49 protein-coding genes and 2 tRNA genes (2 of these 51 running past the window's edge) are annotated in these 57,446 nt (G+C 68.1%); 21 read left to right on the top strand and 30 right to left on the bottom strand.

From position 1 onward, the window contains the following. Nucleotides 1–620, top strand: the 3' portion of a protein-coding gene (locus tag ACN27E_RS00825) for an acyl-[acyl-carrier-protein] thioesterase (RefSeq protein ID WP_422746147.1). 145 nt of this gene lie to the left of the window's left edge; only the last 620 of its 765 coding nucleotides appear in the window; the start codon falls outside the window, past its left edge; the stop codon is at nt 618–620. 1 nt (nt 621) lies between these two features. Here ACN27E_RS00825 and ACN27E_RS00820 read toward each other — a convergent pair whose 3' ends face one another. Genes ACN27E_RS00820 through ACN27E_RS00800 form a run of 5 tightly spaced genes read right to left on the bottom strand, consistent with a single transcriptional unit; the run spans nt 622 to nt 6,668 of the window. Next, nucleotides 622–1,434, bottom strand: a complete 813-nt coding sequence (locus ACN27E_RS00820) for an HpcH/HpaI aldolase/citrate lyase family protein (protein WP_422746146.1) — start codon at nt 1,432–1,434, stop codon at nt 622–624. Then, nucleotides 1,431–1,931: a MaoC family dehydratase gene (locus tag ACN27E_RS00815; protein WP_422746145.1), complete on the bottom strand. Its 501-nt coding sequence runs from the start codon at nt 1,929–1,931 to the stop codon at nt 1,431–1,433. Before ACN27E_RS00815 ends, ACN27E_RS00820 begins: the two co-directional genes overlap by 4 nt. Next, the gene (locus ACN27E_RS00810) at nt 1,928–3,088 is read right to left on the bottom strand and encodes an acyl-CoA dehydrogenase family protein (RefSeq protein WP_422746144.1); all 1,161 of its coding nucleotides are present in this window, start codon (nt 3,086–3,088) and stop codon (nt 1,928–1,930) included. Before ACN27E_RS00810 ends, ACN27E_RS00815 begins: the two co-directional genes overlap by 4 nt. Further along, nucleotides 3,088–5,085: a biotin carboxylase N-terminal domain-containing protein gene (locus tag ACN27E_RS00805; protein ID WP_422746143.1), complete on the bottom strand. Its 1,998-nt coding sequence runs from the start codon at nt 5,083–5,085 to the stop codon at nt 3,088–3,090. Before ACN27E_RS00805 ends, ACN27E_RS00810 begins: the two co-directional genes overlap by 1 nt. Nucleotides 5,086–5,087: 2 nt before the next feature. Next, a complete protein-coding gene (locus ACN27E_RS00800; protein ID WP_422746142.1) occupies nt 5,088–6,668 on the bottom strand; it encodes a carboxyl transferase domain-containing protein in 1,581 nt (526 codons plus the stop codon). 227 nt (nt 6,669–6,895) lie between these two features. On the opposite strand from ACN27E_RS00800, the gene ACN27E_RS00795 reads away from it, so the two are divergent. Continuing rightward, complete coding sequence (locus ACN27E_RS00795) at nt 6,896–10,408, top strand: indolepyruvate ferredoxin oxidoreductase family protein (protein WP_422746140.1); 3,513 nt, start codon at nt 6,896–6,898, stop codon at nt 10,406–10,408. Between the two features lie 9 nt (nt 10,409–10,417). Here the strand turns inward: ACN27E_RS00795 and ACN27E_RS00790 are convergent, their stop codons facing one another. Further along, the gene (locus tag ACN27E_RS00790; protein ID WP_422746138.1) at nt 10,418–10,897 is read right to left on the bottom strand and encodes an Lrp/AsnC family transcriptional regulator; all 480 of its coding nucleotides are present in this window, start codon (nt 10,895–10,897) and stop codon (nt 10,418–10,420) included. A 142-nt stretch (nt 10,898–11,039) separates the two neighbouring features. Between ACN27E_RS00790 and ACN27E_RS00785 the strand changes: the two genes are divergently transcribed. After that, the gene (locus tag ACN27E_RS00785) at nt 11,040–11,672 is read left to right on the top strand and encodes a TetR/AcrR family transcriptional regulator (protein ID WP_422746136.1); all 633 of its coding nucleotides are present in this window, start codon (nt 11,040–11,042) and stop codon (nt 11,670–11,672) included. A gap of 7 nt (nt 11,673–11,679) precedes the next feature. Here ACN27E_RS00785 and ACN27E_RS00780 read toward each other — a convergent pair whose 3' ends face one another. The 3 genes from ACN27E_RS00780 to ACN27E_RS00770 form a co-directional block, all read right to left on the bottom strand. Then, on the bottom strand, nt 11,680–11,835 hold the full coding sequence (locus ACN27E_RS00780) for a DUF6131 family protein (RefSeq protein WP_422746134.1): 156 nt from the start codon (nt 11,833–11,835) through the stop codon (nt 11,680–11,682). Nucleotides 11,836–11,872: 37 nt separating this feature from the next. After that, entirely contained in the window at nt 11,873–12,082 is a 210-nt protein-coding gene (locus ACN27E_RS00775) for a hypothetical protein (RefSeq protein WP_422746133.1), read from the bottom strand. 92 nt (nt 12,083–12,174) lie between these two features. Beyond that, on the bottom strand, nt 12,175–14,067 hold the full coding sequence (locus ACN27E_RS00770) for an alpha/beta hydrolase family protein (protein ID WP_422746131.1): 1,893 nt from the start codon (nt 14,065–14,067) through the stop codon (nt 12,175–12,177). Nucleotides 14,068–14,181: 114 nt separating this feature from the next. On the opposite strand from ACN27E_RS00770, the gene ACN27E_RS00765 reads away from it, so the two are divergent. Next, nucleotides 14,182–14,985, top strand: a complete 804-nt coding sequence (locus ACN27E_RS00765) for an MmpS family transport accessory protein (protein WP_422746129.1) — start codon at nt 14,182–14,184, stop codon at nt 14,983–14,985. Here ACN27E_RS00765 and ACN27E_RS00760 read toward each other — a convergent pair. Then, nucleotides 14,953–16,302: an MFS transporter gene (locus tag ACN27E_RS00760; RefSeq protein ID WP_422746127.1), complete on the bottom strand. Its 1,350-nt coding sequence runs from the start codon at nt 16,300–16,302 to the stop codon at nt 14,953–14,955. The genes ACN27E_RS00765 and ACN27E_RS00760 overlap by 33 nt on opposite strands. A gap of 25 nt (nt 16,303–16,327) precedes the next feature. On the opposite strand from ACN27E_RS00760, the gene cmrA reads away from it, so the two are divergent. The 3 genes from cmrA to ACN27E_RS00745 all read left to right on the top strand — a co-directional run bounded on the left by cmrA (nt 16,328) and on the right by ACN27E_RS00745 (nt 17,990). Next, nucleotides 16,328–17,134: a mycolate reductase gene (gene cmrA, locus ACN27E_RS00755; RefSeq protein WP_422746125.1), complete on the top strand. Its 807-nt coding sequence runs from the start codon at nt 16,328–16,330 to the stop codon at nt 17,132–17,134. A gap of 100 nt (nt 17,135–17,234) precedes the next feature. Beyond that, a complete protein-coding gene (gene orn, locus ACN27E_RS00750; protein WP_422746123.1) occupies nt 17,235–17,882 on the top strand; it encodes an oligoribonuclease in 648 nt (215 codons plus the stop codon). 35 nt (nt 17,883–17,917) lie between these two features. Then, a tRNA-His gene (locus ACN27E_RS00745) sits at nt 17,918–17,990 on the top strand. Between the two features lie 63 nt (nt 17,991–18,053). Here ACN27E_RS00745 and ACN27E_RS00740 read toward each other — a convergent pair. After that, entirely contained in the window at nt 18,054–19,274 is a 1,221-nt protein-coding gene (locus ACN27E_RS00740) for a L,D-transpeptidase (RefSeq protein WP_422746121.1), read from the bottom strand. A 159-nt stretch (nt 19,275–19,433) separates the two neighbouring features. On the opposite strand from ACN27E_RS00740, the gene ACN27E_RS00735 reads away from it, so the two are divergent. Further along, nucleotides 19,434–19,509 (top strand) — tRNA-Lys (locus ACN27E_RS00735). On the opposite strand, the gene ACN27E_RS00730 is transcribed toward ACN27E_RS00735, so the two are convergent. The 3 genes from ACN27E_RS00730 to ACN27E_RS00720 form a co-directional block, all read right to left on the bottom strand. Beyond that, nucleotides 19,468–20,763 (bottom strand): cation:proton antiporter, encoded by a 1,296-nt coding sequence (locus tag ACN27E_RS00730; protein ID WP_422750151.1) that lies wholly within the window; start codon nt 20,761–20,763, stop codon nt 19,468–19,470. The two genes, ACN27E_RS00735 and ACN27E_RS00730, sit on opposite strands and share 42 nt — an antisense overlap. A 33-nt stretch (nt 20,764–20,796) precedes the next feature. Continuing rightward, nucleotides 20,797–22,491 (bottom strand): flavin-containing monooxygenase, encoded by a 1,695-nt coding sequence (locus tag ACN27E_RS00725; protein ID WP_422746119.1) that lies wholly within the window; start codon nt 22,489–22,491, stop codon nt 20,797–20,799. A gap of 242 nt (nt 22,492–22,733) precedes the next feature. Then, on the bottom strand, nt 22,734–22,952 hold the full coding sequence (locus ACN27E_RS00720; RefSeq protein WP_422746117.1) for a DUF3618 domain-containing protein: 219 nt from the start codon (nt 22,950–22,952) through the stop codon (nt 22,734–22,736). A 103-nt stretch (nt 22,953–23,055) separates the two neighbouring features. On the opposite strand from ACN27E_RS00720, the gene bcp reads away from it, so the two are divergent. Next, entirely contained in the window at nt 23,056–23,529 is a 474-nt protein-coding gene (gene bcp / locus ACN27E_RS00715; RefSeq protein WP_422746115.1) for a thioredoxin-dependent thiol peroxidase, read from the top strand. A 34-nt stretch (nt 23,530–23,563) separates the two neighbouring features. On the opposite strand, the gene ACN27E_RS00710 is transcribed toward bcp, so the two are convergent. From ACN27E_RS00710 to ACN27E_RS00690, 5 genes are all read right to left on the bottom strand, one after another. Then, nucleotides 23,564–24,895, bottom strand: coding sequence for a dipeptidase (locus tag ACN27E_RS00710; protein ID WP_422746113.1), 1,332 nt, complete (start codon nt 24,893–24,895; stop codon nt 23,564–23,566). A gap of 95 nt (nt 24,896–24,990) precedes the next feature. Next, nucleotides 24,991–25,806 carry a formate/nitrite transporter family protein gene (locus ACN27E_RS00705; RefSeq protein WP_422746111.1) on the bottom strand — a complete coding sequence of 272 codons (816 nt, stop codon included), beginning with the start codon at nt 25,804–25,806 and terminating at the stop codon, nt 24,991–24,993. Between the two features lie 73 nt (nt 25,807–25,879). Beyond that, the gene (locus ACN27E_RS00700; RefSeq protein ID WP_422746109.1) at nt 25,880–26,272 is read right to left on the bottom strand and encodes a holo-ACP synthase; all 393 of its coding nucleotides are present in this window, start codon (nt 26,270–26,272) and stop codon (nt 25,880–25,882) included. Between the two features lie 9 nt (nt 26,273–26,281). Continuing rightward, nucleotides 26,282–35,518: a fatty acid synthase subunit beta domain-containing protein gene (locus tag ACN27E_RS00695; protein ID WP_422746107.1), complete on the bottom strand. Its 9,237-nt coding sequence runs from the start codon at nt 35,516–35,518 to the stop codon at nt 26,282–26,284. A gap of 488 nt (nt 35,519–36,006) precedes the next feature. Beyond that, entirely contained in the window at nt 36,007–36,738 is a 732-nt protein-coding gene (locus tag ACN27E_RS00690; RefSeq protein WP_422746105.1) for a DUF1906 domain-containing protein, read from the bottom strand. Nucleotides 36,739–36,935: 197 nt separating this feature from the next. On the opposite strand from ACN27E_RS00690, the gene ACN27E_RS00685 reads away from it, so the two are divergent. Continuing rightward, nucleotides 36,936–38,216 (top strand): MFS transporter, encoded by a 1,281-nt coding sequence (locus ACN27E_RS00685; protein ID WP_422746103.1) that lies wholly within the window; start codon nt 36,936–36,938, stop codon nt 38,214–38,216. Nucleotides 38,217–38,219: 3 nt separating this feature from the next. Here ACN27E_RS00685 and ACN27E_RS00680 read toward each other — a convergent pair whose 3' ends face one another. From ACN27E_RS00680 to ACN27E_RS00650, 7 genes are all read right to left on the bottom strand, one after another. Further along, a complete protein-coding gene (locus ACN27E_RS00680) occupies nt 38,220–38,639 on the bottom strand; it encodes a ChaB family protein (RefSeq protein ID WP_422746101.1) in 420 nt (139 codons plus the stop codon). Further along, the gene (locus tag ACN27E_RS00675) at nt 38,614–39,906 is read right to left on the bottom strand and encodes a low temperature requirement protein A (protein WP_422746099.1); all 1,293 of its coding nucleotides are present in this window, start codon (nt 39,904–39,906) and stop codon (nt 38,614–38,616) included. Before ACN27E_RS00675 ends, ACN27E_RS00680 begins: the two co-directional genes overlap by 26 nt. Before the next feature lie 65 nt (nt 39,907–39,971). Next, complete coding sequence (locus tag ACN27E_RS00670) at nt 39,972–40,538, bottom strand: hypothetical protein (RefSeq protein WP_422746098.1); 567 nt, start codon at nt 40,536–40,538, stop codon at nt 39,972–39,974. Then, nucleotides 40,535–41,410 (bottom strand): hypothetical protein, encoded by an 876-nt coding sequence (locus tag ACN27E_RS00665; protein WP_422750150.1) that lies wholly within the window; start codon nt 41,408–41,410, stop codon nt 40,535–40,537. The genes ACN27E_RS00670 and ACN27E_RS00665 overlap by 4 nt, the downstream gene beginning before the upstream one ends. A 118-nt stretch (nt 41,411–41,528) precedes the next feature. Continuing rightward, entirely contained in the window at nt 41,529–43,019 is a 1,491-nt protein-coding gene (locus ACN27E_RS00660; protein WP_422746096.1) for a FadD3 family acyl-CoA ligase, read from the bottom strand. Nucleotides 43,020–43,026: 7 nt separating this feature from the next. Next, nucleotides 43,027–44,217: an amidohydrolase family protein gene (locus ACN27E_RS00655; protein WP_422746094.1), complete on the bottom strand. Its 1,191-nt coding sequence runs from the start codon at nt 44,215–44,217 to the stop codon at nt 43,027–43,029. A 60-nt stretch (nt 44,218–44,277) separates the two neighbouring features. Beyond that, complete coding sequence (locus ACN27E_RS00650) at nt 44,278–45,837, bottom strand: AMP-binding protein (RefSeq protein WP_422746092.1); 1,560 nt, start codon at nt 45,835–45,837, stop codon at nt 44,278–44,280. Nucleotides 45,838–45,918: 81 nt separating this feature from the next. Between ACN27E_RS00650 and ACN27E_RS00645 the strand changes: the two genes are divergently transcribed. The 9 genes from ACN27E_RS00645 (at nt 45,919) to ACN27E_RS00605 (ending at nt 51,791) form a co-directional block, all read left to right on the top strand. Continuing rightward, nucleotides 45,919–46,635: an enoyl-CoA hydratase/isomerase family protein gene (locus ACN27E_RS00645; RefSeq protein ID WP_422746090.1), complete on the top strand. Its 717-nt coding sequence runs from the start codon at nt 45,919–45,921 to the stop codon at nt 46,633–46,635. 85 nt (nt 46,636–46,720) lie between these two features. After that, nucleotides 46,721–47,176, top strand: coding sequence for a hypothetical protein (locus tag ACN27E_RS00640; RefSeq protein WP_422746089.1), 456 nt, complete (start codon nt 46,721–46,723; stop codon nt 47,174–47,176). Nucleotides 47,177–47,230: 54 nt separating this feature from the next. Continuing rightward, nucleotides 47,231–47,653 carry a Zn-ribbon domain-containing OB-fold protein gene (locus ACN27E_RS00635; protein WP_422746087.1) on the top strand — a complete coding sequence of 141 codons (423 nt, stop codon included), beginning with the start codon at nt 47,231–47,233 and terminating at the stop codon, nt 47,651–47,653. Nucleotides 47,654–47,671: 18 nt separating this feature from the next. Continuing rightward, a complete protein-coding gene (locus tag ACN27E_RS00630; protein WP_422746085.1) occupies nt 47,672–48,817 on the top strand; it encodes a thiolase family protein in 1,146 nt (381 codons plus the stop codon). A gap of 86 nt (nt 48,818–48,903) precedes the next feature. Next, nucleotides 48,904–49,647 (top strand): hypothetical protein, encoded by a 744-nt coding sequence (locus tag ACN27E_RS00625; protein ID WP_422746083.1) that lies wholly within the window; start codon nt 48,904–48,906, stop codon nt 49,645–49,647. Beyond that, a complete protein-coding gene (locus tag ACN27E_RS00620; protein WP_422746082.1) occupies nt 49,644–50,396 on the top strand; it encodes a hypothetical protein in 753 nt (250 codons plus the stop codon). The genes ACN27E_RS00625 and ACN27E_RS00620 overlap by 4 nt, the downstream gene beginning before the upstream one ends. Before the next feature lie 4 nt (nt 50,397–50,400). Continuing rightward, nucleotides 50,401–51,006 (top strand): cytochrome c oxidase subunit 3 family protein, encoded by a 606-nt coding sequence (locus ACN27E_RS00615; protein ID WP_422746081.1) that lies wholly within the window; start codon nt 50,401–50,403, stop codon nt 51,004–51,006. A 7-nt stretch (nt 51,007–51,013) separates the two neighbouring features. Next, a complete protein-coding gene (locus ACN27E_RS00610; protein WP_422746079.1) occupies nt 51,014–51,283 on the top strand; it encodes a cytochrome C oxidase subunit IV family protein in 270 nt (89 codons plus the stop codon). 52 nt (nt 51,284–51,335) lie between these two features. Next, nucleotides 51,336–51,791, top strand: coding sequence for a hypothetical protein (locus ACN27E_RS00605; RefSeq protein WP_422746078.1), 456 nt, complete (start codon nt 51,336–51,338; stop codon nt 51,789–51,791). Here the strand turns inward: ACN27E_RS00605 and ACN27E_RS00600 are convergent. Then, the gene (locus tag ACN27E_RS00600) at nt 51,782–52,408 is read right to left on the bottom strand and encodes a TetR/AcrR family transcriptional regulator (RefSeq protein ID WP_422746076.1); all 627 of its coding nucleotides are present in this window, start codon (nt 52,406–52,408) and stop codon (nt 51,782–51,784) included. The two genes, ACN27E_RS00605 and ACN27E_RS00600, sit on opposite strands and share 10 nt — an antisense overlap. Before the next feature lie 207 nt (nt 52,409–52,615). On the opposite strand from ACN27E_RS00600, the gene ACN27E_RS00595 reads away from it, so the two are divergent. Next, on the top strand, nt 52,616–53,896 hold the full coding sequence (locus tag ACN27E_RS00595) for a cytochrome P450 (protein WP_422746074.1): 1,281 nt from the start codon (nt 52,616–52,618) through the stop codon (nt 53,894–53,896). 33 nt (nt 53,897–53,929) lie between these two features. On the opposite strand, the gene ACN27E_RS00590 is transcribed toward ACN27E_RS00595, so the two are convergent. Beyond that, a complete protein-coding gene (locus ACN27E_RS00590; protein ID WP_422746073.1) occupies nt 53,930–54,340 on the bottom strand; it encodes a hypothetical protein in 411 nt (136 codons plus the stop codon). A gap of 70 nt (nt 54,341–54,410) precedes the next feature. On the opposite strand from ACN27E_RS00590, the gene ACN27E_RS00585 reads away from it, so the two are divergent. Next, a complete protein-coding gene (locus ACN27E_RS00585) occupies nt 54,411–54,935 on the top strand; it encodes a hypothetical protein (RefSeq protein ID WP_422746071.1) in 525 nt (174 codons plus the stop codon). A 41-nt stretch (nt 54,936–54,976) separates the two neighbouring features. Here ACN27E_RS00585 and ACN27E_RS00580 read toward each other — a convergent pair whose 3' ends face one another. After that, nucleotides 54,977–56,665: an MCE family protein gene (locus tag ACN27E_RS00580; RefSeq protein WP_422746069.1), complete on the bottom strand. Its 1,689-nt coding sequence runs from the start codon at nt 56,663–56,665 to the stop codon at nt 54,977–54,979. Continuing rightward, on the bottom strand, nt 56,665–57,446 hold the 3' portion of the coding sequence (locus tag ACN27E_RS00575) for an MCE family protein (protein WP_422746067.1). The gene runs 601 nt beyond the window's last position; the window shows 782 of its 1,383 coding nt (coding positions 602–1,383); its start codon lies beyond the right edge, outside the window; its stop codon occupies nt 56,665–56,667. Before ACN27E_RS00575 ends, ACN27E_RS00580 begins: the two co-directional genes overlap by 1 nt.

Here is a 57,446-nt window from a genome sequence, read left to right as displayed (position 1 = left end):
TCGGCGCCGAGAACCTCGTCGACGCCGGAGAAGCCGAGGCACATCCGCACTGGCTCGTGCAGCGCACCGTCATCGATGTCATCTCCCCCATCGAGTTTCCCAATGAGGTGGCCTTCAGCCGGTGGTGTTCGGCGTTGTCGACACGCTGGTGCACGATGCGCGTCGACCTCGTCGGCAGTGACGGTGGCCGCATCGAGACCGAGGGATTCTGGATCGCGATCAACGCCAAGACCCTCACGCCACAGCGGGCCACGGACTCGTTGATCGAACGCTTCTCGACCACCACGACCGAACATCGCCTGAAGTGGCGGCCGTGGTTGGAGAATCCGACGGCGGCGGGTCAGACGAGGCCGTTCGCCCTGCGCCGCACCGATATCGACCTGTTCGAGCACGTCACAAACACTGCCTACTGGCACGCCGTCCATGAGGTGATGGCCCTGGTGCCCGACGTGTGCCTGCCGCCCTACCGTGCGGTCGTCGAATATCGCAGGCCCATCCGATACGGCGAAGAGGTGACCATCGAGTGGCTGCGCGGCGGCACGGCCGCGGTCCCGGATGTGCACATCCTGCTGAAGGTCGACGAGCAGGTGCGGGCGGTGGCGCTGCTGCGCAAGCTGTAGCTCAGCCGCGAGGCGCCAGCGCCGCGATCCGCTCAGCCCGCCGCAACACCGGCATATCGACCATGAGGCCTTCGAACTGGAAGACGCCGCGTTGATCCCGTGCGGCCGCGAGCACCCGATGCGCCCAATCGGTCTGCTCGGCCGTCGGCGCGTACCCCTCCCGGATGACCGCGACCTGCGTCGGATGGATCGCCACCTTGGCGTCGAAACCGACCGCTACGGCGTCGTCCACCTCCGCACGCAGCCCGTCGAGGTTGCCGATGTTGAGGTACACCGAGTCCAGCGCCAGCCGTCCGTAGGCTTTGGCCGCCAGAAGTGTCTGCGAGCGAACGTGTTTCGCGACGTCGCGGTACGAATCGTCGGGCCACCGGTTGTTGGTGCCGCCCGTGGCGGCGAACAGATCCTCCGCGCCCCACATCACTGCGACCGCATTGTCCGCCCGGGTCGAGTCGACGACGTTGAGCGCTCCGATCGGTGTCTCGATCAGCACCACCACCTCGAGCGGCGCCAACGCCGCGACCTGCTCCGGCCCGTCGGTCTTGGCCAGCATCACCGTCGTGTAATCGGTCTTGCGGATCGCTTCGAGGTCGGGTCCGTGGTCGGGTGTGCCGACCGGATTGACCCGGATCACCGTGCGGGCCGGGTCGAGCCGCGTGCCGACGACCGCAGCACGGGCCGCCTCCCGGTCCTTGGCGGCCACGCCGTCCTCGAGATCCAGGATCACCACATCGGCTGCCGCGGCGGCCTTCTCGAAACGCTCCGGGCGGTCGGCCGGGCAGAACAGCCAACCGGGTCCGTTGGCGCCCAAGGTCATGACTCCTCCGCGGGACGCTTGCGCACCATCGTCTTCCGCGACGCAGTGGCGACGATGTCGCCGTGTTGGTTGCGTCCGGTGTGGGCGAAGGTGACGATCCCCTCCCCCGGCCGGCTCTTGGACTCCCGCTTGTCGAGCACCTCGCTCTCGGCGTACAGCGTGTCGCCGTGGAACAGCGGCTTGGGGAAGGCGACATCGCTGAACCCGAGGTTCCCCACGATCGTGCCCTGGGTCAGCTGCGTCACCGACAACCCCACCAATGTGGACAGCGTGAACATCGAGTTCACCAGCCGCTGGTTGAACGGTGGCAGCGCATCGGAGAACGCCGCATCCAGGTGCAGGGCCTGGGTGTTCATGGTCAGCGTGGTGAACAGGACATTGTCGGCCTCGGTGATGGTGCGGCCCGGCCGGTGCTGATAGCGCACCCCGGTCTCGAACTCCTCGTACCACAGCCCCCGCTGGACGACGATCTTCTTCGCCCCTGCTTCCCGTGTCACAGGCCGGCCTGCCGCGCGATCAGCATCAACTGAACCTCCGTGGTGCCCTCGCCGATCTCGAGGATCTTGCTGTCGCGGTAATGCCGGGCGACGCTGTACTCATTCATGAAGCCGTAGCCGCCGAAGATCTGGGTGGCATCTCGCGCGTTGTCCATTGCGGCCTCGCTGGCCACCAGCTTGGCGATCGACGCCTCCTTCTTGAACGGCTTACCCGACAGCATCAGCGCCGCGGCGTCGTAGTACGCGGTGCGGGCGACGTGGGCCCTGGTCTCCATCCGGGCGATCTTGAAGGCGATCGCCTGGTTGCTACCGATGCTGTGGCCGAACGCCTCTCGCTCCTTGGCGTAGCGGACGCTTTCGTCCACGCAGCCCTGGGCGGCGCCGACCGACAGCGCAGCGATCGCGATCCGGCCCTCGTCGAGGATGCGCAGGAAGTTGGCGTAGCCGCGCCCCCGCTCGCCGAGCAGATTCTCCTGCGGCACCCGCACGTCGTCGAAGCTCAGCGGATGGGTGTCCGAGGCGTTCCACCCCACCTTGTTGTAGGCCGGTTCGGCGGTGAAACCCTCGGTGGGGACCGGCACGAGGATGGCCGAGATCTCCTTCTTGCCATCGTTCTCCCCCGTCACGGCGGTGACGGTGACCAGCTTGGTGATGTCGGTGCCGGAGTTGGTGATGAACTGCTTGCTGCCGTTGATCACCCAGTGACCGTCGTCGAGCTTGGCGGTGGTATTCGTCGCCCCCGCGTCGCTGCCGCCGCCCGCCTCGGTGAGCCCGAAGGCGCCGAGAGCCTGACCGGAGGCCAAGAGCGGCAGCCATTCCTGCTTCTGCCGGTCGGATCCGAAGCGGTACACCGGCATGGCACCGAGCGACACCCCGGCCTCCAAGGTGATCGCCACGCTCTGGTCGACCTTGCCCAGTTCCTCCAGCGCCAGGCAGAGCGCGAAGTAGTCCCCGCCCATACCGCCGTACTCCTCGGGGAACGGCAATCCGAAGAGCCCCATATCGGCCATCCCGCGCACCACTTCGTAGGGGAACGAGTGCTCCGCGTCGTGTTTGGCGGCCACCGGCGCAACCACCGACTGCGCGAAGTCGCGCACCGTTTTGGCCAGTTGTTCGTAGTGATCCGGCAGCGTGCCGGTCGACAGAAAATCGCTCATTACTGAACGGACTCCTTCGTTGCTGCGATGATCCGGGCCAGCGGCTGACCCACCTTGACCTGGTCGCCGACGGCGACGAACAGTTCCACCACACCGTCGACCGGGGCACTCAGCGCGTGTTCCATCTTCATGGCCTCGACGGTCACGACGACGTCACCGGTGCTCACCGTGGCCCCGTGGTCGACGGCCACGGCGACCACCGACCCCGGCATGGGGCTGGCCAGTTCCGCGTCGCCGCTGTGCGCGTCGTCGGGGCGCACCGGCTCTTCCCGCACCTGTGTGACACGCGCCGTGCGGCCACCACCGGACAACCACAGGTCGTCGCCAATGGCGGCGACGACGTAGTCGGTACGCAGGCCGCCGACCTCGACGGCGAGCCGGTCCCCCGCCAGTGTCGCGACGAGCGTCGCGGCCACACCGGCTTCGACGGCAGCCGTCCCACGTCGCGGTGTGCCGGTCAGGTGAACGTGATCGGTCCGGTGACCGGAGCTCAGGCGGTGCGTGGTGGCGGCGGGCTCGCCGATCCGCCAACCCGTCGGCACCGACCACAGATCGGCTCCCGGCGCCGGCCAGGCGCGCAACCAGTGGCAGGCGGCCGCGGCGATGAGTTGATCGTCGCCGACCGGCACTGGCGCGAACTCCGGTGCGCGGCGGTCGAGCAACCCGGTGTCGAGCCGCCCCGCCCGCACGTCCGGGTCGTCCAGCAAGAAGCGGAGGAACTCGATGTTGGTCACCACGCCGAGCACCGCGGTGTCGGCCAGCGCGCGGTCCAGCGCCTTCAGCGCGGCGGCGCGATCCGCACCGTGCGCGATCACCTTGGCCAGCATCGGGTCGTAGTCGCTGCCGATCGTGGTGCCCGCGGCCAGTCCGGAGTCGACGCGCACCCCTGGGCGGCTGGGTTCGACGACGGCGAGCACCGGTCCCCCGGTCGGCAGGAACCCCGCGGCGGGGTCCTCGGCGTACACGCGAGCCTCGACTGCGTGGCCCCGCATCCGCACCTCGTCCTGAGTCAGGCGCAACCGCTCCCCGGCGGCGATGCGCACCTGCTGTTCGACCAGGTCGATGCCCGTGACCATCTCGGTGACCGGATGTTCCACCTGCAGACGGGTGTTCATCTCCATGAAGAAGAACTCGTCGGGCCGGTCGGCCGAGACGATGAATTCGACCGTCCCGGCGCCGGTGTAGTCCACGCTGCGAGCGGTGTCGCAGGCCGCGGCGCCGATCCGGGCGCGGGTGTCGGCGTCGAGCAGTGGTGACGGCGCCTCCTCGATGACCTTCTGATGCCGCCGTTGCAGGCTGCACTCCCGCTCGCCGAGATGGATGACGTTGCCGAACCCGTCGGCGAGCACCTGCACCTCGATGTGCCGGGGGTTGAGCACGAACCGCTCGATGAACAGGGTGTCGTCGCCGAACGCGGCCGCGGCCTCCCGCCGCGCCGAGGTCAGTGCGGCGGGTAGGTCGCCGGCGTCGTGCACCACCCGCATGCCTTTGCCGCCGCCGCCGGCCGACGGCTTCACCAGCACCGGGAAGCCGACCTCGGGGGCGCCGGCGATCAGATCGTCGTCGGTCAGACCCGGACGTGACAGCCCGGGTACCACCGGAACGCCGAACGCCGACACTGCAGCCTTGGCGGTGATCTTGTCGCCCATCGTCTCGATCGCCGCGACCGGCGGACCGATGAACACGATGCCCGCCGCCGCCAGGGCCGCGGCGAATGCGGCGTTCTCCGAGAGGAATCCGTAGCCCGGATGAACGGCCTGGGCGCCGGTACGCCGCGCCGCGGCCACCACCGTCTCGATGTCGAGGTAACTCTGCCGGGCCGGCGCGGGACCGATGCGCACGGCCACATCGGCCTCGGCCACGTGGCGGGCACCGGCATCGGCGTCGCTGTACACCGCGACCGACCGGATGCCCATCGCCCGCAGGGTGCGGATGACGCGAACCGCGATCTCGCCGCGATTCGCCACCAGAACGGTGTCGAAATTCGAGGTATTCATCGTCACATCCGGAAGACGCCGTAGGAGACCGGCTCGAGCGGCGCCTGCCCGGCAATGGAGAGTGCCAGGCCGACAACGGTTCTGGTGTCGGCAGGATCGATGACACCGTCGTCCCACAGCCGCGCCGTGGAGTAGTAGGGGTTGCCCTGCCGCTCGTACTGCTCACGGATCGGCGCCTTGAAGGCCTCGGCTTCCTCGTCCGACATCTCACCGCGGACCGTGGCCAGCACCGATGCGGCCTGCTCACCGCCCATCACCGAAATGCGCGCATTGGGCCACATCCACAGGAAGCGGGGCGAATACGCGCGGCCGCACATGGAATAGTTGCCGGCGCCGTACGATCCGCCGATCACCACCGTCAGCTTCGGCACCCGCGCGCACGCCACCGCGGTCACCATCTTCGCGCCGTGCTTGGCGATTCCGCCCGCCTCGTAGTCGCGGCCCACCATGAATCCGGCGATGTTCTGCAGGAACAGCAGCGGGGTGGACCGCTTGTCGCACAGTTCGATGAAATGCGCTCCCTTGAGGGCGGATTCGCCGAACAGCACGCCGTTGTTGGCGACGATGCCGACGGGGTGGCCGTGGATACGGGCGAAGCCGGTGACCAGCGTGGTGCCGTATTCGGCCTTGAACTCGGTGAATTCGCCACCTTGGGCAAGCGAAGCGCCGGGGGATGGCCCGTCGACGATGCGGGTGATGACCTCGTGTACGTCGTAGGGCACCCGTGAGTCGACCGGCACCACGTCGTAGAGCTCGGTCTGGTCGGCCACCGGGTCGACGGCGGGCAGCACGTCCCACGGGGGCAGTTGTTTGGGGCCCAGGGTCGCCACGATGCGGCGGACGATCCGCAGGGCGTCGCGGTCGTCGTGAGCCAGGTGGTCGGTCACTCCGGAGACCTTGGCGTGCAGGTCCCCGCCCCCGAGTTCCTCCGCGGTGACCACCTCACCCGTCGCGGCCTTCACCAGCGGCGGACCGCCGAGGAAGATCGTGCCCTGGTTGCGCACGATCACGGCCTCGTCGCTCATCGCGGGCACGTAGGCCCCACCGGCGGTACAGGATCCGAGCACCGCGGCGATCTGCGGGATCCCCTGGGCACTGAGCGTGGCCTGGTTGTAGAAGATGCGCCCGAAGTGGTCCCGGTCGGGGAAGACCTCGTCCTGTCGCGGCAGGAACGCGCCTCCGGAGTCGACGAGGTAGATGCACGGCAACCGGTTCTGTCCGGCGATCTCCTGGGCGCGCAGATGCTTCTTCACCGTGACGGGGTAGTACGTGCCCCCTTTCACCGTCGCATCGTTGGCCACGATCATGCACTCGCGACCTGAGACCCGGCCGATGCCGGTGATCATCCCGGCGGCCGGGCATTCGTCGTCGTACATCCCGTCGGCCGCCAGCGGTGCGATCTCCAGGAACGGACTGCCGGGATCGAGCAGGCCGTCGACGCGGTCGCGCGGCAGCAGCTTGCCGCGGCCCACGTGCCGCTCGCGCGACCTGGCGGGTCCACCGAGGGCGGCGGTGGCGAGTTTGGTGCGCAGCTGTGTCACCAGCGCGAGCTGGTCGTCGCGGTGGGACAGGACCCGTGGCACCGAACCTCCAGACCGAAGAGTTAATGATGCTTAACTTCAGCGGAGACGTTAACGCCGATTAACTGACATGTCCAGCCCCCGGCGCGAGTGGCAGGACACCCTCGGCCGACGATACGTGACCTGGACCACATGCCCGATTTCGAGCGGTCGGCGCGGCCCGACTCTGTGCACTTGGTATCGATTTGCCGTCTTCGATTGACCCGATATCCCCGCGCTGGCCACAGTGGATGTACCAGAAGCTGGCTTCAGCAGGCAGCGGTCGAGGGGAGACTGTGGTGACCGACGTACGCGAGACCCCCATCCAACACGCCGACCTGAACGCCCGGTACGCGGCGACGTCGGGGCCGGTCATGCTGACCGGGGTCCAGTCGATCGCACGCCTCCTCGTCGAACAGCACGCGCGCGACACCGCGGCCGGACAGCGGACGGCGACGTTCGTGTCGGGCTACCAGGGCAGCCCCCTGGCCGGGCTCGACCGCCTGCTCAGCGGAATCCCACGCCTGGCCGAGGAGCACGACATCCGGTTGGCGCCGGGAGTCAACGAAGAACTGGCGGCGACCGCCGTCTGGGGCAGCCAACGCGAACTGCCGAAGGGTTCGCGCACCCACGACGGCGTCGTGGGCGTCTGGTACGGCAAGGGCCCCGGCCTCGACCGAGCGGGTGACGCCCTGCGGCACGCCAACATGTACGGCGCCCACCCCCGCGGCGGAGCGCTGGTCCTCGTCGGCGACGATCCGGCCGCCAAGTCGTCGACCCTGCCCTGTGCCAGCGAGGGTTCCCTTGCCGCACTGGGTATGCCGGTGCTGTTCCCCCGCAACGCCGACGAGGTCATCGCCTTCGGCATCTACGGGACCGCGCTGTCCCGCGCCTCGGGCTGCTGGGTGGGCCTGAAGATCGTCGCCGACGTGGCCGACGGCCTGTGGACCGTCACCGGGGACTACGCCGGTCTGCCGGTGCACGTCCCCAGCCTCGAGTGGGAGGGCGCGCCGTGGACCTATCGGCAGCGCGTGATGGCCTCACCGCCGGACAGCTTGCTCGCCGAGGCCGATCTGTTCGGGCCGCGGTGGGCCATGGTCGAGTCGTTCGGCGCCGCCAACGACATCGACCGCATCGAGGTGGACCCGCCGCATGCGCGCATCGGGATCGTCGCCGTCGGAACGGCCTACGATGCGCTGCGCCAGGCCCTCACCGACCTCGGCCTGCACCACTCTGCCCTGATGGACGCCGGCATCCGAGTGCTCCGCGTGGGCATGCCGTATCCGCTCGGCGCCGAACGGTTGCGTCGGCTGGCGCGCGGGGTCGAGCTGATCCTGGTCGTCGAGGAGAAGACGCCGTTCGTCGAGCGGCAGGTCAAGGACCTGCTGTACGGGTCGGGCGCCGCCCCGGTGCTCGGCAAGGCCGACCGCGACGGCCGCAGGCTGGTGCCCGCCGACGGGCAGCTCACCGCGGCCCGCCTGACCGGACCGCTGCGTCGGGTGCTGCGCGGTCATGTGGAGGTCGCCGCGCCGCCCCCGCCGCGACTCGAGCTGACCGTCCTGCCCGCCCGCCGCACGCCCTACTTCTGCTCGGGGTGTCCGCACAACCGGTCCACCACCGTCCCCGACGGCTCGCTGGCCGCGGGTGGCATCGGCTGCCACACCCTCGTGACGATGTCCTCGCGCACCGACTCTCAGGTGACCGGGCTGACGCAGATGGGCGGCGAGGGCGCCCAGTGGATCGGACAGGCGCCATTCACCGACGTCACCCACATCTTCCAGAACATCGGTGACGGAACGTATTTCCACTCGGGTCAGCTGGCGCTGCAGGCCTGCATCGCCGCCGGGGTGAACATCACCTACAAGATCCTGTACAACTCCGCCGTCGCGATGACCGGTGGACAGGACGCCGAGGCAGCCCTCTCGGTACCCGAGCTGACCCACACGCTGCGCTCGGAGGGAGTGGCCGAGATCATCGTGTGCAGCGACGATCCCCGCAGGCACGATCGCACCCGCTTCGCCCGCGGCGTCACGGTGTGGGACCGCAGCCGCCTCGACGAGGCCCAGCGCCGGCTGCGCGAGGTGCCGGGGGTGACCGTGCTGATCTACGACCAGCAGTGCGCCGCCGAGGCGCGCCGGGGCCGCAAACGTGGCACCCAACCCGTGCGGCGCACCCGCGTGGTGATCAACGAGGCGGTCTGCGAGGGATGTGGCGACTGCGGGGTGAAGAGCAACTGCCTGTCCGTTCAGCCGGTCGACACCGAGTTCGGGCGCAAGACCCGCATCGACCAGACGTCGTGCAACACCGACTACTCCTGCCTCGACGGCGATTGTCCCTCGTTCGTCACCGTGGAACTCCCCGAAGATGCTGCGCCACAATCGAAGTCGACTCCCCCGCCGCCCGATGCGCCCGAGCCCGCGCTGCCGTCGATCGACGGTGTCCACAACGTGTTCCTCGCCGGGATCGGGGGCACCGGCATCGTCACCGTCAACCAGGTCCTGGGCATGGCCGCCCTGCGTGCCGGACTGCACGTCGAAGGTCTCGACCAGACGGGACTGAGCCAGAAGGCCGGTCCGGTGACGTCGCATCTGCGCCTCGCACATCATCGGTTCGAGGGCGCCAACCGAGTCGGCTCCGGCGAGGCGGACTGCATCCTGGCCTTCGACCTGCTGACCGCCGCCGACCCGGTGAACGCCGCCTACGGTGCGCCGGGGCGGACGGTCACCGTCGCCTCGACCAGCGCCACCCCCACCGGCCAGATGGTCTACGACCCGTCGGTGGCCAAGCCGGACGAGGCCGGGCTCTACAACCGGCTCGACGTCAACAGCCGGCGTGCGATCGCCTTCGACGCGCTCGCGGCCGCGCAGACTCTGTTCGGCAGCACCGCGGCCGCCAACTTCCTGTTGGTCGGCGCCGCGTTCCAGGCGGGCGCGCTACCGATCCCGGCGCACGCCATCGCCGAGGCGATCGAGCTCAACGGGGTGGCGGTCCGGGCGAACCTGGCCGCGTTCGGGTGGGGACGTGCGGCCGTGGCCGATCCGGACGCCTTCGCCGCGGCCGCCGCGCGGCGGATCGCCGCCGAGCGCAGCGACGATCACCTGCCCGAGGAGTTCCGCGAGGCCATCCGCGTGTCGGGTCCTACCGCCGAGCTGGTGCGCAGGCGCGTCGCACAGCTGGTGGCCTACCAGGATGCCCGGATCGCTCACCGCTACCTGGACACCGTGCACCGGGCCTGGGATGCGGAGCGCTACTGCACCGAGGACACGTCCTTCAGCGAGGCCGTCGTCCGCGGCCTGCACCGCTTCCTGGCGTACAAGGACGAATACGAGGTGGCGCGCCTGCTCACCGATCCGGCGTTCCTCGCCTCGGTGCAGGCCGAGGTCCCCGGCGGCGAGGACCTCACCTACCGGTTGCACCCGCCCACCCTGAAGGCGCTGGGACGGTCGTCGAAGATCGGCTTCGGTCCGCGCAGCCACGGCACGCTGCGGATGCTCGCCAAGGGCAAGCGATTGCGCGGTACGTGGCTCGATCCGTTCGGGCACACGGCGATGCGGCGCCTCGAGCGCAGGCTCGCCGCGCATTACGAGGCGCGGGTACGGGAGTTGTGCGCGGCGCTGACCGCGGAGTCGTATGCCCGCGCGACGGCCGTCGCCGAGGCGGCGGACCTCGTCCGGGGGTACGAGGAGGTCAAGCTGCGCAGCGTCGAGAGCTATCTGCAGCGGCTGCGCGAGCTGGGCGTCGACACCGACGGAGTGCGCGGCTGAGCACGCGGGTCAGCCGACCTGGGTCCGCAGTTTGTCCAGCAGGGGCGTGACGCGTGACGGGATGCGCCGCGACAGCACCAGCTCGGAGCGGGTGCGCAGCACCCCCTTGCAGGCGATCATCGCCTGCAGCACCCGCTCGAAGTCGTCGTGATCACGGGCGACTACGCGGCACAGCAGATCACCTTCCCCGGCAACGGAATTCACTTCGATGACCTCGGGGATGTCGGCCAGCTCATCGCAGGTCGCGTCCATCATGGCCTGGGCGATGTGCACGTGCACGAACGCCAGGATGGAGTAGCCGAGCGCGGTCGGCTGCAGTTGCGGACGGTAACTGGTGATGACGCCGTTGGCGCCGAAGCGGTCGATCCGCGACTGCACGGTTCCACGAGCCACCCCGAGACGACGGGCGTACTCCCGTACGCCGGCCTTCGCATCGTCGACGATCAGCTTGAGCAGATCGAGGTCCAACTTGTCGAGGCGCTGAGCCATCGGATCGCTCCCATCCCAGAACGGGGCACCATTGGTACAGCCACGCTAGCACCGCAGGGAACCATCTCCCAGTTAATCATCACTAACTCGTGCTACAGTTAGCGGTCATTAACCGGAATTTCCGCCAACCCGAGGAGCGCCCGTGACCAGGCCATCCGCGGGATCACCCACCGGGACCCGCCGCAGCCAGGCGAAGTCGGACCGGCGCAGCCAGCTCATCGATGCCGCCGAGCGCTTGGTGGCCGAGAGAGGTTTCCTCGCGGTGCGCCTGGAGGACATCGGTGCCGCAGTCGGTATCAGCGGTCCGGCGATCTATCGGCACTTTCCCAACAAGGAAGCGTTGCTGGTCGAATTGCTCGTCGGGATCAGCACCCGACTACTCGCCGGCGCCCGGGAGGTGCTCGCCGGCGCGACCGACGCCGCCGCAGCGCTCGAGGGACTCATCGACTTCCATCTCGACTTCGCCCTGGGCGAATCCGACCTCATCCGCATTCAGGATCGCGATCTCGGCTATCTGCCGGAACCGGCGAAACGTCAAGTGCGGCGGGCGCAACGGCTCTATGTCGAGATCTGGGTCGACATTCTGCGTGAGCTCGACGAGCAGCTCGGCGAGGCCGACGCGCGGGTGATGGCCCACGCCGCCTTCGGGCTGCTCAACTCGACTCCGCACAGCGTCAAACCCGGGGGACACCGAACGGCCGAGGCCAGCTCGCGCACTGTCCTACGGGCGATGACAGTGGCGGCGCTGGCCCCGGCCGGTCGGCTACGAGATTGACGTCAGGCTAATACCAGACTTTTCGACCCCCCACGGCCCGGCCGGTCGCTCCGAGAATCCAGAAGACCGCACCTACGACGATGAGCACCGCTCCGATGGTCGTCAGGATGTTCATGCCCAGCACGAAGCCCAGTACCACCAGGATGATTCCGAGAATTATCACTGTCTACTCCATCTCCTGTTATCTGTCGGTGCCGCGGTCACTGGCTGGGCTGCGGGAGCTGCACCTCGGCACAGTTCACCTTCGGATTGACCCCGGCGTAATTCAGCGGACCCGCCACGACCGTCAGGGCCACATTCGCCGCGGTGGCGCAGTTCGCGTCCCCGGTCTTGAAATAGTCGCGCTGCCAAGCAGCCACGACGCCGATCACCAACCAGACGAGGACAATAATGCCGATCAGGCCCCTCATGCCGCGCCTCCTCCCTCGTTCGCGTCAACGTGACGCGCAGCACGGTTTACCCTGAGGTCATTTAGGCCAAACCTGACCATCCACGCCGGGGGTCAGCCCACCGACGCCGGCGTGAACGCCTTCACCAACCAGTTGGACATCGCCTCGACCAGCGCCGCGCGGTTCTCGCGCTTGACGATTTCATGGCCGTCGTCGCCGAAGATCAGCAATTCGACGGTGCGGTCGAGCGCCCGCAGCGCCTCATACATCTGCTGCGACTCACTCGGCGGCACGTTCGTGTCGTTGCCGCCGTGCACGAGCAGCAGCGGAGCCGTGAGCGCCGGCGCGCGCAACAGTGGAGACAGCCGCTCCAGCAGGTCGCGATCACCGATTGGATGGCCGTACTTGGGATAGGCCGCGCTCGCGATCCAGGTCTCGGTGTTGCGGTACCAGGTGTTCAGATCGCTCATACCGCAGATGCTGATGCCGGCTGCGAACAATTCGGGGTGAAAGGTCAACGCTGCCTGAGTCAGATATCCGCCGTAGGACCATCCGCAGCAGGCGATCCGATCGGCCGGGACCGCCTCGGACTCGATCAGGTGGTGCACGCAGTCGGCCACATCGTCGATGGCGGCGAAGCGTAGCTCCTTGTCGTCAGCGTGCATGAAGGCTCTGCCGAACCCCCCGGAGCCGCGGACGTTCGGGGTGAACACCGTGATGCCGGCGGCCAGCAGCGGTGGGTAGTACTCGTTGTAACCCGGTCGCGACTGACCCTCCGGGCCGCCGTGCAAGAAGATCATCGCGCCGATCGGCTCGACCGGCGCCGGCGGGCGGTACAGCCAGCCGGTGATCTCCAAACCGTCACGCGTGGTGATGGTTTCGAGAGTCGGATCCGCCGTCAGCGGCCCCTCGCTGGGCTCGCGGTCGACTCGCTGCCATTCCCGCGAGCGAGGGTCGACCAGCTCCACCGTCGGCGGCAGCGAAGGACTCTCCACCGTCATGGCGACCATCGACCCGCCGGCGCTGATACTCAGCTCGGTGGCCACCAGCCCGGGCAACGGGATCGGTTCGGACAGCGTGTTGTCGGCGTATTCCAGAATTTGTAATTCGCTGCAGCCGTTGATGTTCCACAGCAACGCGACCGTCGACAGATCGTCGCTGACCACGAATTCGTCGAGATCGAATCCCGGCTTCTCGGCGACCACGTGATAGGACACGCCCTCGGCCGTCTGCGTGACCTCGATCAGACGGGCGTGGGTTCCGCCGTTGTCGCTGCGGATCAACGCCCGCACGTAGCCCTCGGTGCTGTTGACGCCGTAGGTCTTGGCCGGCTGGTACAGCTCGAAATGGTCACCGATGATGCCCGAGCGCAACCGGCGGGGACTGTGGTCGTCGAGGATGTACCCCATGTCGGTCGTCGAGCCGGGGTCGTAGGGCAGCAGGGCCGTCTCGGTCAGACCCCGCAGCAGCATGAGGTCCCGGTAACCACGCGGACCGACCCGGACCAGCGCCGCGCCCGCCCACGCGTCGACCAGCCGGCCCGCTGTCCGTCGGTCGATGACGATGGCGCTGCCGTCGGACGGATCGATCAGGCAGGACGTGCCGACGCCGTCCTCACCGGTCAGGATGGCCGCGACCTGCGTGCCGTCCCAGCCGATCAACTCGGCGCTGCCCTCGGGTTGACCGGGCGCCCAGAAGTCCACCCGGTGGGCGTCACGGTCATCGGGATCGGTTGTCACGACCCAGATCTGAAAACGGTCACTGCCCTCGGGCGCCACCTGACAGGCCAGCCAGTGACCGTCGGCAGAGTGCATCACCCGCACGACCGGTCCGACGACGGGCAGGTCGACGTCACGTGACGAGCTCGCCCGCCAACCCTGCAGGAACCGCTGGACCGCCGAAGGGTAGCCGCCGTCGTCCACGAGGTGGGCGAAGGCCGTCGCGTCCGGGGACAGCGACGCACCGTAATTCGCGCGCACCTGACGTACCACGCGTCGATTGTCCATCGTCGCGTCAACCGGCGGCGGGCCAGCCCCTCATGATCAATCGGAGACGTCCAAACACCCCACACCGCGACAGAACAGCGGGGACCGCAGGTAACCTGCGACCATGAGGTGGATATGACTGATTCACCACGTCGCGACGGCGGGGACCCCGGCCAGTCGTACGGAAACGGCTATCCGCGCCACCCCGATCCGGCGTATGCCGACCAGGCGCCCTACGGGTCGCCCTATCAGCGACCCATGGGCCAGCATCCCACCGAGCGGCTGGACCCGTATCAGCAGTACGGATACGACCCCAACGCCACCGGACAGTACGGTCCTGGTTACGGCCCGGGATACGGACCCGGCTATCCGCCCGGCGAACCGCAGGAGCCGCCGTCATCCGGTTCGAAGACCCCGACATGGTTGTGGGTGCTGGCCGCGGCCGTGGTCCTGCTCGTCGTCGCCCTGGTGATCGCGCTGGTACTCGCCAACAGCTCGCGCCAGCAGACCGTGCTCGCCCCGGCCCCGTCCGGACAGGAGCCCATCGCACCCACGACGTCACAGATCCGTCCTACGACGCCGCGGACGTCGGCGCCCAGCGCGGCACCCTCGACCACCCCGCGCACCACGGCCACACCGCTGCCGCCGATCGGCGGGTTCCCCGAGCCCGCCGTCATGGAGACCGTGGAGTACAACGTCATCGGCGAAGGCCGGGTCATCAACATCACTTACACCGACACCGGCGGCGTGCCGCAGACCGAGTTCAACGTGATGCTGCCGTGGAGCAAGCAGGTGGAGTTGCCCTCACCCGCTCAGAGCGCCGCCCGGATCAGCATCATCAACGTCGGTCGCGACGTCACCTGCTCGGTGGCCATCGACGGCGTCAAGGTCGAGCAGAGCACCGGCTCAGGGCTGACCTTCTGCGTCGGCACAGGTTGACGCAGGTTGCCGCCGCGGCGGCACCCGGACCGCCAGCATCGCCAGCAGGCCCGCGGTGAGCACCACGCAGAGCCCGCCCATGCCCGCCCGGTCGGTGCCGAACAGATCGATGAAGGTGAAGAACAGCCACGGGGCCAGGAAGGCCACCGCCCGGCCGGTCGTGGTGTAGAGACCGAAAGCGACCGCTTCCTTACCCTCCGCGGCCATCCGCAGCATCAGCGTGCGCGCGGCGGACTGCGTCGGCCCGATGAACACGCACAGCAGCAGTCCGCACACCCAGAACGTCAGCGGACCGGACAGCGCCAGCATCACCAGCCCGACGGCGATCATCGAGATCAGCGATCCGACGATCACCGGTTTGGACCCGATCCGGTCGTCGAGCAATCCACCGGCCACTGCGCCGATCGCCGCGACCACACACGCGGCCACCCCGAACAGCAGGACGTCGGCCGGGGAGATCCCGTACACACTCACCCCGAGGACCGCACCGAATGCGAACACCCCGGCCAGCCCGTCCCGGAACACCGCGCTGGCGAGCAGGTAGTAGACGATGTTGCGGTCGCGCCGCCATTCCCCCACGACTTCGGCCCACAGCCTGCGGTACGCGCCACGCAACGTCACCGGCGGATCCGACGGCGGGCCCGCGGTCGGGGCGGACACCAGCAGCGGCAGTGCGAAGAGCAGGAACCATGCCGCGGTCAGCAGCATCGCCGCGCGTACGTTCTGCCCGTCGGCGGCCGGAACGCCGAGCGCGCCGCGATCGTCCCCCTCGCCGGTGATGAACCCGAAATACACGATCAGCAGCAGCAGTACCGTGCCTGAATAACCCATCGCCCAGCCGAATCCGGAGATCCGCCCGGAGTTCTGCGGTGTCGAGAGCTGCCGCAGCATCGCGTTGTAGGGCACGCTCGCCAGATCGCTGCAGGCCGCCGTACACGACATCAGGATCAGGCCGGCCCACAGATAGCGGTGGTCGTCGCGGATCAAGCTCATCGAGGCGGTCAACAGAACCGCGAGACCGGTCAGCGCGGCGAGCGCGACCCGCCGCCGGTGTGGCGCACCGACCAACACCCCGGTGACAGGGGCCAGTACCGCCACCAGCAGGCCGGCGACCGTCATCGCCCGGCCCAGCCAGCTCGTCGGCGAGGTGTCCCCAGGCAGGTCCGAACCCACCGCACCGGTCAGGTAGACCGAGAACACGAAGGTCACCACGATCGCGTTGGTGGCAGTCGAACCCCAGTCCCACAGCCCCCAGGCGACGACCCGCAACGGCCCCGCGGTCGGCACGGGCGGGACCTGCGGTGAGGCGGAGCGCACGATTGCCCACGATATGCTCCGGCGCATGCCTGTACCCGCTCCCCGTCCCGACGCGCGCGCGGTGGTCACCGGCGCGTCCCAGAACATCGGCGAGGCGCTGGCCACCGAACTGGCCGCGCGTGGCCATCACCTGATCATCACCGCGCGCCGGGCCGAGGTGCTCGAGGCGCTGGCGCAGCGGCTGACCGACCGCTACGGCGTGACCGTGGAGGTGCGCCCCGTCGACCTGGCCGACCCCGCGGCGCGCACCGCGCTGTGCGATGAACTCGCCACCCGGGAGATCTCGATTCTGTGCGCCAACGCCGGCACCGCCACATTCGGACCGGTGTCGCGGCTGGACCCCGCCGCCGAGAAGGCGCAGGTGCAGCTGAACGTGCTCGGCGTGCACGACCTCGTGCTGGCCGTGGTGCCCGGCATGGTGGCTCGTCGCTCCGGCGGCATCCTGATCTCCGGTTCGGCCGCCGGTAACTCGCCGATCCCGAACAACGCGACCTACGCGGCCACCAAGGCGTTCGCCAACACCTTCAGCGAGTCGCTGCGTGGAGAGCTCAAAGGCGACGGTGTGCACGTCACCGTGCTGGCGCCTGGACCGGTGCGCGAAACGCTGCCCGACACCGCCGAACAGTCGCTGGTGGAACGGCTGATCCCGGATTTCCTGTGGATCTCGACCGAGTACACCGCCAAGCTGTCCCTCGACGGCCTCGAGCGCAACAAGATGCGGGTGGTGCCGGGCGTGACGTCAAAGGGTATGTCGGTGGCCAGCGGCTATGTGCCGCGCGCGATCGTCACGCCGATCGTGGGGGCGGTCTACAAGAAGCTCGGCGGCGACTGAGCGATTTCGGGGTGCGCAGGCGCGCGCTCAGCGCGCGTGCGCACGCCGAAACCACACCGTCGGCGCGCGCGCCGAACGCGGGCGCATACCCTGGAACCCCGTGCGCGAAGAATTGGTGTGGATCGACTGCGAGATGACCGGCCTCGACCTCGGGTCGGATCTCCTCATCGAGATCGCCGTCCTGGTCACCGACGCCGACCTGAACATCCTCGGTGAGGGCCTGGACGTGGTGATCCACGCGCCGGACGAGGCGCTCGACAACATGGTCCCGGTGGTCACCGACATGCACACGCGGTCAGGTCTGATCAACGAGGTGAAGGCTTCGACGGTCGACGTCGCCACCGCCGAGGAGATGGTCCTCGACTACATCCGCGGCCACGTCAAGCAGGCCAAGACCGCGCCGCTGGCCGGCAATTCGATCGCCACCGACCGCGGCTTCATCGCCCGGGACATGGCCAAGCTCGACGACTATCTGCACTACCGGATGATCGACGTCAGCTCCATCAAGGAGCTGTGCCGGCGCTGGTATCCGCGGATCTACTTCGGTCAGCCGGAGAAGGGACTGGCCCACCGCGCGCTGGCCGACATCCACGAATCGATCAGAGAGCTCAAGTACTACCGGCGCACCGCATTCGTCACCCCACCAGGACCGTCCACCAGCGATATCGCTGCCATCTCGGCCGAGTTGGGACCTCCCGCGCGCAACGGTAAGGGCACCGATTCGGCTCCGGAGCCCGCGAGCGGCTAGTATCGACGACGCCGCGTGCACGATGCGCGGCGATGGTGGCTGTAGTTCAGTTGGTAGAGCACCAGGTTGTGATCCTGGCTGTCGCGGGTTCGAGTCCCGTCAGCCACCCCGAGAGACAACGCGGGCCTCAGCGAAAGCTGAGGCCCGCGTTCGTCGTTCTGAGGGTGAGTGTCAGACCCCGGCGTTGCCGGCCTCCCACTGCTCCCACGGGATGTTCCAGTCGCCCAGGCCGTCGGTGCCCGGCAGCTCCGAGCCCACCGTGTTGGTGACCTCGACGATGTCGCCGCGCTTGGTGTTGTCGTAGAACCACTTCGCGTTCGACGGGCTGACATTGAGGCAACCGTGGCTGACGTTGCTGTAGCCCTGGCTGCCCACCGACCACGGCGCAGAGTGGACGTAGATGCCGCTGTAGGACATCTGGGTGGCCCAGTCCACCTCGGTGCGATAGCCATTCGGTGAGTTGACCGGCACCCCGTAGGTCGACGAATCCATCACCAGGTGCGAGTAGCGGTCGCCGATGATGTAGGTGCCGTTGTTGGTCGGCGTGCTGTTCTTACCCATCGAGATCGGCATGGTCTTGACCACCTCGCCGTTGCGCCGGATGGTCAGCGTCTTGTTCGAATCGTCGGCGGTCGCGACCACCGAATCGCCGATGGTGAAGTGCGTCGAGACGTTCTCCTGGCCGAACAGCCCGTCGCCGAGATCGACGCCGTAGGTGTTCACGGCCACGTCGACCTTGGTGCCGGGCTTCCAGTACTCGGCCGGACGCCACCGGACCTCACGGTTGCTCAACCAGTAGAAGGCGCCCTCGACCGGCGGATCGGTCTTCACCTTGATCGCCTGCTGGGCGGCCAGCCGGTTGGTGATGTTCTCGTCGAAGCGAATCGCGACCGGCTGACCGATGCCGACGACCTCGCCGTCGTTGGGCAGCACGTAGGGCATCGTCAGGTTTTCCGGCGAGTGCGTCTCGAACGTCATCTCGCGCGACGTCACGCCGCCGAGCCCCATCGACGACGCCGACAGCGTGTAGCGCTCGTTGTAGCCCAGCGGATCGGTGGTCTCCCACTTCAGGCCGTCGGCGCTGAGGTTGCCCGGGACCTGCTCGCCGTCCTCGTCGACCATCGACACCGCGCCCAGCACACCGCCCTCGGCGGCCACCGTCACCGGTGCGTCGACGGCGACACCCACCGCGCCGTCTTTCACCGATGACGTGAGCTTGGGCACCAGGAGATCCCCGAAGGGCGTGCCTTTGTCGGAGATCACCTGCGGCGCCTCCGGAGCGGACTGCGACGAGCACGAGCTCAGCCCCAGGACGACTGCCGGGATCACCAGCATGCCCGCCCACCAGGTACGTTGACTGCGCGGACGGGTCTCGGATCGGACCTGCCACATGGCTCTCTTACCTCTCATCCACCACAATCCGCGTCGTGCGGAAGTTGGGGACAGTCTACGGGCAGCGCCGACACGGGCGCGCGTCTCGAACGGGTGCGCCAGGGGTCACCGGCGGGCGATTTCACGCGGCGGCGCGCGGCCTGTTATCGTCTCTCACGCGCGCCGTTAGCTCAGTTGGTAGAGCAGCTGACTCTTAATCAGCGGGTCCGGGGTTCGAAACCCTGACGGCGCACCACCCAGAAGGCCCCGCCTCGGCGGGGCTTTTGCGGTTCCGGCGCACTGCTCGGCTGCGTCGAGGGGATCCGCCCACCGCGCGATACAGCGGCACGGTGGCTCCGGTCGTCACGATCGCCAGGCCGCACAGGGTCGCGAAGGCGAAGGGACTGATCACTCCGGCCTGGAATCCGACCGAGGCGATGGCGATCTCGGTGACACCCCGGCAATTCAGAAGTACCCCAAGCCGGGCTGATGACGATCGCGACCAATTTCTCGAAACGCCGAAGAGGTAGCCCGCGGCAAGTTTGGACGCGACCGCCGACAAAGCCAGGACGGCCACGCACGCCAGACCACCTCGGCTGGACAGTTCGCGCAGCGCCTCCAGGGGAACCTCCATAGCAGCGCTCACGAAGAAGGCCGGCAACAGCGCGTCGACCACCGCGGTGTATCCCCGTTGCGACACCTCGTCGCCGATGCCGCTCGGAAAGAAGAAGCCCGCGATGACCGCGCCGATTGCCGGGTGCAGTCCCAGGAACTGGGTCGCGGTGGCGCCGGTGAGCGCCGATACCGCCACCACGCCCAGGGTCGAGCCACTTCTTCCCTGCGCGCCGGCCCATACGACGATGCGCGGTAGGACCGCGGTGACGATCCCCAGGAGCATCGCGCCGAGAGCGAGTGCGGGAATGGACACCGCGGACGGCTCCGTGCTCGCGACCTCCAGCACGCTCACCAGGATCCACGCCAGGCCGTCGGTGACGACGGCGATGCGCAGCGCGACCCGCGCGACACCGAGCGATCCGATGTTCAGATCCTCGATGATCGTCATGAGGACCGGCACCGCCGTGACGCCCAGCGCAATGCCGACGTACAACGGACCCGGCACGCCGCCGGCGCCATCCAGCCGCACCGCGAACGGCCATGCTGCAAGTACGCAGATCACGACGGGCAACACGACGCAGGGTAGAGCGCGCCAGCCTACCGACGCGTCATCTGACTTGCCAAAGGTCCGCAGTTCGGCGCCCACCGAGAACATCAGAAGCAGCAGTCCCGCTGTCCCCACCACGTCGAGCACGTGGCGGGAGGTCACCGAAACCAGCTCCGTGGCAGCTGCTTCGGGGCACATGGCCAGTCCGGTGCCCGCCGCGATGCCGACGACGATCGGCCCGAGCACCCTGGGCTGACCGATCGCCCGGAACAAGTTTCCCGCGACCCCCGAGCCGACCACGAGGACGACCAGAGTGGTCAGACTCCGAAGCACTTCACCGAGTGGCATGGCATACGCCCTTGCCGGTGGGCGCGCCGATGGTCATCCTCTGGGGTGGACGAAGGACGGCAGCAACTGCAACAGAGAGAAGCGGAAAGCCACGTCCCGCCGGTTCTCCACGGGTTCGGAGTAGAGATCAGCAAGGGCGGCCGAACCGCTGTTGTGCGGACCGACGATCCGGTAGCAGGCCGGATTGAAACTGCCGAACCAGACCTGCACGAACAACTTCGGATTGACGATCAACTTCCACATCGGGATCAGGCAGCCGACTTCGCGCGCCAGCGCGTCGAGGTAGAGAATCTGCGACGGTGTCGACTCCGTATGCCGCGGACTCAACGCCGTCCAGTATTCCTCCCACTCCTTCTCTCGCCCGATCACCTCATCGAGGTTGTGCGGCAACCGCTTCGTCCCGCTGCACAGTCGCGCGAAATAGCGGGCCTGCATCTCCGCGCACACGGGAATGCCACCGGAGAAGGGACGGACGAACCCGATGAATGCGGCGGTTCCGTCGTATTCCGGGTGGACGAAGTGTTTGTACAGGTTGCGCACATTGCCGTCTTTGACCTGGAGATCTCCGACGGAGATCTCGCGACTGCTGAAGCCGGTACACAGGACGATGGCGTCGAATTCCGCGGACGTGGAGTCGCGAAAGAACACCGTCCTCCCCACGGAACGCTGAATCCCGGTGTCGTTCAAGCCGACTCGGCCACTGACAATACTCGGAACGAAGGTGACGTTCTTTCCGAAGATGCCCCGCTGCCCCCAGCTTCCGTCGGGGTGGGATCGACGGTTCCACATCGCGATGAAGTCCCGGTTCTCCTTCGTGTCGAGCGTCCCGAGGTCGAGTTTCGCTGGTTCGACGGGTTCGCCGAAGGGGTTGGGCGACGAGCCGGCGGGCTGCTTCTTCCACGGCGCCCGGGCCAGGCCGAGCGCGGCCGTGGCGAACCCATAGATCACCGACATCGCCAGGAAGACGGCCTTGGCGATCGAGCTCTCACCCCAGAAGGTGCCGAGGATGAACGGATAGGGACTAGACCGCCGACAGATCTCGTGATGATGCGCCCGAATCGTCCCGTGATCTGTCGTCCGATAGCCGTCGATCAGGCGCGGCAGCAGATAGGTGTACGAGCGGATGGACAGCGTGCAGGCCTCGGCGACGTCGCCGATCTCGCGGACGATGTCGGCGCCCGACTCCGCGAGGCCGACCACCAGGACTCGCTTGCCGCGGAAGCGCTCATTGTCGCGGTACTCCGCGGAGTGCACGACCTCTCCAGTGAAGCCCTCGATACCGGGGACGTCGAGATTCGGAGTCTTGAACGGTCCAGAGCAGATCGCAACGGCATCGAATTCCTTGATGGAATCGACGCCCCCGGTACGCACCGACACATTCCAGGAACTGTGTGCCCGCTCGATGTGGGTGACCTCGCTGTTGAAAGCGATCCGCTCGCGTAGATGAAATCGATCGGCATAGCTTCGGAGGTATTCGAAGTACTGCGCCCGCGTGTAGAACCTGCGCCCACCCACGAATGGATGGTCCGAATACGCCATCAATTTCATCGAGATCGTCAGGTGGAGGTTGTCGAAGGCCTTCGTCTTGCCGCCGTCGCTGTCGTCACGCAGCCAGATCCCGCCGACCTCGGCGTTCTTGTCGAAGCACATGACCTCGTGCCCCTCGTCGAGCAGCTGCTTCACCGTCGTCAGCCCGCAGGGGCCCGCTCCGACGACACACACTTTCATCAGACCTCCGCATTTTCTGCCATTCACTAGCACGGGCGAACGGCAAGATATTAGGGCGGCCTAACGTCGTTTAGGTGAGCTACCTTTTCCTGGGAATTGCCTGTCCGTCGGCTGTGGAACTGCCGTGAATGAAGAGATCGCGATTCGTCCGGGCCGGCCCTGTCATTCGATCACGCCAGTAACGGTCGGCACGCACGCCGATTCGCCGGCGATGGCGTGCGGCCCCTCGGTGCGGTCTGGGCTCAGCGTCGCCGCACGGCGATGACCACCACCACCAGCGTCACCCCGGCGATCGACGCCGCCACGGCGGGCTGGGTGACGAACTGGATCAGCCGAGCCTTGACGTCGTCGGCCAGGCGACGCGGGTTGGCCCGTTCGGCCAGAGTGTCGACGGTCAGCGCCAGTTGGTCACGCGCTGCATCGATGTCCTTCTTGATCGCATCGGGATCCCGGTCCGCCACGTCATGTCCTCCAAGTCCCGTACTGGGCCCACAATCTCGGTCAAGCCTTTGCGAATACCCTAGAGCAGCCGGTACCCCGGCCGCGAAGAAGGGACGACAAGGCATGCCGCAGACCCCGCGCCTCGAGGTGGGTGACACCGCGCCAGACTTCAGCCTGCCCGACGCCGACGGCAACACCGTCAGCCTGTCGGACTACCGGGGGCGCAAGGTGATCGTCTACTTCTATCCGGCCGCATCCACGCCCGGCTGCACCAAACAGGCCTGCGATTTCCGCGACAATCTCACCGACCTCGACGGCGCCGGGCTGGCCGTCATCGGCATCTCCCCCGACAAGCCGGCCAAGCTCGCCAAGTTCCGCGACGCCGAGGGCCTGACCTTTCCGCTGCTGTCGGACCCGGACAAAGAGGTACTCACCGCCTGGGGAGCCTTCGGCGAGAAGCAGATGTACGGCAAGACCGTGCAGGGCGTCATCCGCTCGACGTTCGTCGTGGACGAGGCCGGCAAGATCGCCGAGGCGCAGTACAACGTCCGCGCCACCGGCCACGTCGCCAAGCTGCGCCGCGACCTGTCGGTGTGATCCCCCTGAGTCGCTGCGCTGCTGCCCGCCGAAGCTAGGAAGTCCCCAGCTTTTCCAACAGCAGCGCCTCCGCGGTCGCCGCCCGCTCCAGCACGCCGAGGTGCAGGCTCTCGTTGACGCTGTGGGCCTGCGTGCCGGGATCCTCGACGCCGGTCACCAGGATCGCCGCGGCGGGGAACGCCTCGGCGAACTCCGCGATGAACGGGATCGACCCGCCCATGCCCATGTCCACCGGCTCCGCGCCCCAGGCCTGCTGGAACGCCTCGCGCGCGGCGTCGAAGACCGGACCGCCGGCGTCGATCGCGTAGGGCTGGCCGACGTCGCCGGGGGTCACCGTGAGCTGAGCACCCCACGGCACGTGCGCCTGCAGGTGACGGGTCAGCGCGTCGAGGTGGGCCCGCGCGTCCCCGCCCGGCGCCACCCGCATGCTGATCTTCGCGCGCGCCCGCGGGGTCAGGGTGTTGGACGACTTGTCGATCGGCGTGGTGTCGATGCCGATCACCGTGATCGCGGGTTTGGCCCACAACCGTTGCACCACTGAGCCCGAACCGATTTCGCGGACCCCGTCGAGCATCCCGGACTCCTCGCGCACCCAGTCCGGCCCGCGGTCGACATCCGCCGCGCTTCCCTCGTGCAGACCCTCGACCGCGACGTTGCCGTCGTCATCGTGAAGGCTGGCCAGCAGGCGCACCAGCACGCTCAGCGCGTCGGGCACCACGCCACCCCACAACCCGGAGTGCAGGCCGTGGTCCAGGGTCGCCACCTCGACCACACAGTCCGCCAGGCCCCGCAGCGACACCGTCAGCGCCGGCCGCTCGGTGCTCCAGTTGTCCGAATCGGCGATCACGATGACGTCCGCGGCGAGCAGGTCCTTGTGCGCGGCAAGCAACGCCCCCAGAGACGGCGAGCCGGATTCCTCCTCACCCTCCACGAAGACGGTCACCCCGACCGGGGGCTGCCCGCCGAAGGCCCGGAACGCGGCCAGATGGGTGGCGATGCCGGCCTTGTCGTCGGCCGTACCGCGGCCGTAGAGCCGGCCATCGCGCTCGGTCGGTTCGAACGGCGGGGACGACCACTGCGCGGGGTCGCCTTCGGGCTGGACGTCGTGGTGGGCGTAGAGCAGCACCGTGGGCGCGCCGGGCGGCGCCGGATGGCGGGCGATGACCGCTGGCGCGCCGCCTTCGGCGACGATCTGGACGTCGTCGAACCCCGCCGCGCCGAGCAGGTCGGCGACCGCCTGCGCGCTGCGGTGCACCTCGGGCCTGCGCGCGGGGTCGGCCCATACGGACTCGATGCGGACGAGGTCCTCCAGATCGGACCGCACCGACGGCAGCACCGCGCGGACGCGGTCGACGACATCGCTCATGCGCCCAGGGTAGTGATCGCGCCTGCGGCGCGAGCGTGCGCAACGTGCCGGCATACCGCGGCGCGTCGTGTGCAGACGCGCGCGCTCGCGGCACGTCAGTCGGACTCGGCCTCGCTGCGCTCCTCCTGCAACCGGTCCTTACTGCGCACCAGCCGCAGCAGCGTCACCAGCACCAGACCGCCGACGATGTTGCCCACCAGCGTGTACCCGAACCAGGCCAGCCAGTCCAGATAACCGAACGGGGCCCCGACGATCAGCGCTCCGAAGATCAGCAGCGAATCGAGGATGGAGTGGAACATCTGCAGACCGGCCAGCAGGAAAGCGCCGGCGACTGCGGCGCCGACCTTCCCGACCATCGAATCGGTGCCGTGCTGCATCCGCGTCATCAAGGTGATCACCATGCCGCCGAGCAGCGCCAGCGCCACCGATTCCAGGTTCAGCGGCGCGAAGACGAAGTGGGACGCCGATTCGACCGTCGTCTCGTGCAGCTTCGGGTACGCCGCCATGACCAACCACATCAGGATCCAGCCGCCGACGAGGTTGGCCACCAGCGTGCCACTCCACAGCTTGAGCAGCTGGGCGAAGGAGGCCCGCTTGGCCGCGACGGTGGTCACCGGGACCAAAAAACCCTCGGTGAACAACTCGCTGCGACCGAGCAGCAGCGCCAGGAATCCGATCGAGAACGCCACCCCGGCCAGCAGCTTGTTGTCGGTGGCCTGCAGCACCGACAGATAGGCCAGCACGCCGACGGCGATCTCGGTTCCACCGAAGAACCCGGTCGCCAGGACCTCGCGCCAGCGGCGATGCAGCCGCTGGGTGCCCTCGTCGACCATCCTGCGGAACGCCTGCTCCAGCTCGTCCTCGATCGGGCTGTCGGACTCGCCCAGCTCACGTTGGTTGGCTTCGGCCACGGTGGGTGTCCTCACGGTACGGCGGCAGAAGCCGGCGAGTACCCGCTGGGCGAACGCCCATGCGGGATGAAACCTACGGCTCCTCGATGATGGCGACGGCCGCCGCGGTGTCCGCCTCGTGGGTCAGCGACACATGGATGGTGGCGTCACGCAGGTGTTCGGCGATGTCGCCGGAGAGCCGCACCTTCGGCCGGCCCCACATGTCGGTGACCACCTCGATGTCGCGGTGGATGCCCTCGGGCAGGACCGGACGCTTGGCGAACCGGGAGCCGGACCAGGCCTTGATCACCGCCTCCTTGGCCGCCCACCGGGCGGCGAGATGCCGCGCCGCCGACGAACTCTTGTCGGCGGCGTCGCGGCGCTCGCCCGGGGTGAACGTCTCGGCGAACACCGTGCCCGGCTGGTCGACCTGTTCGGCGAAGTCGGGGATCGAGACCAGGTCGATCCCCACCCCGACTATCGCCATGGGCGCAAACTACCGCACATACACACCGTCTTCGCCGAGGCGGGCGGCCGAGTCGAGCAGCATCGCCGCTTCCTGGCGCTTCTCCGACGAGTCGTCGTCGAACCGGCGACCGGCGGGCCGCTCGTACAGCGGCTTGCCGCCGGCGATCGCCGAGGCCAGCCGGCGCTGCCCCGACAGCGTGCGCTGTTCGGCTCGGCGGACGTAATCGGCACGCTGCTGCTCGCCCAGCGTCGCGAGGAACGCCTGCGGATGGACAAGAGCGATCAGACCCGACACGTGTCCGAAGCCGAGGCTGGTCACCAGACCGGCCTTGAGCGGGAACTTCTCCCCCATCCGCAGGGTCTCCCGCGGCCAGACGAAGTGACCGGAGGTGGCCATCTCGTCGTCGACGCAGTCCAGGCTCCGGTTCGGCGGGATCACGCCGTCCCGCAGGACCTGGCACAGCCCCATCATCTGGAACACTGCGGCGCCGCCCTTGCTGTGCCCGGTGAGCGTCTTCTGGCTGACGATGAACAGCGGTGCGCCGTCGGAACGGCCGAGCGAATCGGCAAGGCGCTCATGCAATTCGGTCTCGTTCGGATCGTTCGCCAGCGTCGAGGTGTCGTGCTTGTAGATCACCGAGATGTCGTCGGCGCCCACGCCCAGCTTGGCCAGCGAACGCGCCAGCACCGAGTCCCTCCCGCCGCGACCTGCGGCCAGCGCGCCGAGCCCGGGAGCCGGGATCGAGGTGTGCACACCGTCGGCGAAGCTCTGCGCATAGCCGACGACCGCCAGCACGGGCAGACCCATCTTGACCGCGAGATCGCCGCGGGCCAGCAGGATGGTGCCGCCGCCCTGCGCCTCGACGAAGCCGAGACGGCGACGGTCGTTGGCACGGGAGAACTTCCCGTCGCTGATGCCCTTCGCGCGCATCATCTGGGTGTCGGCGGTGGCCGCCATGTCACCGAAGCCGATGATGGCCTCCAGTGTCAGGTCGTCGAAACCGCCGGCCACCACCAGATCGGCCTTGCCGAGCCGGATCTTGTCGACGCCCTCCTCGACCGACACCGCCGCGGTGGCGCATGCGCCGACCGGATGGATCATCGCGCCGTAGCTGCCGATGTAGGACTGAACCACGTGCGCGGCAACGACGTTGGGCAACACTTCCTGCAGGATGTCGTTCGGCTTGGCCCGCCCGAGCAGGTTGCCGTGATACATGGTCTGCATCGACGTCATGCCACCCATGCCGGTGCCCTGTGTGGAGGCCACCATGCTCGGGTGCACCCAGCGCATCAGCTCGGTCGGGGTGAAGCCCGACGACAGGAACGCGTCGACGGTGGCGACGATGTTCCACAGCGCGACCCGGTCGATCGAATTGGCCATGTCGGGCGTGATGCCCCACACCGTCGGGTCGAAGCCGGTGGGAATCTGTGCGCCGACGGTGCGGGACAGCTTCGTCTTGCGCGGCACCCGGATCTCGGTGCCCGCCTTGCGGATCACCTGCCAGTCGCCGGAATCCGGCACCGGTCGGGCGACGGTGTGCTCGGGGTCGTAGGTGACGAACTGGCGCGCCTCCTCCTCCGAGGACACGACGAACGAGAAGTCCTTGTCCAGGAACACACTCACCAGCAGCGGCGATGCGTGGTCGGGGTCGATCGCACCGTCGTCGACGAATTCGCGGATACCGCAACGTTGCACGACGTCGTCGTGGTAACGCTCGACGAGTTCCTCCTCGGGGACGAGCTCACCGGAGGCGGTGTCGTACCAGCCCGGCTTCGGATCGTCCTCCCAGGTGATCATCCCGGTCGTCCACGCCAATTCGAGGACACCGGCCGCCGACAACTCGTTGTCGACCTCCATCTCGTAGCGGGTGCGCGACGAACCGTAGGGCCCGAGTTCGGCACCGCCGACGATGACCACCAGATCGGCGGGATCGACGTCCAAATCGTCCCACTCGGGGGCCGGCACCGGGCTGTGTCCGCGCGGCGGCGACGGCAGGGCGGCGATGGTGCCCGGGGCGGGACCGTCGACTCCCCCGTCGGCGTCGTCGGTTCCGCTGCCCGCCATGTCCTCGCGCGCCTTGGCGGCCAGCGCGGCCATGTCGAGTTCGATGTCGCCCAGACCACCGGTGAGGTCGGCCTTGATCGGCTCACGCGCGGCGGCCACCTTGGACTCGACGTCACACAGCGCCAACAACATCGAGGCCATCTCCGCGGTGGTGTACGTACGCACGCCGGCCTGCTCGACGGCGTCGACGATGGCGTCGTTGTGGCCCATCAGGCCGGTGCCCTTGGTCCAGCCGATCAACGCGTGCGCCAACGAAACCCGCTGCGCCCAGGACGATTCGGCATTCCACCGGGTCACCAGGGCGTCGAGAGCGGACTTGGACTCGCCGTATGCGCCGTCGCCGCCGAACATGCCACGGTTCGGCGAACCGGGCAGCACGACGTGTAGGCGCGAGGCGATGTCGCGTTCGGCACCGATGGACGACAGCCCGCCGATGAGCCGCTGAACGGCCCACAGCAACACCTTCATCTCCATCTCCGAGCGCGAACCAGCCTCGGACAGATCACCGGCCACCCGCGGTGCGGCGAAGGGGAACAGCAACGTCGGTGTCTGCGCGTCCTTGACGTGGATGGACTTCGGGCCGAGGCTCTCGACCTGCTCGGTGCCCACCCAGGACACCAGGGCGTCGATGTCGGAGTAAGACGCCATGTTGGCGGGCACCACCCACAGCGTCGCACCGAATCGAGCGTGGTCACGGTAGAGCTTCTTGTAGAACTCCAGCCGGGCGTCGTCGAGGCGGGACGTGGTCGCGACGACCGTCGCACCGCCGTCGAGCAGCTGGCCGACCACCGCAGCAGCAATCGAACCCTTCGACGCCCCGGTGACCACCGCGACCTCGTCGCTGTAGCGGCCGCGGCCGGGGTTCTCGGCGCCTGCGGCGATGCGGCCGAACAGCGAGGCGTGCACGTTGCGCCCCGCAGCCAGCGCCTTGCCCTGCCAGTAGTTGGCCTGCGTGGCGACGACGTGGCCGGCCCCTTCGAACCGCTCCGAGAGGTGCTGCCAGTCGGCGTCGACGTCGCCCTCCTCGGCCAGCCAGATCTTCACCAGATCCTCGCGGGCGCTGGCCCAGCGGTCGTCGAACACCACCGCCTTGCGCGCATCGAACGCCGGCGCCACCAATCGAGGCCAGTCCGAACCGAGCTCGGCGCTGACCAGGTCGATCAATTCGGCGTCGGTCGCCGATTCCGGTGCGCTGACGGCACTGTCGAGGCCGAGCTGACCCAGCACCAGGCGGGCGGCCGAGGCGAGTACGCCGTCCCGACCGGTGACCTTCTCGGCGAACTCGGTCAGCGCGGCCGAATCGACCACGCCGCCACCGGCTCCACCGGCGGAGGGCAACGACACCGTCACACCGCGGCGCCCACCCACGGCGGCGACCGCGGCGTCGATCACCTTGTCGACCGCGGCCACGTCGGCCAGCGCACCGTCGTGCAGGCCGCCCAGGCTGCCGCCGCGCACACTGCTGCCCTCGCGGGTTCCGAGTGCCACCTCGGCGGTGACGTGCTTGACCCAGCCGGGGCCCAGTTCCCATGCCTTGGTGACGCGTTCGGTGATGTAGGCGGGCCGCTTGCCCGACGGTCCGAACACGGTGCGCAGCTGGTCGTTGATCGCGTCGGTCAGCACCGGGCCGAAGGGCTTGTAGGTGCGGGCGAGCTTGGTGACCTGACCCTTGAGCGCACCGAGGTCGGCCTCGGCCGCACCGTCGATGGCGCCGAGGTTCAGCTCGGAACCGAGATCGACCAGCAGCTGGTTGCGTCGCGACGACGCCCCGTCGGTGATGGTCTCGATGGAGTCCAGCGCCTCGATCTGGTCGAGCCGCATCTTGGCCGACTGGGCGATCAGTACGACGGTCGCGTCGGCGGCGTCGAACACCAGATCGTCGGGGCGTGGGCCCGAAACCTGCCCACCCGACGGTGCGGCCGGGGCCGCAGCCGGCGCCGCCGGAGCGGACTCGGCGGCAGGCGCGGCCGGCGCCTCGGCGACATCCTCGACCGGGTCTTCGACCGGGTCCTCGTCGCTGGCGAACAGCACCGCGGCGTCGCGCTCACTGTTGAGCACCTCCACGGTGCTGTGCGAGTACTCGGGCAGCTTGAGCGTGTTGGTGGCCAAGCCGGCCACCGTCGGCGCCGACTTCACGCCGATCTCGACGAACCGCTCGACGCCCAGACCACCGGCGGCTTCCTCGATGAACAGCAGATCCTGGGTCTCGATCCAGCGCACCGGGCTGGCGAACTGCCAGGCCAGCAGCTCGATGACGATCTTGCGGCACAGCTCGCGCGGCTTCTCGTTCCGCCAGGTGTCGTAGTCGGCGAGGATCTCGTCGAGCGGCTCGGCGGGCACCAGATCGCGGATCTCCTGGATGAAGTCGCGGTCGAGCGTGAACGGCCGCGGCACCAGGTTCGGGATGTACTTGCCGATGAGCAGCGCCGGATCGGCGTCCCGCGGCATGACCCGCTCCAGCGAGCGGCGGAAATCGGCGACACCGACGCGCAGCACCGAGGAGTGGAACGGCACGTCGATCCCTGGCACCAGGATGAACGACCGCTTGCCGCCGCTGATCTCGCGACGCCGTTCGACCTCTTCCTCCAGCGCCTCGAGACCGCGGACGGTGCCGGCGATCGCGTACTGCGAACCGCGCAGGTTGAAGTTGACGATCTGTAAGAACTCTCCGGTATTCGCCGCGATCTCGGCGACGAAGTCCGTGACGTCGGCGTCGTCGAGGTCGATCTGGCTCGGCCGGATCGCGGCGAGGCGGTAGTTGGAGCGGCCCAGCTCGTCGCGCGGCACGATGTCGTGCATCTTGGAGCCGCGGTGGAACACCACCTCGAGCAGTGCCTCGAGCTCGTAGACGCCGGACACGCAGGCCAGCGCGGTGTACTCGCCGACGGAGTGACCGCAGGCGATCGCCCCCTCGACGAACGCACCCTGTTCCCGCATCTCGGCGACCTGCGCCGCCGCGACGGTGGCCATCGCGACCTGGGTGAACTGCGTCAGGTACAGCACACCCTCGGGGTGCTGGTAGTGCACGCCGGAGGCGATCAGGCTGGTCGGGTTGTCCCGCACCACGTGCAGCACCGAGAAGCCCAGCGTCTCGCGGGTGAACTTGTCGGCCGAGTCCCACACCTTGCGCGCGGCCTTGCTGCGGGCGCGGACCTCCATGCCCATGCCCTTGTGCTGGATGCCCTGGCCGGGGAAGGCGTAGACGGTCTTGGGTGCGGCCAGCCGCGCGGTCGCCGACATCACCAGAGTGTCGTCGACCTTGGCGGTCACCTCGAGCACCTCGGCGCCGAGGTCGACTCCGACGCGGTCAACGCGGACGTCGATCTGGTCGCCGGGCAGGACCATGCCCAGGAAGCGGGCGGTCCAGCCGATCAGGCGGGCCGGGGGAACGGCCCGACCATCGGTCGCGGTGACCACGTGCTGGGCGGCGGCCGACAGCCACATGCCGTGCACGATCGGCGACTCCAGACCGGCGAGCAGGGCGGCGGCCCGATCGGTGTGAATCGGGTTGTGGTCGCCGGACACCACGGCGAACGGCCGCATGTCGACGGGCGCGTCGACCGTCACGTCGCGGCGGCGCCGGCGCGGGGTGTCGGTGGTGTTCGCCGAGATCGCGCCGCCGGCCCGCAGCGGGTCGGTCAGTTCGACCGCGCCGTTGCGACCGCGGATCGCGAACCGCTCCTCGAGCGTGGCCAGCTCGGTGCCGTCGGGTCCGGTGACCGAGACCGACACCGGGACGACGCGGCCGACCTCGGTGTCGGTGGCCGTGGCCGCGGACGCGGTGACGGTCAGTTCGGCCGGCTCGCCGGGCAGCGCCGACAGCAGGTGGGCGGCGTGGTCGAGGTGAACCAGGCTGAGCAGCCCTTCGACGACGGGGAAGCCGGCGTCGGTGACTGCCGAACCGATGGCCGCGAACACGGCCGGCCAGCATCGCCCGACCAGCGCGTCGGGGACGACGGTCAGCGTCGGCGCCAGCGGTGCGCCGAATGTCGCGGTGACCCCGGTGTGGTCGGCGACCAGTTCTGGATCCCACGTCACGGTCGCGGTGGCGGTGCCGCCGTCGACCGGCGGGAGAGCATCCGGTCCGTCGACCCCGGCGGCGATGGCGAGCACGGCGCGCATCGCGGCGGCGGCGTCGTCGGTGGTCACCAGCGGCGCACCGCCGCTGCGGATGACGTCGGTGAGGGTGAAGGCGATCTCGATCCACGTACCGGACAGCGGGACGCTGAGCACGACGCGGTGCTCCCCGGCGACCTCGAGCCGAGCGCCGGTGGAGGCGTGGGTGGCGGTGCGGTTCTCGTCGCGGACCTGCCAGTCCTTGGCCGCGGCGATGCGGTGCACCGGGTTGATCGCGGTGCGCCCGGCCCACAGCACGTCGGGGGCGTCGAGGACCACGGCCAGCGGTCCGGTCACGTCGGCGCGACCCTGCCTGCGGCTGGTGACCGGTTGGGGAGCACCGTGGCCGGCGAGGACCTCGTCCACGGCGGCCTGTTCGAAGCGGTCGAGCAGCTCACCGACGGGTTCGTCCACGCGGGTGATACCCGCGACGGCCTGGGTGCCCGGAATGATGCAGACCTGATCGGCGGTGTAGCGGGCATCGTGGGCCTGCCACAGCGAGTCCGAGCGCCACCAGCGCCGGACGTCCTTGTCGATGACCGGCACGAAGTTCACCGGCTTGCCCAGCGTCTTGCACAGCTGGATGAAGAACGGCACGTCGGCGGGATGCAACTGCACCGTCTCGGCGTCCGGGTGGCGGCTCAGCAACTCCGCGATTGCCGCTTCCGGATCCTCCAGCAGATCCTCGGCGGCGAACAGCGAGTCGATCGGGCCGTGGTCGGCCGGGTGCAGGCGGGCCTCGGCGCGCTGCAGCATCTGCTGGAACCGGTCGCGCCAGGTGATGTCGAGCCACGGCGATCCGGCTTTGCTGGTGTCGGCGGTGCTGTCGCCGGCGCCGATCGCGAGCTCGACGTAGCGACGCAGCCACTGCAGATAGGTCATGTCGACGACGTCGCCGAAGTAGGGCTTGGCCGTCGCGGCCATCGCGGCGACGATCTCCTCGCGCCGCGCGGCCACCGCATCGGCGTCACCGGCGACGTCGTCCAACAGCCGCCCGCAGCGGGAGGCGGCGTTGTCGATCTCGTGGATGTCGGCGCCGAGCTGGCTGCGCCCGGAGGCCATCCCGCCCTGCGCCTTACCGGCACCGACCCAGTGCTCGGTACCGGTCGTGTCGACCAGCAATTGCTTGACCTGCGGGCTCGTGGTGGCCTCGAGCGTCGCCATCGCCGCGGTGCCGACCAGGATGCCGTCGACGGGCATCGCCGGGAATCCGTAGGTCTGCGACCACCGGCCCGACAGGTACTCCGCCGCGCGCTCGGGGGTGCCGATGCCGCCGCCGACGCAGACGGTGATGTTCGATCGCGACCGCAGCTCCGAGTATGTCGCCAGCAGCAGATCGTCGAGGTCCTCCCACGAGTGGTGGCCGCCGGCGCGGCCGCCCTCGATATGGACGATGACGGGTTTGGCCGACACTTCGGCGGCGATGCGGATGACCGAGCGGATCTGCTCGACGGTGCCGGGCTTGAACACCACGTGGCTGATGCCCAGGGTGTTCAGCTCGTCGATCAGGTCGACGGCCTCTTCGAGTTCCGGGATGCCCGCGGTGACGACGACACCGTCGATGGGCGCACCGGCCGCGCGCGCCTTCTGCACCAGTCGTTTGCCGCCGAGCTGCAGCTTCCACAGGTAGGGATCGAGGAACAGCGAGTTGAACTGGAACGTGTGGCCCGGCTCCAGCAGACCGGTCAGCTCGTCGATCCGGTCGTTGAAGATCTGTTCGGTGACCTGGCCGCCGCCGGCGAGCTCGGCCCAGTGTCCGGCGTTCGCGGCTGCGGCGACGATCTTGGCGTCCACCGTGGTCGGCGTCATGCCGGCCAGCAGGATCGGCGACCGTCCGGTGAGCCGGGTGAACTTGGTCGACAGTTTGACCGAACCGTCGGGCAGCCGCACCGCGGTCGGCGCGTAGCTCGACCAGGGCCGGGCCACCTCGGGAACGGCGCCGACGGTGAACAGGTTGCGCTGACCGCCCCGGGTGGCGGCCGGGACGATCCCCACCCCGAGACCGCGGATGACCGGCGCGGTGAGCCGGGTGAGGATGTCCCCGGGGCCGAGATCGAGGATCCAGCGGGCTCCGGCGTCGTGCAGAGCGGTCACCTCGTCGACCCAGTCGACCTGGCTGACCAGGATCGCCTCGGTCATCTGACGGGCCAGGGCGACGTCGATACCGACGGCTTCGGCCCACCGGCCGACGATGTCGATACCGTCACTCAGCCGCGGCGTGTGGAAGCCGACCTCGACGGCCACCGGCTCGAAGACCGGCGCGAAGACCGCGCCGCCGCGAACCTTGTTCTTGCGGTCGGCTTCTTCCCTCTCGGCGATCTGCGTGCAGTAGAGCTCGAAGCGGGACAGCTGTTCGGGGGTCCCGGTGATGACGACGGAGCGGCGGCCGTTGCGGATGGACAGCACGGGGGGCAGCACCGTGCGCACGTCGGCCGAGAACTCCTCGAGCAGGTCGTAGATGCGTTCGGGGTCGGCGTTGGTGACCGAGACCATGGGCGGCCGGTCGCCGAGCACGGTGATGCCGCGGCGGCGGGCGACCAGGGTGCCTGCGGCGCCGATCAGCTGGGCCAGTGCGAGCAGTTCGACGTCGCGGGCGCCGCCGGCCCGCAACGCCTCGACGGCCAGCACGCCCTGCGAATGCCCGGCGACCGCGACGGGGGGTGTTTCGGCGAGGTCCATCCCCTGACGCGCCAATGCCCGGATAGCGGCGATGTGGGTGAGCAACACGCCCGGTACGGAGACCGCGGCCGACGTGAGCTGCTTGACCGACGGGGTGGCTTCCTCTGCGGCGAGGGCGCGCACCCAGGCCAGCGGTTCGAATCCGATGGGTCGGACCACGACGAGTTCGCGGGCCACCGGCTCGAGCAATAGGTGGGCTTCGCCGGCCAGGGTGGCCAGTTCGGATTCGATGCCGGTGGAGGCCACCAACTCCTCGAGGGTGTCCAGCCAGGCGCTGCCCTGTCCGCCGAAGGCGACCGCATACGGTTCACCGGCGGTGAGTCGATCCACAAGTGCGTGGGTGGACGTGGCTGCGGACTCCTCGTCCCAGCCGGTGGACACCCTGTCGTGCTCGTAGATCGTCACGTCTTTCCCATCTCCTCTGCAGTGCTGCTGCGTATCGCTCGTCGAATGTGCGCGGTTGTCTGTGGCGGCGGCCCGGGTTCCCCCGCTGCGGGCCGACGGCGATTCGGCGTCGAATCCGGCGGGCCGTCCGTGGTCTGCACGGCACGACCGGCCCTACTAAGAGTGGCATAAGAAGAGGGGGCCAAATCGGGCCTGAAATGGTTACTGACGAGTTCTACGCTCGGGTAACCGCCCGTTGCATAACACGCCGCTCGAACCACGGATACGACCTGCGGGACAAATGTCCTGCATGCGGGTGGTTACGGTCGAGTAGCCCCAACGCCGCTGATCACAGCAGCATCGTTATCAAATCGTTACCTGTGATTCCGGTGGCGAGAAGCGCGAGGTCAGCGGCTGTATCGGGTCGACAACCCGGCCCCAAGTGTCCAGTCGCAGCGCGAGATTCCGTTCAGGAGTTTGCTGCGTTTACTTACTGATCGGTAAGGTTTTCAATCCCACGCGCCGAAATTCGGCTTGAGGATGTGGTTGACGTCCACGCCGAGTCCGGCGACCTTCCGGTTGTCGATCTCGACCTGGTGCAGGTGCGCCGCCGGGTGCGCCACCCGCCCGGGCGAACCCCAGTTGTGCTGCCAGTAGTAGGAGCCGATGCCGTCCTGGACCGCCCATTCGATGGTCTTGGAGTTGGCGTAGACCCCGACGCGCTGCCGGCCCAGCACTGACTCCCAGCCCCGGAGGAACGGCGCCACCTGTGCCTTGTACTGCTCGAAGCTGGGATCGTCGTCGATGGAGGCGTAGATCGGCGCACCGTAGGATCCGCCCGCTGCGAGATGCAGCTCCCACCCCCGCTTGGCGTGCGCCACACCGGCGGTCTGGCCGCCCAGCCAATCGGCCGTGGCCGCCTTGCCGTACTGATAGCACGACACGATCTTCATACCGCCCTGGTAGAGGTCGCGTGCCTCGGCGAGCTGGATGGGCTTGCCGAGCATCCACTGGCCGTCCGGCCTACGGTCCGAGACGTACCGGATAGCTCCGAGAGCCCCGGCGGCCCGGATGTCCGACGCCTTGAGCACGCCGGCGGCGTAGTCCAGCAGCACGCCCAGCGGCGCCGCCTGCGCCGCCGGTGCGACGACCGCGGTCAACGAGTGCAACCCGACGCCCACGCCGAGCGCCGCCGGCGCAGCGGCAGCGCATCTGAGCACGTCACGGCGGGTTAGGGACACGCCCACAGCGTACGGCGACCGCAACAACTTTCACATCGGTGCCACCGGTCACATCTGTATCACCTTTCGGCTGCCGATGCGCCGGAAGCGACGGGCCTTCCCCCTGGGTGAGTGACGTCACCGGTAAAGAATTGGTTTGAAGCCCTATGTACGGGCCACCATGGGTGCTATCCCACTACTCGGCGAAGGGTCTCGGCGTGCGCCCCTGGATCGTATGGGCCACCGGACTGCTGGCCTACATCGTCGCGGTCATGGACCGTACAACGCTGGGTGTGTCCGGACTCGAGGCGGCCGACCGCTTCGCCGCCAGCCCCAGCGTGCTCTCGACGTTCGTCGTCCTGCAAGTCGTCGTCTACGCCGCCGCGCAGGTGCCCGCAGGGGTGCTGCTGGACCGGTTCGGCTCGCGGGTGCTCATCGTCGCCGGCGCCGCACTCATGGCGAGCGGCCAGCTCACGCTTGCGGTCAGCGAGTCGCTGCCCGCGGCGATCGGTGCGCGCGCGGTGCTCGGCCTGGGTGACGCCGTCACCTTCATCTCGGTGCTGCGGCTCGTACCGCATTGGTTCGCGCCGCGGCAGATCCCGCTGGTCACCCAGTTGACCGGGATCTGTGGACAGTTGGGGCAGGTGTTGTCCGCGGTCCCGTTCCTCGCCGTGCTCGGAGCCGCGGGGTGGACCACCGCCTACTCCTCGGTGGCCGCCTTCGGGATACTCACGCTCGTCCTGGTGCTCCTACTCGTGCGGGATACGCCGGCCGGTCGGCATGTCCCCGAACCCACCGGTTCGATCCGGGAGACGCTGCGCAGCGTGACGACGGTGTGGATGCGCCCAGGAACGCGGCTGGGCTTCTTCACCCATATGGGCACGCAATTCTCGGTGACGGTGTTCGCGCTGATGTGGGGCGTGCCGTACCTGACCGCGGCCCACGAACTCTCCACGTCGCTGGCCGGTGCATTGCTGTCGATCTCCGTGCTCGCCGCGATCTCGGCCGGTGTCGCCATCGGGGTGTTCACCGGCAGGCATCCCCACCGTCGCTCCCGCTTGGTGCTCGCCATCATCGCCAGCAATGCTCTGGTCTGGACGATCGTGTTGGCCCTGCCGGGTCCTGCGCCACTGTGGCTGCTCGTCGTCCTGGTCGTGGTGATCTCGGTCGGCGGGCCCGGCTCGATGGTCGGGTTCGACTTCGCCCGCACCTTCAACCCGAGTTCGACCCTCGGCACCGCCCAGGGCATGGTCAACATGGGCGGCTTCCTGGCCTCGCTGCTGGTGATGCAGGCGATGGGGCTGATCCTCGAGGCGACCGGCGGCTATTCGTTCGACTCGTTCCGGATCGCGTGGACGGCTCAGTACGCCGTCTGGCTGTTCGCCACCGCCGGCATCCTCATCACCCGGCGCAAGACCCGCCGGCGCATGCGGCTGGAACAGGAACAGTTGCTGCTCGAAGGTCTCGACCGACTGGATGTCACGCCCGACAACCGGTGACTATCAGCGATTCTGCGCGGACTCGCGGCGGTTGGCCTTCTTGATCGCCGCCACCAGCTCGTCCTTGCTCATGGTCGAGCGCCCCGAGATGTCCAGCCGCCGGGCGACGTCGACGAGGTGCTTCTTCGACGCGTTGGCGTCGACGCCCTCGGCGGTCTGCCCCTTGGCATTCGGCCCGCCACTCTCGGCCCGCTGATCGGACGGCCCCTTCTTGCCTTTGCGCTCCCAGTGGTCGCCGACCTTCTCGTAGCTGTGCTTGAGTGCGCTGTAGGCGACGCGATGGGCCCGCTCACCCTCGCCGTACTCCTGCGCCGCCGAATCGTGCGCCTTGGCGAACGTACGCTGCGCTTTGGCTTCGGACTTCTTCAACGTGCTCGGAAGCTCGTCCTTCTTGGCCTTACCGTTCTTGGTGGTCTTCGGCATCGTGGACTCCTGGCCTCGAATCGGTCCGCCCGGTGTTCTGTGGAACTACCCGGCCACCGCCGGGCACAAACCGCCGAGCCGACCACTCGCCGGCCAGCACCATCACCACCGGTGCCGCCGCGGTGATCAGCAGGCTCCAGGTCATCGGGGTACCGGCGGCGGCCGTCACCGCCGAGATCGCCGCGACCACCGCGGTGAGTGCCGCCGCGACCAGCGTGGTTCGCGCAGCGGGCGCGCCGAGCAACGCCTGCACCACCGCGATCAGCAGGACATACAACCCCACCGGTACGGCCACCGACAGTACGGTTCCGGTGGCTCCCAGCTCGGAATGGTGCTCGATGTAGTACGCCGCCGCATGCAGACCCGCACCCGTGGCCACGATCGCTCCGAAGACGAGGATGTGCAGATAGCCGAAGGAGAACGAGCGATCGCGCCGCGAGTGCAGCAGCTCGCCGAACGGGACGGCGAAATACACCCACCACATGCCGAAGGTCAGCGCGGTACCCGCCATGACGATCAACACGGCATCGGCGGACCAGCCCTGCGCGCCGACGACCGCCGACAGGGACGCCACCGTGCCGACCACGCCCTCGCCGAGGGCGATGATCGCCAGCAATCCGTACCGCTCGGCGATGTGGTGGGCATGCCACGGTGTGCCGCCCATCCGACGCTCACCGAGATAGGGGCCCAGCATCTCCACGCACACCAGCACCGCGGCGATGAGCAGGCTGACCGCCACCGAGGTGTCGATGAAGATCGAGGCGATCCACCCGACCTGGGCGGTGGCGACGGCAGCGGCGTAGGCACGGCAGGCCCTCCGGCGCAGCGGATCCTGCCTGGCGGCTCGCAGCCACTGGCCCACCAGCGCGACGCGCATGACCACGTACCCGGCGACCACCAGGCGGTTGTCGAGATGACCGCCGTGATCGATCGACGCGAACATCTGCGGCAGCCCGAGCGCCAGGATGAGCACACCGACCATCTGCACCATGGTCGACAGCCGATAGACCCAGTCGTCGGTGTCGTAGGCCGAGGCGAACCAGCTGAAGTTGATCCACGCCCAGCTGATCGCGAACGTGGCGAAGGCGAACGCCATCAGCCCGCCGGCGATGTGTTCCTCGGCCAGCGCGTGGGCGAACTGGGCAGCGGCCACCCCGAAGGCGATCACGAAGGTGAGGTCGAACAGCAGTTCCAGCGGCGTCGCGGCGCGGTGGGGTTCGTGCGGGTCCCGGCCCTGCATCGGGCGCAGCCGGCGTGCCGTGGTCATCGTCTCGGTCCTGGGAACACCGTCACATGAAACCAGCCCGGATCGTTGGTCGGGGTCGGGTGTGACTAGACCGGATCGAACGACGAGATCAGCCAGGTGCCGTCGAGCTTGGTCAGGCCGACCTTCACCGCACTGGCCGCATACGCGCCGTCCGGATTCTCCTTGCTGGTGGTTGTCTGGTTGATGAACAACAACACCTGGGCCGAATCCGGCTGCAATTCCGACACCGCCGCCTGCACCACCGCGGCATTGGTCTTGACCTGCTTGTCCTTGGCCGCGGGAGTGACGATGTCCTGGGTGAATTTGGTGTAGTAGTCCAAGAATTCACCGGTCAGCTTGGCCTTTGCTGCCGCGAAGTCCTGATCGAGCGTATCGGGCGAATACGTGAGAAGGGCGATCGAGCCCTGCGTCGCCGCGTCGAGGGCGACCTTGCGCGCGTCGTCGTTCGTCTGCTGATCGGGCCGGTATTGCATGAAGTACAGGCCGGCTGCCAGCCCGAGCGAGGCGACCAGCGCCACCGCGGCCGCCACCACCCCGAGGTGAATTCTGCGCCGGCGGCGCGTGGGGGCCTCCGCGTCGGCCGCCTCACCGGTGTCGGATCCGGTTGTCTCGAGGTCGTCTTGGGCGGTCATGGCACGAACTCCACTTTCGACATCTTGATCTGGTCGCCGTCGCGTTCCAGGTCCACGGCCAGCCGCCAGGAGCGCGGGTCCTGGCGGGCGCCGGTGGCGTTGGTGACGCGGGAGGTCGCCGATACCAGGACGACGGCGGTGTCGTCGGTCATCTGTTTGACGGCGGTGGAGTTGACGGTCACTTCGGTGACGACCTTCGACTGCTGGGCCACCTGCGCGAACGCCTGCGCCTGCGCCTCGAACTCCTCGCGGAACTGGCCGGTGGAGTTGTCGATGATCCGCTTGACGTCCTCTTCGGCCTTGTTGAAGTCCAGGGACATCAGCGTGACAACACTCTGCCGGGCCGCGGCGGAGTACTCGGCCCGCTGCTGCTGTTCGGCGACGTGCTGACGGTGGCTGTAGATCATGTAACCGCTGACCGCCAGCGCGACGACGGTCAGCAGGCTCAGCACAGCGATGGCCACCCGAGACCATCTCGGCCGTGCGAGGCGGATGCGACGCGTGCGCGTGGGGTTCTTCGCGGGCTCTGGTTCCGGGTCGGCGGCGGTGTTGATTCCGACCGGCTCGACGTGAACGCCCGCGGGCTCGGGTTCAGCCGTCTCCTCGGCTGCCGATAGGACGTCGGTGGCCGCCGGTGCGCCGTTGGACACGGTGGCGGCCGCCGCGGCTTCGCGACGCAGCCGGATCGCGCGCGCCCTGGCCCGCGCGGCGGCAGCGATGGCCTCGGCTTCGGCGGCCTCGGCTTCCGCTTCCTCCGCCAGCGCCAGCGCATCCGCGGCGGCGGGCGCCGGCGTGGACGGTGTGACGTCTTCGACCGGCTGGGGGGCACGGTCAGCGTCGAGCACCGATGCCCGGCGCCTGAATGACGGCACGGCGACCTCCTTGTCGGTGTGCAACTCGATGAGAATGCCGTTCTTCATTTTTGAGTATGCGATTGACGATACCGCATCACAACGGCCGGATTGCCAGCCTTTTCGCAGCTAGGCGCGGTCAGTCGCTGGGCGACCGCTCAGCCGGGGCGGTGACGGAGTGCCTCAGCAAGACGTCCTTCATCACCTTGCCGGTGGCGTTCAACGGTAGCTGTCCGAGGAACTCCACGGAGCGAGGCACCTTGTATCCGGCCATCCGATCTCGGCTCCACGCGATCAGCTCGTCGGCGGACAGGCCGGCAGCGTCGCGGCGCAGCACGACGAACGCCTTGCCCACCTGCCCCATCCGCTCGTCGGGCACCCCGATTACAGCGGCCTGCGCGACGGCCGGATGCTCGAGCAGGAAACCCTCGATCTCGGCGGGATAGGCGTTGAATCCGCCGACGATGAACATGTCCTTCTTGCGCCCGACGATCCGCAGCCGGCCCCCGTCGTCGAACGTGCCGAGATCGCCGGTGTGCAGCCAGCCGTCGGCGTCGATCGCCTCGGCAGTCGCGGCGGGGTCGTCCAGATAACCCTGCATGACGCTGTAGCCGCGCACGAGTACCTCGCCGTCTTCGGCGGTCCGGACCTCGATGCCGTCACACGCAGTGCCGACCGTGGTGGCGATGTCTTCGAACGAGTCCCCCGGGCGCGAAAGTGTCGCGGTGCCGGCCTCGGTCAGCCCGTAGCCGGTGGCGAGCGTCTGAAAGGGCAGTTCCTCGAGCACCCGCCGGATCAGCTCCACCGGGATGTCGGCCGCGCCGGTGACACCGGCCCGCAGGGTGGCCAGCCGGCGCTTGTCCGGCACCGCGAGCAGCGAGTGGTACAGCGTCGGCGGGCCCGGCAGCATGGTGACCTTCTCGCGCTCGATGAGATCGACCACATGGTCGACGTCGAACACCGCCACCGGCAGGATCGTCGCCCCGCGGATCAGCGACGCAATGGCGCCCGCCTTGTAGCCGAAGGTGTGGAAGAACGGGTTGACCACCAGATAGCGGTCGCCTTGGCGGAGGTCGGCCAGCTCGCACCACTCGGTGTACATCCGCAGCGTCTGTCGGTGGTTCATCATCACGCCCTTGGCACGGCCCGTGGTGCCGGAGGTGTAGATGATGTCGGCGATGTCGTCGCCGCTCACCTGCCGCTCGAATGGTGCACCCGCATCGAGGAATTCCGAGCTCAATTCAATCGTCGGTACCCCGGGCGGGCCCTGATAGTCCTGCCCGAGAAAACTCTTGCGGACCAGCACCGCCTTGGCACCGCTGCGACGGATGACGTCGGCGGCCTCGTCGGCCTTGAATCGGGTGTTGACCGGCACCACGACGCCGCCGGCGGTGAGCAGCCCGAACGCGGCGATGATCCACTCGGCGCAGTTGGGCGCCCAGATCGCAATTCGGTCACCCTTGTCGACACCGGCGTCGCGGAAGGCCCCTGCCGCCCGGCGCACCCGGTCGGTGAGTTGGGCGAAGGACAGCCGCAGCGGACCGTCGACGATCGCTTCGGCGTCGCCGAACCGGTCCGCTGCGCTCAGCACCATCTCGGGAATGGTGTCCCAGACCGGTACGTACGTCATCGGCGCGTCAGGTCGTGACGAGGCGCCCCAGGTTGCCACCCATGATCTTCGCCTGGTCCTCGACGGACAGGTGCTCGAGCGCGGTGACGTAGTGCGTCGGTTCGGCCAGCCCCTCGGGGTGGGGCCAGTCGGAACCGTAGAGCACCTGGTCGACGCCGATCAGGTTGATCAGATCGTCGATGCCTTCCTCGTAGAACGGGCTGACGTAGATGCGGTTCTTGATCTCCTCGATCGGGTTGCCGAGGAACGCTTCGGGAGCCTTCTTGTACACCTCGGCCATCGAATCCAGGAGCGGGAACATCCATTTCGAGCCCGCCTCGACGATGCCGACCTTGAGCGTCGGGAAGCGGAACAACGCACCGTGGATGACCCAGGAGGCGACCGCATCCTGGATCGGGCGCCACTCGTTGAGGATCGACATCGCGTTGGTCTGGAAGGGCAGCATCTCCTGCGCAGCGCCGTCCCACTCGGAGGTGTAGCGCGAGTAGCCGCTGTCCGAGGAGTGCATCCCGACGAAGATGTCGTGGTGCACGACCCGCTCCCAGAACGGGTCGAACTCGGGCAGCGCGAACGAGCGCGGGCCGCGGAACCCGGGCACCGGGGCGGGACGGATGAGGATGGCGCGAGCGCCGCGCTTGACCGCCCACTCGAGTTCCTCGATCGCCTTCTCGACGATGGGCAGGGTGATCACCGGGGTGGTGAAGATACGGTTCTGGTAATTGAAACCCCAGACCTCGTGCAGCCACTCGTTGAGCGCGTGGATGAGGACGTGGATGGCGACCGGGTCGTCGGAGAGCCGCTCCTCGATGAGGCTGGCCAGCGTTGGGAACATCAGCGAGCGTTCGATGCCCAGTTCGTTCATCTTCTCGATGCGGGGTTCGGGCTCGAAAAACGCAGGAATCGCCCGCATCGGCTCACCGAACAGTTCGCGCTTGCTCTTTCCGTCCGGGTTGCCGAACTTGAAGTACTCCTCCCACGCACCCGGCTTGGCGACCACCGAGAACGTCGGGTTCGGAATGTAATTCGAGATCTGCCCCTTGAGGGCGATCTTGGTGCGGCCATTGACCTCGACGTACTGGACGACGTCCTTGTACTCCTTGGGGAGGTACTTGGTCATCGCCTCGGGCGGCTCGTAGAGGTGATTGTCGGCATCGAACAGCGGGAAGGGGATGTCGACGCGGTGCGAAAGCTGACCCATTGGAACTCTCCTTATCCTCTTGCGAGAATCCTATTCTCCTGAGGTCACCGTAACAAGAATCTAGGCTTGGGTGGTAATGACGTTCTCACGCAGCGTCCGGCGCACCTGGAACTTCTGGACCTTGCCGCTCGCGGTACGCGGGAAATCATTGTCGGCGGACACTCGGTGCAGTTCCTCTGGCCACTTCTGGCGAGCCACGCCCATAGCCTCGAAATGCGCGCGCACGGCGTCCAGAGTCGGCATCGCTGCGCCGGCCCGCAGCCGCAGCACGGCCGCCGTCCGCTCGCCCAACCGCGCATCCGGCGCGGCGACCACCACAGCCTCGGCGACCTCTGGCATCGCCAGCAGCACCTCCTCGACCTCGAGCGCGCTGATGTTCTCCCCGCCACGGATGATGATGTCGGCCTTGCGGTCGGTGATGGTGAGGTAACCGTCGTCGTCGAGTGTCCCGATGTCGCCGGTGTGGTACCAGCCGTCGGCGTCGAACGCCGTGGCCGTCAGCGCATCGTCGGTGTAGCCGAGGCAGAGATCCGGACCGCGCGAGAGGATTTCACCCTCGTCGGTGAGCCGGATCTCCACCCCCGGGCGGGGGTCGCCGTCGGTGTAGAGGCGCTTGTCCTCCGGGGCGGTGGGCCGGGATCCGGTGATCGACGGATGTTCTGTGCTGCCGTAGGAGCGGAACACGAACAGTCCCAGATCGGCGAGCCGGCGGGTGACCGCCGCCGGAACCGTCGAGCCGCCCAGCCCGACCGTCGAGAAGTGCTTCACGTGCTCGGGGCGGCAGTCCGGATGGTCGAGCAGACTGGTGACGAAGTAGGGCGGCCCACCGCCGATCGACAAGCCCTCGTGCTCGATCAGATCGAGTACCGCGCCCGGGTCCCAGACATCGGCCAGGTCGATCGGCGATCCCTCCAGCACAGGGATCAGGAACGCGCCGACCATGCCGATGAAGTGCCCCACGGGGGTGGCGGTGAGCTGACGGCCCCGGTCGGGCGGATAGTTCGACAGCAGCTGGCGGGTTTCGAACACCAGAGTCTGATGGCTGTGCACCACGCCTTTGGGCGCGCTGGTGGTCCCCGAGGTGAACGCGTAGAGCGCCGGCCCGGCGGGGTCGGTGGCCAGCGTGCCCGGCATCGGTTCGTCGGCGAGGAGCTCCTCGAACGTCTGCCCGACCAGGCCGACGATCGGGATGTCCGCGCACAGGTCCGGCTGGAACCGCATGCGGCCGAACTCCTCGGTGGTGAGGAGCACCGTGGGCCGGACCGATTCGACGATGTGGGCGAGCTCGCGCCGGCCGTAGAAATGCACGATCGGCACGGTCACCGCGCCGAGGAATGCCGAGGCCCAGAACGCGGCCGCAGCCTCCATCCAGTTCGGCAGCTGCAGCGCCACCACGTCGCCGGGCCCGACGCCACGCTCCCGCAGGCCCGCCGCCAATCGACGCGCGGTCCGCTCGACCTCGCCGAACGACCCGTGATACGGCCGAACAGCCGAGTGCACGTGGAACGTCGCATCCGGCGTGCGAGCCAGGCCGTCGGCCAGCAATCCGCCCAGGGTCTCCTGCGTCCACCACCCCTCCGCCTCGTAGCGCTTCTTCAGCTTCTCGGGGATGTCTCGCATATGCGCCGCAGCTCCTCAACTTGTCACGCGATGCTATTCTCCGCAACCGAGAATGCCAATACCGCGACGGGAGAACCAAGAGTGGTCGAACTCGAATCAGACGACGGTTTGGCGATCATCACCATCAACCGGCCGCAGGCCCGCAACGCCATCTCGCTCGACACCATGGGCGAGCTCGAGCAGACACTCGACCGCGTCGAGGGGGCCAGGGCCCTGGTGATCACCGGCGCCGGCGACCGCGCCTTCGTCTCCGGCGGCGACCTCAAGGAACTCAGCGCACTGCGTACGGTCGACGAGGCCGCGGCGATGGCGCGACGCATGCGCTCGATCTGCGACCGGCTGGCGAGTTTCCCCGGCCCGGTGATCGCCGCGCTCAACGGACACGCGCTGGGCGGCGGCGCGGAATTCGCTGTTGCCGCGGACATCCGGCTCGCCGCCGAGGACATCCGGATCGGCTTCAATCAGGTGACGCTGGAGATCATGCCCGCGTGGGGTGGCGCGGAACGGCTGGCCGCACTGGTCGGGCGCGGCCGCGCGCTGCTGCTCGCCGGCACCGGCCGGATTCTCGACGCGGCCGCAGCGGAGCGGATCGGGCTCGTCGACGCGGTATTGCCGCGGTCCACTTTCGACGCGGAGTGGCGAGCCGTCGCCCGCCAGTTGGCTTCCCGCCCGGCCGGCCAGATCAAGCGGGTGATCACGGGCGCCTCCCCAGACGAGGCGGTGGACGCGTTCGCCCGGCTGTGGGTGTCCGACGCCCACTGGGAGGCCGCCGACAGGGTGATGAAGCGGGCGCGGTGAGACCACCGATCGGAGCAATCGGGGGCGGCCGCGCCGCTGCGCGACATATATTGCCGACCAGCTGCTTTCGGCGGACGGAGGAGACGTGAAGAGACTCGCCCTCGGCCTCGCACTCGTAATGGCTGCGCTGGCGCAGGCGCCCGCCGCACAGGCCGAGATGAACATCGGCAACTACGAGGTGCACTGGTCGCGGCCGTGGGACTTCCATACCTACATCGTCGAGTTCACCCCGTGCTATGAGCCGACGGGCCGGGACACGATTCCCGGGTGCCGCAAGGCCAGCATGAATCCCCGCCCGATCGCCAAGGCGACACAGTGGTACTCCGAGGCGCATCTGATCGACGGCCGCTGGGTGCTCGAGGTCGACAACGCGTTCGGGCTGAGCTGCGGTGGCTATTACGGCCCGAGCGTGCCGACCCGCGACGTCTACACCTGGGATGACGTCACCCTCGGCGGCACGATGACGTCGTCGTACGCGCACGGTCCGTGCGGGGAACCGGCGGGCAGCGTGACCTACCCCTTCTCCTTTGTTCGCTACTGAACCGTCCGGCCGTTCTCTGTAGACGAGAATGCCATTCTCGGATATCGTCACCTCGTGTCGAGCACACAGAAGGCCCTCGCGCCCGAGATCTCCACCTGGCCGGACGAGAATCCGCAACTGATCGGCAGTCGGTGCGGCGCCTGCGGCGCCACGGCTTTCCCGGTCCAGCAGTACTGCCCGCGGTGCAGCAGCCCGGACATGTCCGAGCTCAAACTCCCCCGGCGTGGCACCCTGATCGCCTGGACCACGCAGGGCTTCCCGCCGGGTGCGCCCTACCAGGGCCCCACGGGCAAGGACTTCGTCCCGTTCGGGGTGGGGCTGGTGCAGCTCGAAGACCTGATCCGGGTCGAAGGCCGGCTCACCGAGAACGACCCGGCCAAGCTCCGGTTCGGCCAGGAGGTCGAACTCACCATGATTCCGTTCACCACCGACGCCGACGGCAACGAGATCGTCACGTTCGCCTTCCAGCCGTTGTGAGACAGAGGATTTCGCGAAATGACGAACGACGTTGCCATCATCGGAGTCGGCCTGCACCCGTTCGGCCGGTTCGACAAGACCGCCATGCAGATGGGCGCCGAGGCGATCCAGCTGGCGCTCACCGACGCCGGGGTCCAATGGAGGGACATCCAGTTCGGCTTCGGCGGCAGCTATGAGGTCTCGAACCCCGACGCGGTCACACGCCTCGTCGGGCTGACCGGCATCACCTTCACCAACGTCTTCAACGCCTGCGCCACCGCGGCCAGCGCGATCCAGCAGACGGCCGACACCATCCGCCTCGGCAAGTACGACATCGGCATCGCGATCGGCCTCGACAAGCACCCCCGCGGTGCGTTCACCGACGATCCGGCCAAGCTGGCGCTGCCGCAGTGGTACGCCAACAACGGCCAGTTCGTCACCACCAAGTTCTTCGGCATGAAGGCCAACCACTACATCCACAAGCACAACATCTCCGAGGAGACGCTGGCGCGGGTGGCCAACAAAAACTTCCGTAACGGCGCGCTGAACCCGAATGCATTTCGGCGCAAAGAAATATCGGTCGACGAGATCATGGCGTCGCCGGTGCTGAACTATCCGCTGCGGCAGTACATGTTCTGCGCTCCGGACGAGGGCGCGGCCGCGGTCATCATGTGCCGGGCCGACATCGCCCACCGGTTCACCGATAAACCGGTCTACGTCAAGGCCAGCGAGATCCGCACCCGCACGTTCGGCGCCTACGAGGTGCACGCGACATCCGCCCCGCTCGACGAGGACGCGTCCCCGACCGTCTACGCCGCACGGGCGGCTTACGAGACGGCCGGCATCGGGCCCGAGGACGTCGACATCGCCCAGCTACAGGACACCGACGCGGGCGCGGAGGTGATCCACATGGCCGAGACGGGGCTGTGCGCGGACGGCGAGCAGGAGAAGCTGCTCGCCGACGGGGCGACCGAGATCCACGGTTCGATCCCGGTCAACACCGACGGCGGTTTGATCGCCAACGGCGAGCCGATCGGCGCGTCCGGGCTCCGGCAGGTGCACGAACTGGTGCGCCAGCTGCGCGGCGAGGCCGGCGAACGTCAGGTGCCGGGCGAGCCGCGGGTCGGTCTCGCGCAGGTATACGGCGCCCCGGGCACCGCTTCGGCAACCATCCTCTCGCTGTAGCGCAGGCGGATCGCGTCCTGCGGCGATCGCGTTGAGGATCGCCCAGCCATTGCTCGCAAAGTAGCCGATCGGCTAGTCTAGGCCGGGTGCAGTACATCGCCGAGGTCGAGGACTCCCCGCAGACGGCCAACATCAAGACCCAGCGGATCGCCCTGTGGTCGGGTCTGACCGCCGGGATGGTCCTACTCGTCGCCTTCGTCGCTTTCCCCGGCTTCTTCCCGCCGATGTCGCCCCAGATGTCCGCGGCCGAGGTCGGAGACTTCTATCGCGACAACGCGGCAAGCACGCGCTTCACGATGATCACCTGGAACCTCTGCGGCATCATGCTGCTGCCGTTCTTCGCGGTCATCGTCGTGCAGATGAAGCGGATGACGACGCAGAGCCACGCGCTGGCCTACTGCTATCTGACCGCCGTGGTCAGCGGTGCCACGGTTTTCGCGCTGGCCGACATCTTCTTTCTCGTCGCCGCCTTCCGCCCCGACCGCAGTCCGGAATTGGTCCAGTTGCTCAACGACCTGGCGTGGATCACCTTCGTCGCTCCGGTCGGCATGCTGGTCGGCCAGAATCTCCTTCTGGCCCTGGCGATCTACCTGGACCGCGGAGCGGCACCGGTGTTCCCGCGGTGGGCGGGCCACCTCTCGCTGCTCACCGGGCTCGCGATGGCGCCGGCCGCCGGCGCGGCCGTCTTCACCAGCGGTCCGTTGGCCTGGAACGGCGGCGTGTCGTTCTGGCTGCGGGCCGTCGCGTTCGTGTGCTTCGTGGCGGTGATGTTCGTGGTGCTCAACCGGATCCTGCGCCGGCAGGCGATCGCCGAGGGTGTCGCCCGGTGAGTGCCGTCGTCGCCCCCGGCGCCACGTCGCCGAGCCGGGCCGCGGCCGGGCCGGCCAACAAGCGCGACATCTCGATCGTGTTCTGGATCGTTCCCGCGTTCTACGGCGCGTTCGGCCTGATCTTCTTCGCCCTGGCCCGCGTGATGCCGCCGCCGCGCCCGGACATGACCATCCCCCAGCAGGTCGACTTTCTCACGCAGCACTCGAGCACCATCCAAATCGGCTTCGGCGTTCTGATCCTGATCATCGGCGGCGCGGGCGTCGCCAACGGCATCGTCGTCTACCACATGAAGCGGATGACGGCCGGTTCGGTGGGCGCATACATCTACCTGGGCGGCATGGCCGTGGGTGCGCTCCCGGGCTGTCTACTGGTCGCGTTGTGCTTCCTCACCGCGGTCTACCGGCCCGACCGTGACCCGGAACTCCTCGCCCTGCTCTACGATTTGGGCTGCCTGTCCTACGTCGGGTCTCTGGGCTGTTTCACCGCAGCCTATTTCGGCTTGGCGATCGCGATCCTCTACGACCGCAATGAGATCTTTCCGAAATGGCTGGCCTACGTGACCATCTGGCAGATCGTCACCGAGATCATCGCGGTCCCGGTCTTCGTATTCAAGGCGGGTCCGTTCGCCTGGAACGGGTCGATGTCGTTCTGGACGGGTGTGGTGGTGTTCGGGTTCTGGCTGTCCTGCGTGATCTTCTTCCTCAAGAAAGCCAACGAACGTCAGCCAGTCGGCGAGACGGTGGACTGATCCGATGACCGACATCCGGCAGCCGGTCCTGGCCGCGTCCGACGGCGAAGGGACACAGCGGAACACGCACCTACCTGCCGATGGCGCGATGTGGGTGATGGTGCTCGGCGACCTCATCATCTTCGGCGCGTACTTCGTCATCTTCATGGTGCACCGGGCGATGAAACCCGAATTGTTCCTCGCCGACCAGCAACATCTCAATCTCACCATCGGCGTCGTCAACACCCTTGTGCTGCTGACGAGTTCGTGGTTCGTCGCCCGCGCCGTGCAGACCGCGCGGGTGGGTGATCACGCTGCGGCGGTACGACTGACGATCGCGGGTGGCGCCTGCGGGGTGCTGTTCATCGCGATCAAGGCCTACGAATGGTCGGCCAAGGTCGCGGCTGGACAGACCATGCCGAGCAGCGAATTCTTCGGCTTCTACTACATGCTGACCGGCGTGCACCTGTTCCATGTCGCACTCGGGTTGCTGATCCTCGGCGTCGTGATCCGCGAATTGCGCAAGCCACACCGGCGCCGGATGTCGATGATCGAGTCGGGCGCCACCTACTGGCACATGGTGGATCTGCTCTGGGTCGTCATCTTCGGCCTGCTCTACGTGATGAGGTGACGGCGAGATGACGGCGACGCGCAGCATCACCTTCGTGTGGCTCTTCCTGGCGGCCATCACCGTGGCCTCCTGGTGGCTGGCGCCGGGACACGCGGCCGGGGCAGCGCAACCGAGCGTCCCGATCACCGTCACGGTGGTTCTCCTCGGCTTCGTGAAGGGCCGGATGATCCTCCGCTACTTCATGGAGGTCCGGTCGGCGCCGAGGTGGTTGAGACTCGCGACGGACGGTTGGCTGACGGCGCTGTGGGCGGCGGTGCTGGCGATCTACCTGTGGTGACCCCAGCGTCCAATCCGGTCCGACGCCGAAAACTGTGTTCTAAAATGCAGAAATGGCATTTCCGCCGATAGGCCGCGCCTACCGCGGTGCGGCCATCGCGTGCGCGCTGCTGGCCGGAGCGCTCGGGCCCGCCGCGCTCGCCCACGCCCAACCCGCTCCGCCGCCCCCGCCTCCCGGACCGCCCCTGCACCACGTCAAGTACACCGTCACCACGCAGGAGCCGTACTTCGCCGACATCTACTACCGCGAACGGGATCCGGACAACTTCGCCGACTACAGCCACAACCCCTACGAGTTCTCACCCAAGGCCGAGGCGCAGCTGGGTCCCGACCAGCCGTGGATCAAGGAGGTGTGGCTCGCCGATCCGTACCACTGGGCGATGGTGACGGCGACCCGCGGGCTCGACCCGATCAATCCGATGTTCAGCTGCACCCTCGAGGTCGACGGCGCGGTGGTGGCCACCAACGAGGGGCCGAAGGGCGCGCTTTGCTCGATCCGTCACTTCTGAGCGGTCGCCGCCACGCCGTTCTCGCCGGCCGGTTCGGGCTCTCCCTCGAGTTCCCGCAGCCAGGCTTCGATGAACGACAGCGTCTCGGCGTGACCGGTCGACATCCCGAGCGCCTGTTCCATGACCAGCACCCGCGACAGACTGGTGGCGAAGACCGCCCATACCACCGGCGGCACCGCGGTGACGTCCACCCCGTAGCGCTTCAGCGCCTCGGTCAGCGCCGCGCGTTCGGCCTCCCGATAGCGCTCTCCGTAGCGAGCCACCTCCGCGCGCAGTTCCGGGCGGTGACTGGCCAGCGCTGCGAATTCCACGCTGAAGGTGGCGGTGCTCGGATCGGCGTCGTAGCGCCACAGCGACCAGAGCGGCTGCGGAGATCGCAGGGCGTGCTCGAGTGTTTCGAGCCCCTCGTCGGCGCGCCGGCGGAACACCGCGAGATACAGCTCGTCCATCGTGCGGAAGTAGTAGTGCACCAGCTGCGGTTTGAGCTCGGCCTTCTCGGCCACCCGCCGCGACGTCACCGCCGCGTACCCCTCCTCGAGCATCAGCCGCTCGGCGGCATCGAGGAGCACGGTCCGGTTCTTCGCGTCCGGCGCCCCGATCCGTCGCGCAGTGGTCATACCGCTCCGTCACCTTTCACACAACGTCGAGGTCGGCGCCGGGCCGTGCCGAACCGACGCGCCGATCGTAGCCGCGCGTCCTTGACCCTGACCTTAGCGCCATGCTAAGCAGGTGCTCAGCACTTTGGTGGCGCAGCTCACGTTCAGCCGCCGGGAACGACATCAACCGCCGCACATCACGCGCCGACATTGGAGGGCTTGCGGACCATGACCACGGAATTCGACTCGATCGACTACTTCACCGATCCGTCGTTGGTGCCGGACCCCCACCCGTACTTCGATCACCTGCGGGCCAAGGGCACCGCGTGCTGTCCGATCAACAACAACGTCCTTGCCGTCACCGGCTGGGAGGAGTCCAACACCGTCTACAAGGACGCCGTCAACTATTCGTCGTGTGTGGCGGTCGCCGGGCCGTTCACCCCGCTGCCATTCGTGCCCGAGGGTGACGACATCTGCGCTCAGCTCGAGGAGCACCGCACCGAGATCCCGATGTACGAGCACATGGTCACCATGGATCCGCCGAATCACACCGACGCCCGGTCCCTGCTGAGCCGGCTGTTGACCCCCAAGCGGCTCAAGGAGAACGAGGACTTCATGTGGCGGCTGGCCGACCGCCACATCGACGAGTTCATCGGTCAGGGCCGCTGCGAGTTCCTGGCGTCCTACGGACGTCCGTTCTCCCTGCTGGTCGTCGCGGACCTCCTGGGCGTCCCCGAAGAGGACCATGAGGAGTTCCGCGCGGCGTTCGGCGCGCAGTTGCCCGGCACGAACATCGGTGGGCTCGACCATGAGCCGATCGCCGCCAATCCGCTGGAGTGGGCGGACGAGAAGTTCAGTCACTACATCGAGGACCGCCGCAAGAACCCGCGGGACGACGTCCTGACCGGGCTGGCCACCGCGCTCTACCCGGACGGGTCGACGCCCGCCGTCGTGGACGTCGTACGCACCGCCACGTTCCTGTTCGGCGCCGGCCAGGAGACGACCGCCAAGCTGCTGTCGGCGACGATGCGTGTGCTCGGCGACCGGCCAGACATCCAGCAGCAGCTCCGGGAGGACCGCAGCAAGATCCCGACGTTCATCGAGGAGTGTCTGCGGATGGACGCCCCGGTGAAGAGCGTGTTCCGGATGGCGCGCAAAAGCACCACCCTTGGTGACACGCCGGTGCCCGCGGGAACGACGGTCATGGTGAGTCCCGGTGCGGCGAACCGGGATCCGCGCCGCTTCGACAATCCGCATGAGTTCCAGCTGGACCGCAAGAACGTGCGCGAGCACATCGCGTTCAGTCGCGGTATCCACTCCTGCCCGGGCGCCCCGCTTGCGCGCGTCGAGGGCCGGGTCTCGATCGAGCGGCTGCTGGATCGGTTGAGCGACATCAGGATCGATGAGGAGAAGCACGGACCGCTCGGCGATCGCCGATACGACTACGAGCCGACCTTCATCCTGCGCGGGCTGACCGAGATCAACATCGAGTTCACGCCGGCCGGCTGACGGCGGCGCCGCCAGGATGGGTGGCTCGACGCGCTAGTCACCGCGATCCCAGTACGAACGGCCATTCTTCGACGTGCAGAACAGGTACAAACCGTCCGGCGCCTGCGCGACCTTGTTCTCATAGCCGGTGCAACCCGCGTTCAGCTCTTTGATGCCCACCATCGGCGGTGAGCGGAAGTACCGCGGCTCATAGCGGCGCGGTGAACCACAGAAGACCAGCCGGCCCTCCCGCGTCGACGCGCCCGCGACCGCCGTGGCGAAGACATAGTAGGAGGTATCACTGCACGGGGCACCGAGCACGACCCCGCCCTTGATGCCGGGCGTGCAGTACGCGTCGTTGCAGAAAGTCGGCTGCGCCTCGGCCCGTGGCGCCGCCACGGAACCCGGCGCGGACACCAGTCCGGCACCGACCAGGGTGGCCACAGCTACGGCGGGCAGACGCATGGTCTCACCTTCCCACAGACGGAAACGGAATTCTCAAAAAGGGAGAGTGTACGTCTGATAGCCTGCGGATATGCACGCGTCCGCGCTGAATTCGGCTCTGGCAAGCGCGGCGGCCATGATCGCCGCAGGACTCACCGTAGCTACCCCCGCCCACGCCGACGATCCGAGCTCGTGGGGCCTCAACGGCGTCTACGACGCCCTCTCCAACGGCGAATGGGCCAAGCGCAACGACAGCTACTACGACGTGCCCACCGTGCACCAGACCTGGACCATCAACACACAGTGCTCGAGTCCGATGGACTGCGCGGGCACGGTGACGAGTAGCGACGGCTGGTCTGCGCCCATCTACACCACCAATGGCGTCTACTACGTCAAGCGCGTCGTCGTGGGCTGGGTGCCCTGCCCGGACGGTTCCAAGGCCGATGGGCTGCAGGTATTCCGTTTCCAGCCCACCGAGCCGGACACCGGCTTCGTCGCCACCGACGATGAACGACTGCTCACCGGCGAGGACCACACCATCGGTCCCAGTGGCGCCTGCGGCCGCAGCGCCAACATGGACATCCGCATGCCGTTCCGGGCAGTGCTGGTCTCCTGACCCGCTCGACCGCCGATCCGGCTTAGGCCCTCGCCGCCCGCTCACTTGGGCAGCAGGTCCTGCCACGTCTTGGCCGGCGCCACCAGATTCGACTGCCGGTAGGTCTCGCCGTCCGGCCCCACGTACTCACCGGTTCGCGGGTTGTACTTCGCAAAAGACACTGCCGGCCCACCGGATACGTTGCCCCCGAACGCACTCGGCGCAAAGCCGGCCTCCCCCGGCGCCTGCCCCATCGGCACCGGCGCGGTCGGCGGCAGTGCGACAGGGGGCGGCGCGGCGCCCGGCGCGATCGGTACCCCGTTGAGCGAATTGCCGGGCGGGGGTGGCGGGGCGACCGGCGCCGGCGGGGCCGACTCCGCCGGTGCGGGTCCGGGCGCGATCGGCGCGGTGAGCGGCGAAGGTGGCGCTCCGCCGCCGCCCGGTGGCAGCGGGGTGCCCTGCAGCGGCCCGTAGATGTTCTCGTCCAGGGTGACCCGGTCATCCGGCGGCACGCCCTGCGAGATCAGGTTCGGGTCGAACGGATAGGGGCCGGTCACGTGCTGGCGCTGCGCCAGCGGCTCGAACGGCTTGTCGCTGTCGCAGATCTCGACGGTCGGCGCCCGCTTGCCAGGGTGCTCGACGCAGGGATAGTTGCGTGCACCGCGCACCGCGATGGGCGAGTCCTGCGGCAGCTTGCAGTACAGCCCCTCGGGAGTGTCGACGATCGATTCGTCCGCTGGGCTGCGCCACTGCGAGGGCGGCAGGAAGCCGACCGTGCATGGCGGTGGGTCCGACACGGTGATGGAGAAGTCGCCGTTGGGGATTCCGGTCGGATTGTTGCCGGGTGCGATCGATTGAGTGAAGGAAACGAACGGCGGCAGCAGCACCAGCAGCTGCTCGAGCGACGCGTTGTAGGTGACCGCGATCTGAGTGAGGGTGCTCAGATTCGCCAGCAGGATCGGCAGCGTCGGCTTCAGCTGGTTCAGCAGCGCCGATGTCTCGTCGGCGAAAGCGGGCCCGTTCCGCAGGAGCGTCCTGATCTGCGGATCGTTGGTGGCCACCTGGTCGGTGATGCCGGCCAGGCTGCGCGCCCACGTCTTGATCGCGTCGGTGGTCTGGGCCTGCGAGTCGAGCAGCGGCCCGGCGTCGTCGATCAGTGCCCGCATCTGTGGCGAGACCGAATTGGCGTCGTTGCTCACCTTTGCGGCCGAGTCGAGCAGCGACCCGAAGTCGTAGTCCGCACCGTCGAGCCCTGCGTATGTCTCATCCAGCAGCGCGCTCAACCGGTCCTTCGGGATGCTGGCGACTAGCTCGTTGACCTGATCGAGCATCGGCCCGACGGCTTGGGGAATCGTGGTGTCGCCCATCGCGATCACCGATCCGTTCCGCAGGAAGGGGCCGGAGTCCGTCCGCGGACGCAGGTCGAGGTACTGCTCGCCGACCGCGGAGACGCTGCGCACCTCGGCCTCCAGATCCGCCGGGATCTTGGGTGAGGTGTCCAGCGTGAGGACCGCTTCGGCGCCCTTCTCGGTCAGGTTGACCGCCGTGACCTTGCCGACCTGCACACCGCGGTAGGTCACATTGCTGAAGCGGTACAGGCCGCCGCTGGCGGGCAGTTCGACCGTGACGTGGATGCGTCCCAGCCCCAGCAACGTCGGCAGCTGCATGTAGGAGAACACCATCACCGCCACGCCGACGATCGATGCCACCAGGAAGATGACGAGCTGGGTCTTGATGAAACGGGTGAGCATCAGCCGCCACCTCCGGGCGCGGACGGGGCCGGCACAGTCTGCGAGGCAGGTCCGTTCGCGGGATACGGCCCCGCGAAGATCTGGTCGCCCGAAGCCGGCGCCACCGGGACGGGGCCACCCGGTACCGGGTTGAGCACCGGCGGGGACACCGGCACGATCGGTTGGGTGACCGGCGGCATCGGCGGCGCCTCGGGCACCGGACCGGAGTACTCGGTGACCGGCGCACCCATGTTCGCCTGGTCGACCGGCACCTCCTCGGGCGGTGGCGGCGGGGGGTTCACCCCGAGGTTCAGCGGCTCCAAAGTGTAATTGTAGTAGTACGGATCACCTGGCGCAGGAACGAGTTTCGCACCCTCCTGCTCCCACCGGGTGCCCAGGAACAACGTACGCTTCAACCGCGGAATGGTCAGGTCGATGGTGGCGAACAGGTTGTAGTAGTCACCCCGGATACCGCGGTCGATGAACGATTGGGTGTACGGGAAGATCGTCGCGTAACCCAGCACCTTGTTCAGATCGGGCCCGACATCGGCGAGTGACTTGAGCGCCGGCTCCAGGTTCTGCAGATTCTTGACCAGGTCGTTCTTCGTGTCATTGGCCAATCCCGCTGCGGTCTGGCCGAATTCGCCCAACTTGCTCAGCGCCGTCGTCAGCGTCGGACGCTCCTTGATCAGCACGTCCAGCGCCGGTGGGATCTCGCGCAGCGCGCGGGTGATGACGTCGCGCTGCCCGGCGAAGGTGGCACCCAACCGGTTCAACGCCTCGATCGAGGCGATGATGTCAT

It is taken from the genome of Mycobacterium sp. WMMD1722 (genome assembly GCF_049315205.1).
Lineage (GTDB): Bacteria > Actinomycetota > Actinomycetes > Mycobacteriales > Mycobacteriaceae > Mycobacterium.
Note: the sequence above shows the minus strand (reverse complement) of the source record. Positions and strands in the feature narration are given on the sequence as shown.

Bases quoted from the DNA above. Each gene is read 5' to 3' on its own strand.
- ACN27E_RS00630 (WP_422746085.1), top strand. From the start codon at position 47,672: ATGACGAACGACGTTGCCATCATCGGAGTCGGCCTGCACCCGTTCGGC.
- ACN27E_RS00660 (WP_422746096.1), bottom strand. From the start codon at position 43,019: ATGACGTACGTACCGGTCTGGGACACCATTCCCGAGATGGTGCTGAGC.
- ACN27E_RS00725 (WP_422746119.1), bottom strand. From the start codon at position 22,491: ATGAAAGTGTGTGTCGTCGGAGCGGGCCCCTGCGGGCTGACGACGGTG.
- ACN27E_RS00680 (WP_422746101.1), bottom strand. From the start codon at position 38,639: ATGCCGAAGACCACCAAGAACGGTAAGGCCAAGAAGGACGAGCTTCCG.
- ACN27E_RS00590 (WP_422746073.1), bottom strand. From the start codon at position 54,340: ATGCGTCTGCCCGCCGTAGCTGTGGCCACCCTGGTCGGTGCCGGACTG.
- ACN27E_RS00820 (WP_422746146.1), bottom strand. From the start codon at position 1,434: ATGACCTTGGGCGCCAACGGACCCGGTTGGCTGTTCTGCCCGGCCGAC.
- ACN27E_RS00710 (WP_422746113.1), bottom strand. From the start codon at position 24,895: ATGAGCGATGTCGTCGACCGCGTCCGCGCGGTGCTGCCGTCGGTGCGG.
- ACN27E_RS00730 (WP_422750151.1), bottom strand. From the start codon at position 20,763: ATGCCACTCGGTGAAGTGCTTCGGAGTCTGACCACTCTGGTCGTCCTC.
- cmrA (WP_422746125.1), top strand. From the start codon at position 16,328: ATGCCTGTACCCGCTCCCCGTCCCGACGCGCGCGCGGTGGTCACCGGC.
- ACN27E_RS00585 (WP_422746071.1), top strand. From the start codon at position 54,411: ATGCACGCGTCCGCGCTGAATTCGGCTCTGGCAAGCGCGGCGGCCATG.
- ACN27E_RS00805 (WP_422746143.1), bottom strand. From the start codon at position 5,085: ATGAATACCTCGAATTTCGACACCGTTCTGGTGGCGAATCGCGGCGAG.
- ACN27E_RS00655 (WP_422746094.1), bottom strand. From the start codon at position 44,217: ATGGGTCAGCTTTCGCACCGCGTCGACATCCCCTTCCCGCTGTTCGAT.
- ACN27E_RS00600 (WP_422746076.1), bottom strand. From the start codon at position 52,408: ATGACCACTGCGCGACGGATCGGGGCGCCGGACGCGAAGAACCGGACC.
- ACN27E_RS00610 (WP_422746079.1), top strand. From the start codon at position 51,014: ATGACGGCGACGCGCAGCATCACCTTCGTGTGGCTCTTCCTGGCGGCC.
- ACN27E_RS00770 (WP_422746131.1), bottom strand. From the start codon at position 14,067: ATGGACAATCGACGCGTGGTACGTCAGGTGCGCGCGAATTACGGTGCG.
- ACN27E_RS00810 (WP_422746144.1), bottom strand. From the start codon at position 3,088: ATGAGCGATTTTCTGTCGACCGGCACGCTGCCGGATCACTACGAACAA.
- ACN27E_RS00650 (WP_422746092.1), bottom strand. From the start codon at position 45,837: ATGCGAGACATCCCCGAGAAGCTGAAGAAGCGCTACGAGGCGGAGGGG.
- ACN27E_RS00580 (WP_422746069.1), bottom strand. From the start codon at position 56,665: ATGCTCACCCGTTTCATCAAGACCCAGCTCGTCATCTTCCTGGTGGCA.
- bcp (WP_422746115.1), top strand. From the start codon at position 23,056: ATGCCGCAGACCCCGCGCCTCGAGGTGGGTGACACCGCGCCAGACTTC.
- ACN27E_RS00740 (WP_422746121.1), bottom strand. From the start codon at position 19,274: ATGTGGCAGGTCCGATCCGAGACCCGTCCGCGCAGTCAACGTACCTGG.
- ACN27E_RS00605 (WP_422746078.1), top strand. From the start codon at position 51,336: ATGGCATTTCCGCCGATAGGCCGCGCCTACCGCGGTGCGGCCATCGCG.
- ACN27E_RS00675 (WP_422746099.1), bottom strand. From the start codon at position 39,906: ATGACCACGGCACGCCGGCTGCGCCCGATGCAGGGCCGGGACCCGCAC.
- ACN27E_RS00765 (WP_422746129.1), top strand. From the start codon at position 14,182: ATGACTGATTCACCACGTCGCGACGGCGGGGACCCCGGCCAGTCGTAC.
- ACN27E_RS00595 (WP_422746074.1), top strand. From the start codon at position 52,616: ATGACCACGGAATTCGACTCGATCGACTACTTCACCGATCCGTCGTTG.
- ACN27E_RS00670 (WP_422746098.1), bottom strand. From the start codon at position 40,538: ATGACCGCCCAAGACGACCTCGAGACAACCGGATCCGACACCGGTGAG.
- ACN27E_RS00700 (WP_422746109.1), bottom strand. From the start codon at position 26,272: ATGGCGATAGTCGGGGTGGGGATCGACCTGGTCTCGATCCCCGACTTC.
- ACN27E_RS00790 (WP_422746138.1), bottom strand. From the start codon at position 10,897: ATGGCTCAGCGCCTCGACAAGTTGGACCTCGATCTGCTCAAGCTGATC.
- ACN27E_RS00615 (WP_422746081.1), top strand. From the start codon at position 50,401: ATGACCGACATCCGGCAGCCGGTCCTGGCCGCGTCCGACGGCGAAGGG.
- ACN27E_RS00795 (WP_422746140.1), top strand. From the start codon at position 6,896: ATGTACCAGAAGCTGGCTTCAGCAGGCAGCGGTCGAGGGGAGACTGTG.
- ACN27E_RS00775 (WP_422746133.1), bottom strand. From the start codon at position 12,082: ATGAGGGGCCTGATCGGCATTATTGTCCTCGTCTGGTTGGTGATCGGC.